We start from the raw sequence: 54755 nt of genomic DNA, 5'->3' as shown, positions 1-54755 counted from the left end.
CAGCTATCACGCAGACCTCGCGCAGGTGATGCCGACGCACGTCCGGGCCGACGTGTTCGTGCGCGTCGCTACCGGCGTGGTGCGGCGCGACGACAAGCTGACGCAGGCCGCGAACAACTCGCCCAACTCGCTCATGGTCGCGCTGATGGACGCCGCCCGGCTCGGTCTGGAACCGGGCACGGAACAGTATTACCTGACCCCGCGCAAGAACAAGCAAGGCCGCTTCGAAGTGCTCGGCATTCCGGGATACCAGGGGTACATCGAACTGATGTACCGGTCAGGTGCCATCGCGTCGGTTGTCGTCGAGGTGGTGCGCAAGAACGACAAGTTCAGCTATCGGCCCGGCCGCGACACCGTGCCGGAACACGATATCGATTGGATGTCGGAGGACCGCGGCGAACTGGTGCTCGTCTACGCCTACGCGGTGATGATCGGCGGCGCTACGTCAAAGGTGGTCGTGCTCAACCGCGACCACATCGCGAAGGCGAAGGAGTCATCGCAGGGCGCGAATTCGTCCTACTCGCCGTGGCAGAACCACGAAGAGGCGATGTGGATGAAGACCGCGGCGCGCCGGTTGGCCAAGTGGGTGCCGACCTCGACCGAGGATCGGCGCCTGATCACCGCGAGCGCGGAGCGCGCCGACCTTCCCAACCTCGCGCCGGCCGATCTCGACCCGGACCCGATCGACATCACGAACTACACCGCGCCCGCCGACGAGCCGATCGACGGCGAGATCGTCGAGAACGGAGACGAGTCGTGACCGAGACACCCGCTCTCCCGTGGGCACCGTTGGCCGCCGAAGCCCTGCGGGCAGGGGTCGCCGGCCGATGGGCGAAGGCCGCCGCAGCAGTGAACCGGCTCACCGACAACTACGGCGGCGAAGTCGTTCCGAACGTGCTGTGCGCGTGGATCGACACCGCACTGATTCACTGCGCCCCACCCAGCGGTGAGCCGGTGCACGTCGCGTGGTTCAACACCGACACCGGCGAGCTCGGCGACGCCGACGATGTGCCGCCGCCGGTCCGCTGGGCTGGTCGTCTGGTCGCTGCACGTGTCGCCGACGACCGCGAGCAGTTCACGGCCCTGATCGACGCTGTCCGCAGCGATGACGAGTGGTCGGCGGGATGCTCGGCGCTGTTGCAGATCTGCGCGCTCACGCTGCGCCACAACCTGAACGGTGCGGCGTCATGACGGCCGATCAGCTCGCGCTCGGCTACGCCGACCGGCACGAAGGGCAGGCCGCCGCACTCGCGGCGGCCACCGCCGGCCACCGCGACTACCGCGAGCGCTGCGATGCCGCGCTCGCCGAGCTCGTCGCCCGCGGGCAGCCGTTCACGGTCGAGGACGTGCGCGCGATGGCCGGCGACGACCAGGGTGCGGGCTGCAACATCCTGCCGTCGGTGATGGGTGTGGCCGCGCACCCGTCCGCGCCGGATCGCATCGCGATTGTTCCGACGCAGCGACGCTACCGCAGTGCCCGCCGAGCGCGTCGGGCGAGCCGTAACCAGGTGTGGATCGCCCGCGTCACCGCGCAGGCTCGCGAGGATGCGCCGTGACCGCGCCGGACTGCGACCACGGCGAGAAAGTCGCCTACCCCGACGGAGAAACGGCCGCTCGCGCACTCGTCGAGTGCAAGATCTCGCGGGCGCTGCACAACAACACCCGGCGCCGCGCGCGACGCGCGTACGAGTGCCGCCATTGCCACCGGTGGTTTTTGACGAGCAGGCCAGATCTGTTCGCTACCGCAAGTTGACCAGGTGGGCCGCGCCCAACACGGGTGCGGCCCACCCGCTCTACCTCAGAGAGACCCCCAATGCCGCGTTCCCTTGTCGTGCCCCGCAACCCGCGGGCACGCGTCAACTCCGCGAAGTGGCGCCACTGCGCCGCCGGACGGCTGCCCGCCGAATCCCTGTCCCAACGGGACCGTGACGACCTCGTGCGGGCGCTGCACTCCCGCGGCTGGACCGATGCCCAGATCGCCGACCACTGCCGCATGAGCCTCTACACCGCCGGCCGCATTCTCGACCGGCTCGAACTGACCCCCAACGCCAACGGTGGTGCCTGACATGCCGTGGTTCTTCGTCGATGACCAGCTCGCCGACAACGCCAAGGTTCGCAAGGCTGGAACGCCCGCGCTCGGCCTGTGGGTGCGATGCGGCGCATGGTCTGCCGGGAACTTGACCGACGGTTTCGTGCCGGCCGACATCGCCGCCCGCTACGGCACCGTCCGGCAGGCCGAAAAGCTCGTCGCCGCCGGCCTGTGGGCGCCCGCCGAACGCGACGGCGAACCGGGCTATCAGTTTTGGGACTGGACCGACTACCAGCAGACCCGCGACCAAGTGCGCGCGCGTCGTGCCGCGGACGCCGAACGGCAGCGGCGCCGCCGGTCCGCGCCGGACGTCGACACCGGTTCTGCCGAAAACACCCCCGAAAACACCCCCCAAAACAGGGGGGCAAATGGGGGGGTAAACGTGAGTGAATCCGACGACGAAAAATCCGGCGAGTCTGACGCGAAACCGCAGGTAGGCGACGGGTGTCACGGTGTGACTCACACCGTGAGTCACGGGTGCCCCCTCCCCTCCCCTCCCGCAGCACTACCTAAAGGTAGTGCTGCTGCTCGCGGGCGCGGGCGCTCGCGCAAGCCGTCAACCGACCTTGCCGAGCTGTCCAACGCCGCGGTAAAGCCGGCCGCGTACACGCTCGTGTCGCAGTGGCGGCAGAAGTTCCCGGACGCTCCGCCGTACCTGGCGAAGACGCTCCGCGACCTGTCCAAAGTGGTCGATGGGTTGCTCGCGCAGGGCGCACAGACCGATCTCGTCATGGCCGCGCTCGACGAATGGGACGCCCGAACCGACGTCCACAGCCCCGGCGCCCTTACGTGGCTCTACGGCGATGCGGTCAAGGCCGCACGCGGTACCCGATCCGGCCGCCCAGACGGCCGCCAGGGGCGCGGAAGCAAGGTTCAAGGGTGGTTGTCGCTCGGCGACGATCCCGACGCGCCACAGCCCAAATCAGCCCGCGGCGACAAGGTGCGCGGATGGCTCGACCTCGAAGACGACGACCAGGCGCCCGCGCTCAAAGCCATCACCGGAGGACTCACCGCATGAACCGCAACCAGGTGAAGACGATCCTTGGCGCCGCCGCTGCTATCGATCCCACGATTCCCGCGCCCGACGCCGGCGTGTTGGACATGTGGGCCGCGATGCTCGACGACGTGCCCGCCGAAGCCGGACAGGCCGCGGTCCGCGCCTACTACCGCAGCGACGCCTACGCCGAGCACCACCGCACCATCACGCCTGGCGACATTTTCGCGCACTGGAAGCGCACCGAGTTGGACAACCGCAAGCGCGAATCGCTCGCCGAGATCACCGCCGCGCGCGCCGCGATCGAAGCAGCGCCCCGCGAGCTGCCATCGATTCACGCACTGTTCGCCCGGTTCCGCGCCGAGCGCACCGGCGACGACCCCGACATTGCCGAAGCCGAAGCGGACGCCGGGCGCATGGTGCGGACGGTGCCGTGCCCGCACTGCAAGGCAGCCGCGGGTGCGCCGTGCACGACGCCCACCGGCCGCGAGCTTCGCCGCGAGCCCGCTCACCCGAAACGGTTCGAAGCACTGCACGCAAAGTCCTAGTTGCATTCATGCGAGCGAGTCGCTATCGTAAGAGCTAGAGCAACGCGACCGGCCCACCACGCAGGGAGTCGAAATGACCACCACCCCGGCACTGAACAAGGCGCACAACCACACCTTCCGGGCCGGCGTGCTCACCATCCACTACACCGAATCCCCGCACGGCACCCCGCCCCGCAAGGTCAAGACCATCTGCGGACAGTCGCACCGGCGAACCTACTTCGGTGTGATGTCCGACCACCCAGATAACGCCGCGTTCACGGTGAACTGCACGAAGTGCCTCACCGTCGCCGCGAAGTAGACGAACACCACGGGGCGCCGGCCGACCGGCGCCCCAACGCTCCCCCCACCACAGGAAGGAACGACCAGTGCCCGACCACTCCGGCGAGATTCCCGGACAGATCAGCATCGAAGAGGCCATCGCCGACGTCGAACGCTCCGTGCGCGCGCTCGGCGACGCCGTCCGGCAGAACGCGCCCGCCGAGCAGCCCGCGGCCGAGCAGCTGACCGAACAGCAGCTCGCCAACCGCGCCGCACTCGCGAACAGACTCCGCGACGCCGACAAGCACGCCCGCACCGTCCACCCCGGACAGTACGGCCGAAGCCTCGCCGTACTGCTGCGCTTCCTCTCGCACATCATCGACGACCCGACAAGGCCGCTCGGTCTCATGCCGCACCACGCGCAACACGTCGCCGACCACCTCACCGAGCAAGCCAGCGACGCGCACAGGGCTGACCTCTGCAAGGGCACCCTTGGCGGGTATCCGTTCTGGCACGACGAGGGCGGCAACACGGTTCGGATCGCACCCGAGCCCGACGGACTCGGCGTGAACTTCTGGGTGACCGAGTGCGGCAACGAAGACGGACCCCGGCTCGGCTGGGAAGAGATCCGCGACATCGGCCGCCACCTGGCCGAGCTCGACGCCCACCGCGCCACCACCGAAAGGAACGACCAGTGACCGGACCCGAGCACTATCGGAAGGCCGAGAAGTCGCTGAAGGCGGCCGAGCACGCCGAAGGCGGCAGCGACACCGAGCGCTACAACCTCGCCAAAGCCCAGGCTCACGCCGCGCTCGCACTCGCCGCCGCAACCGTCCTGCCGACCGTTACCCGCTTCATGGGCGACCGCGTGGCGGTCACCGAATGGGCACACGCCATCGACGGCGGCGACCAGTGACCGCCGACCGCATCGCCTACCGGCTGCACGGCGTGCCATGCGCCATCTGCGGACTACCCGGCGCGTTCGTCACCATCGGCGGACTCATCCACCACGCATCCGTCGTCGCCCTCCCGCCCTGCAAGGCCGACCCGCTCACCAGCAAGCCGACCCGCAAGCCGTAGCACTCATGCGAGCGAATCGCTAGCATGAGACCCCACAGGACAACCACCGAAAGGACCCGCGAAATGACCATCGCGACCCCCACCACCAACGTCAGTGACGACCTGCTCGCCACCTTCGACCGCATCACCGACGCCGGCAAAACACTGCCCCTCACCGAAATCAAGAAGCGCTTCGCCACGTCCGAGCACTTCCGCTACCGGGCACACCAGCTCTACCGCGACGTGATCACCCTGCCGCTCACCATCGGCATGGTCACCGGCGAACAGTCCGACGCCGTCAGCAAGATCGTGGCCGGACTCCGCGAAATGCACGGCGACGAGCTCGTGTTCGCCTTCTCCGGCCACGGCGACGAAGCCACCATGAACGTCCGCCTCTGGCGCGACGAAACCACCCTCCGCGCACTGTGGAACGAGTACGCCGAAGACGAGTACAAGACCACCGTTCTCAGCGGCAACCAGGCCGCTTGACCTCCCTGGTGGCGCGCACGAAAGCGACTCGCAGACGTGCGCGCCACCGCCGAGCAGGAAGAACCACCACAGTGACGACCACCACCGCACAGCGCTACGCCGCAAAACTCGCCGGCACCTGCGTCTACGGCCACGACATCACCGACGACGAAAACGTGTACTTCCGCCCGCTGAAGTCCGGCGGAGTCTCCCGCCAATGCCGCGAATGCCGCCGCCGCACACAGGCCACCGCAAACGACAAGGCACGCGAACGCGTCCGCGAAGAAGCGCAGCAGCCCGGCGTAACCCTCCTGTCCGGCGCCGACACCCGCGCAGCGACCGGCGATCACGACTGGCACGCCCACGCCGAATGCGACGGCGCCGACCTCGACGCGTTCTTTCTCCGCGACGACGAGCGCGGCATCCCCCAACGCGCCCGCGACGCCGCCGGCGACTACTGCAAGTGGTGCCCCGTCCGCCGCGAATGCGGCGACGACGCCACCGCCACCCGCTCACACGGCCTATGGGGAGGCGCCTGGCGCGACCGCCACCCCAAAGCCAACCGCTACCGCATCCGCAACCTGATCGGAGACGACCAGTGACCAACACCCGACCCGCACCACCCGGCCTGGCCATCGACACACCGCCCTGTCCACTGTGCGACCGATCCACAGACCCGACACCAGACGGCACGCTCGATTGCGAGAACTGCGGGTGCTTCTGGGACGCCAATAGGCCCGACGAGCCCGGCGAATGGTTCGAGCCTCACGTCCCAGCGTGCGGCGCCACCGCACAGCCCTACGCCGACAACCGGTACGCGAGCGCCGAAGTCCGCGCCCTGGTCTACACGTGCGTACTCGACACCGGCCACGACGGCGACCACCGCGGCACGGACGAAAACGACGGCGTCGAGAACTGGCGCCGGGAAGTCCTCACCGTCGAGCTCCCCGCAGGGGTGAACGCATGATCCACACCACCGTTCACACCGCCCGAAAAGCACACTGGTGCGACCAGTGCGGCCGACGCTGCATCAAACCCGGCGAACGCTACGTCAAAGGCAAAGTCTCGCCCGGCCACGACCTGATCAACGAAACCCCGCGGTGGATCACCTACCGCGAGTGCGACGAGTGCGCCAACCGCTACGGCCGCGGCCACCTCACCGCCACCGACAACACCCCGCCGGCGGTGACCCCGTGAGCACCTGCGAAGCCTGCCGCGAACCCATCATCGTCGCACTACTCGCCGGCAAAGCCACCCCGTTCGACCCCACCGACGAACCCACCGGCGACCACACCATCACCCGCCACCCCACCAAAGGCCACGCCATCGCCGTCAAACTCCGCCCCAACCAGAAACCCGGAGCACGACGAGCCGGCCAACGCCTCTACCAGCTGCACCGCCGCAGCTGCACCAAAGCACTCAGCAACCGCCGGCGCTGACCATTTCAGGAGGCCCCACCCGTGACCCCAGACGAGTACGTGCAGACCGTCCGCGACGAGATCGTGCGGCTGTCCATCCAGCACACCAGCGCAGACCAACTCGGCATGGCCATCACTTCGATACTCAACGCACACCGAGAGTTCCCCATCTACGACGAGTGCGACCACGAGCACGACCAGATCGACACACACGTTGCCGACATCGAGGACATCGGGCTGACCTGCAACAAGATCAAGAGCGCATGCTCCCTGTGCTGTACCGAAGACGGAGGAGGCGACTACCAGGACGAGCGCTGCGCCGATGCCCACACGTCCGACTGCTGGCCCTGTCAACCATGGTTGGACGCCGGCGACGCCCTCAGCATCCCCCGACCCGACACCCAACACCGCCGGCGCTGACCGGACGAGCCCGACACGCGCGTACGCGCGAGACAGGAGACACCCCCGATGGCCGGCGAAACCGTCATCACCGTGGTTGGCAACCTGACCGCCGATCCTGAACTTCGCTTCACCCCTTCCGGCGCGGCGGTCGCGAACTTCACCGTTGCGTCCACTCCGCGCACATTCGACAAGACCACGCAGGAATGGAAGGACGGCGAAGCCCTGTTCCTGCGCTGCTCAATCTGGCGGCAGGCCGCCGAGAACGTCGCCGAGTCGCTGACGCGCGGCATGCGCGTCGTCGTACAGGGTCGCTTGCGGCAACGCTCGTACGAGAAGGACGGCGAGAAGCGGACCGTCGTCGAAATGGAAGTCGACGAGATCGGCCCATCCCTGCGCTACGCGACCGCGAAGGTTGCGAAGGTCGACCGGCAGGGAGTTCCCGAGCGCGCCAGCAGCAGCGACGCATGGAGCACTGCGCCCGCTGGTTCCGGTGGCGGATTCGCCGACGAGCCCCCGTTCTGACATGCCTCACTGCCCGGCGGACACACCGCCGGGCAGTGGCACTCATGCGAGCGAATCGCTACTATCAGAGTCACAGGACGAACCGGAGGACCACCACCATGCCCACGTTCACGACGACCGTCCGCCTTGCACCGGAAGGCACCGACGAACACACCCGGCAGGTCGACCGCATGGCGCGCGCGATGTTCAACCGCAACCACCCCGGCCGCGACTACGACGCCGACGCCGGCGAAGCCGAACGCGAGTTGCACCGGCAGGACGCCCGCGTCGCCCTCGACGCACTCGCCGGCGGTGCCCGATGACCGGCACCCGCACCCCGATCGCCGAACTGCACAAGCTCGGTCTCACCTTCCACAAGACAACGCCGCTGCGACGCGCCGGACACACCACCGTGGAAGACGTCGCCGAGCTCGTCGCCGAACACCGCGCGACCCCCGACGGTTCGCGGCTGTCGACCGTTTCCGGCATGGGCACAGCCCGAATCACCGCAGTCTGCGACGCAATCGACCGCTGGAACGGGAGCGCCGAATACGCGCCACACCCCGACTGGCAGCAGTACATCGACGGCGGCGAGATCTACGCGGGCGACGAAGGATGACCGCCGGCCGGTTACCCGCACTGCACCGCCTGTCCAGATGGCTCGCCGCCTTACCCCGGCACCAACCCGAAAGGCCACCCCGTGACCGCGCCGACCACGTACCGGCTCGACCTGCCGTACCAGCGCCCACCGCTCACCGCGAACCAGCGCATGCACTGGGCGCGCAAGGCAAAGATCACCCGCGCCGTCCGGCACGCCGCCAAAGTGGCCGCCCGCAACATCCCCGCGCTCGGTCGGTGCACGGTCCGCCTCGTCTGGACCGTCACCGACCGGCGCCGCCGCGACGCTGACAACGCCGTACCCACGCTCAAAGCCTGCGCCGATGGCCTGGTCGATGCCGGAATCGTCGCCGACGACGTGCCCGCCCTCATGACAAAGCACATGCCCGAAATCGTGCTCGGCGACACCGCCGGCCTGGTGCTCATCGTCGAACCGCTCGCCCCGGAGGTGACCCCGTGACCGCGGCAGACAACCGCGTCGCCGTTGTCGTGTTCCTTACCGTTCACGACGGCGACGATTTGGCCGAACGCCAGATCACCGCCGACCGCGCCGTACACCAGGCACTCAGCGCGGCAGGCAGCCGCGACGGCGGGCGTCTAACCCTGCTCGCACGGTTCCCCGATGCCACCGAATCGGCCGTCACCGTGAACGGGCACATGGAGCTCGGCCGTGCCATGCGCAGCGGCTACGTCTGGGCGCACCCCACCGCCGACGCATACCCGCGGGAGACGTCGTGACCATCGCGCCGCAGCTCGATCGCCGCCGCCTGGCCGCCGGCGCCGCGAAGCCGAACACCGCCGACGAGCGGCGCCGTGCCGCCCTCTACGTCGCCGACCACGCGCACTCCGTCGCCGACTGCGCCGCACTGCTCGACGCGCTCGGCCTCACCCCGCACGACGCCCGACAGGAGACCCAGCAGTGACCACCACACCCGAACAGCGCGCCGACGCCCTCGACCGCGCCATGAGCGTGCTCGTGAAACACGGCGAAGTCACCGCCGCCGCGGCTGACGTGCTGCACGTCGCCGATTGGCTGCTCGGCGAACACCAGTCCGCGGCCGGGCCGAAGCCGTGCCCGTCCCGCGGTGGCTGGACAAACGAGCCGTGCGAGCTCGACGCCGGCCACGACGGACACCACGTGTCGACCGAATGCACCTGGCAGGACAACCCAACCCGTCGGGAAGCGCTCGCCGAGATGACCCGCGAGACCGCAGCGGACGGCACCGCCGACCGCATCACCGACTTCGTCAACACCCGGCCCATCGAAAACCCGGTCACCCGCGCCAACTACGACCGGATCAAAACCGCGCTCGACGAGCTACGCGACATCACCGGACAGCCCGACACCGCCACCCCCGCCGACGTCGTGGCCTACATCCGCGGCCACTTCGCCGAAGCCACCGAAGTCCTCGGCGACCGGGATTACTGGGCGCAGGAGGCGGGCGCGCTACAGCGGACCGTCGACAACTGGAAGGCGCGCACCGACAACGCCGAAGCGGCGAAGCGCGACCACGTGCGCATCCTCGCTGACGTTGTCGAAGCCGCAGGATGGACCCGCGGCACGGGGCAGACGCTCGCCAAGTTCGTCGGTGCCATGCGCGAGCGGGGCGAGACGGCAGAGCGGCTGCGTGAAGCGGCGGCAACGGGTACCGCCCAGCTCAGGGAACGGCTTACCGCGGCCGAAACCGAGCGCGACAAGCTCGACGACAAAGCCGACGAGCTCGACGCCCGCGTTGAAGTCCTGTCGGTGATGCTGCGCGGGATGGCTCGCCGAGTCGGTGCCCAGCGCAAGCGCATCGACAAGCACGGACAACGCAAGGCTGTCTTCCCCCGCGGCGCCCTCGAACCGCAGCCCATCGGCCCGGTCATGGCGCAAATCGCGCAGCGGGTCAACGCCTACAACAACCGCACCGACCGGAGGTAGCCGTGTTCGACCACGCCGCACAGCCGTGCACGATCGGCCGCTGCACCCGCCCGGCCGAGCTCGGCCGCTGGTGCTGCCCGCAGTGCGCCGAGCAGATGCGGGCACGGCTGCGCGACATTGAGCAGTACGCCGACGCCCTCGACGCCACGCCAGGTGTCGGGGGCGACAGCGGGCGCCGTTCCCCCGGCTACGGCTCGCGTCCGCCGGCCAACCTCGACGTGATCGCCGCTCGCGACCCGCGCAGCGTCGCGCACGCGGTCGGACCCGACGACATCGACGATGCCACGCGGTCGATTGTCGGCACGCTTGCCGCGCTCGCCCTGTGGGTGCGAGACGAACGCAAGCGGCTCGGTGAACCACCCGAAGCTGCCCGCAGCGGCGCGGCGACCATCGCCACCGAGTCGCGATATCTGCTCGGCCGCATCGACTGGTGCACCCGACAGGCGTGGGTCGATGACCTCGCCGACGACATCCGCGAACTGCACGGGCAGGCTCGTCGGCTCGCGGGTGAGGCACCGCCGCGGTCCCTTGCGCCGTGCGGTGGATGCGGCGGCCCGCTGTTCCCGATCGGCGACACCGGCACCGTCGCGGTCCGCTGTGGCGACTGCGGCGGAACCTACGATGGACTCACGCTGCTCACCTTCGGGCAGCGGCTCGCGTTCGAAGCGATGGGGGCCGCATCGTGACCGTGAGGGGGAAGTCATGGGCAAGTTCCGATCCCGTGCGCAGTGGCGGGCGATGCACGCCCGACACGGACACCGCGGATGGGTCAAACGCTGGTCACACCGCACCCGATGGCGCACCCTTCCGGTCCGTTCCCGTAAGCGCCGGAAGAGGTGAGCGCGTCGGGCGTCCGCCGCTCGTCCGCTACACCGGTACCGGCGCCCTGGTCGACCGGGCGACCCTGGCGAGGCTGACCGGCCGCAGCTTCAACACGATTCGTGCCATGTGCCCCGTCGCGAAGCGGGAAGGCATCCGGCCGCTCTACGACGCGCAGGTGTGCGCGGCGATCCTCGCAGATAAGGCCACGCGAAACCGTCAGCTCGTGCCAACTGGCACGGACTGACGCTTTGTGCTTAAATCACGTTTGTGCGGGCCGAAGTGTGTCCGCATCCGTCTGAAATCCTCGGTTCGAGTCGCGCCGGCGAGGCTTACTCTCGCTCACCCTCGCCGGCACCACGGTTGGTAGCTCAACGGCAGAGCACGACGACGGCGGCAGTGGCAACACCACCGCCCGGACGCGTAGATGCGGGTTCGAATCCCGTCCGACCGGCTCAACGCCCACCGGCGTACATCGCACATCGGGGGGTGACGCACTGTGGCGCGTCGCCTGACTCCCGTCACCGACACCGAGCGCGCGCGCGTGCGCGAGCTGCACGAGCAGGGCAAGACCCGCAACGACATCGCGAAACTCATGGGTCGCTCGCCCGGAACCGTGACCGTCATCGCGCGCGAGCTCGGACTATCGTTCGACCGATCGGCGACCGCCGCAGCAACCGAAGCCAAGCAGCGCGACAACCGCGCACGCCGCGCCGAGCTCGTCGACCGCCTCTACACCCGCGCTGAACGCGTACTCGAAACGCTCGAAGCCGACGAGTACCGGTTCACCGCCACCACCATCAACGGCATCGAAACCGAACGGCTCGGCCACGTTCCCGCGCAGGACGAGCGACACCTGTCGTCGTCGATATCAACGCACCTGACCACCGCGGCCAAGCTCGAAGCGATCGACGCTGACGGACAGGCCGAAGCCGCCCGCTCCATGCTCGGAAGCCTGGCCGAAGCGCTCGGCATCACCGCACCGGGTCACGATGACGGCGACGACTGATCTGCCGCTGTCGCCGAAGCAAATCGAGTCGCTGCGCGGATCGGCGGCACGCGTCAACATCTGGTCAGGCGCCATCCGGTCAGGCAAGACCATCGCGAGCCTGCTGCGGTGGCTGATCTACGTCAGCCAAGCACCCCGCGGCGGTCAGCTCGTCGTCGTCGGCCGCACCCGCGACAGTGCGGCCCGCAACGTCTTCGCCCCGCTGCAAGACCCGTCGCTGTTCGGTGCGCTCGCCGACCAGGTGCACTACACCGCCGGCGCGCTCAAAGCCACGATCCTTGGCCGCACCGTGTACGTGCTCGGCGCGTCCGACGCGAAAGCCGAAAAGGTGTTGCGCGGGTTGACGTGCGCCGGCGCGTACGTCGACGAAGTCACGGTGATCGACGAACAGTTTTTCGTGCAGCTGCTCGGCCGCATGTCCGTTCCGGGTGCGCAGCTGTTCGGCACCACCAACCCGGATTCGCCGGCGCATTGGCTCAAACGCCGGTACCTCGACCGGCTCGGACAGCTCGGCGACTGGCGCGGGTTCTTCTTTGCCCTCGACGACAACCCGGCGCTCCCCGCGGAGTACAAGGCCGCGATTCGCCGCGAGTACACCGGCCTGTGGTATCGGCGGTTCGTGCTCGGCGAGTGGGTCGCCGCAGAAGGCGCCGTGTATGACATGTGGAATCCCGACGAGCACGTGATCCCATGGGCCGAGCTGCCCGACATGCGGCGCGTGCTCGCGGTCGGTATCGACTACGGCACCACCAACGCCACCGCCGCGCTCATGCTCGGCGAAGGTGTCGACGAAACGCTGTACTTCCTCGACGAGTGGCGCCACGACCCCGCGCACGCGCAAGCACGGCTGACCGACGCGCAACTGTCGGCCGGCATCCGCGGATGGCTCGACGCCGAGCACCACCCCACCCAGGAAGGCATCCGACCACAGTGGGTGGTAGCCGACCCGGCCGCCGCGTCGTTCCGAGTGCAGCTGCACCAGGACGGCACGACCACGCAGGCCGCCGATAACGACGTCGCCTACGGCATCCGCACGGTGGCGACGCTGCTGGGCGCCCACAAGCTACGCGTCTCGGACCGCTGCAAGGGCTGGATCACCGAAGCGCCCGGCTATTCGTGGGATGACACCGCGACCGACAAGGGCGAAGACAAGCCCATCAAGACCGCGGATCACTCACTCGACGCCGGCCGCTACGCCATCGCCACGACCGAAGCCCTGTGGCGGCAAACCATCGACGTGTGAGGGGGTACCGCGATGCCCGACCGTGAACGGCCGACCGTGCCGATCTACATCAGCGCCGGCGACGGACCCCGCCACCGCATCGGCACTGTCACCGCCGATCCCCTGGCCACCCGCGAAGCTACGGCCGCGTTCCTGCGCGAAGTCGCCGACGAGCTCGAACGACAGGAGGACGAGCAGTGACCGCCTGGCCTCCCGCCCCGTTCGACGACGCCCAAACCCGCATGTCCGAGTGGAACGCCTGGTACACCGGCGATCCCGACGAGCTCGCCGCCACCTACAGCGGCGCGACCGTGCGCAACCGCCCATCGCAGTACCGCGGTGGACTCGTCGGCGCCGTCTCCCGGTTCTTCTGGGGCCGCCCGGCGCCGCTCACCCAGCGCCCCACCCGGTTGCACGTGCCGTTGGCCGCAGACATCGCCACCGCATCGGCTGATCTGCTGTTCGCCGAACCCCCGCGGCTGCTGCTCGACGACACCACGGCACAGCAGCGACTCGACGAGATCATGAACACCCCGGCCGCGCACTCCGCCCTGCTGGAATCCGCGGAGATCACCGCGGCGCTCGGCGGCGGATACCTGCGGGTCATCTGGGATCAGGATCTCGCCGAACACGCGATGCTCGACACCGTCGACGCCGATGCCGCGGTACCGGAGTGGCGCTACAAGCAGCTGTCCGCGGTCACGTTCTGGTCGATCGTGGCCGAAGACGGACAGCAGGTTTTGCGGCACCTCGAACGGCACGAGCCGGGCCGCATCGTGCACCAGCTCTACGACGGCACCGCCGAAGACCTCGGCCGCCCGATCCCGCTCACCGAGCACACCGCGACCGGATGGGCCGCCGAGCTCGTCGATGACAGCTCGGCGATCACCACCGGCACGCATCGGCTCACCGCCGCCTACGTGCCCAACATCCGCCCGTCCCGACAGTGGCGCGGCACACCCGACCTTGCGCCGCTCGGCCGGTCCGACTTCGACGGCATCGAAGGACTCTTCGACGCCCTCGACGAGACCTACAGCTCGTGGATGCGTGACATCCGGTTGGCGAAAGGCCGGCTGATCGTCCCGACGTCCTACCTGGACAACAACGGCCCCGGCCAGGGCGCGAGCTTCGACGACGAGCGCGAGCTATTCACCACGGTCAACACGCTCGGAGGGAAGGACGGCGGAACGCAGATCACCGCAAACCAGTTCGCCATCCGCGTGCAGGAACACCGCGACACCGCGGCCGAGCTCGTGCGCGCCGCGCTCCGCGCCGCCGGCTACAGCCCGGCGACGTTCGGCGACCAGGACGGCGGCGCCCCGGTGACCGCAACCGAAATCGCCGCGCGCGAACGCATCAGCGAGCGCACCCGCGACAAAAAGGCGCTCTACTGGGCGGCCGGACTGTCGCGGATCACCGCCGCGCTGCTCGACGTCGACCGCGCCGTGTTCAACGGACCCGGTAGCGGCGACCAGTTGCCGAAGGTCGAGTTTCCCGACCGGGCACAGCCCGACCCCGAAGCACTCGCGCGCACTGCGCAAGCCCTGTTCGCCGCAGAAGCCGCGTCCACGGAGGTTCGGGTGCGCATGGTCCACCCGGATTGGGACGAGCCGCAGGTGACCGCGGAGGTTCAGCGCATCCACGACGAGCAGGGCGCGAACGACCCCGACCCCGCCGCGTTCCTGAACAACGCCGCGGCCGGCGGCGAGCCGTTCGGCGAGCAGTAGCGATGGGTGGTGGGTGCGGTGGCGGCAGACCCCGACGAGCTCGACCGGATCGCCGCCACCGTCGCCCAGCTCTACCGCGAAGCCGAAACCGCGCTCGCCGTCCTGATGTCCCGGTACCTGCGCGGTGACCTTGACCGCGACATGCCGGCGCCCGCATGGGCCGAACGCAAGCTCGGCGCCGTCCGGGCACTTCGCCGCTCGGCACAAGCGATCCTCGCCGCGCTACAGGCCGATTCGTCGGAAGCGTTCCGCCACGCCGCGGCCGATGCGTTCCGCGCCGGATGGCGCTCGGCGCTCGACGAACTACCGCGCCGCTGGTTCCCGCGTTCCGGCCTGTCCGAGCAGGCACAGGCCGCAGCCGAAGAGATGCCCGGCTTCGCCGCCATGGAAGCGCTCGCCGCATCGGTTCACGCCGATGTCGGCGCCCGCTCGCGCAACGTGCTGCGCGACGTGCTCGACACCTACCGGGCCGTGATCACCGCAGCCACCGCCCGCATCCTCACCGGCACCCAAACCCGCCGCCAGGCCGCCCAATCCGCGTGGCAGCGGTTCGTAACCCGCGGTATCACGTCGTTCTACGACCGCGCCGGCCGACGCTGGAAGCTCGGTTCCTACGCCGAGATGGCCACCCGCACCGTGACCCAGCGGGCCGCGGTGCAGGGGCAGACGGATCGTCTGCGCGCGGCCGGTGTGTCGCTGGTGTACGTGTCCAACGCGCCGCAGGAATGCGGGCTGTGCCGCCCGTTCGAGGGCCGCGTGTTGCGGATCGACGACGGGCCGACCGGTGAAGTGCAGGTGCCGCACGCGCTCACCGACGAGCCGGTGACGGTCGAGATCGTCGACACGCTCGCCGGTGCACAGCTGCGGGGCCTGTTCCATCCGAACTGCCGGCACTCCGTCAGTGCCTACCTGCCTGGTGTGACGAAGCCACCGCCGCAGCCGACCGCCGACCCCGAAGGGGACAAGGCGCGGCAGCGGCAACGCGAGATAGAGCGCACGATCCGCAAGTACAAGTTGCGGGCCGTGGTTGCGCTCGACGACGACGCCCGCAAGGCCGCCAATCGCAGGGTTCGCGAGTGGCAAGGCATCCTTCGCGACCACTTGGCCGAACACCCGAAGCTGAAGCGGCTCCGCTACCGCGAGCAGCCCGGCGCCGGGAACATCGCGACCGACTCAACCCGCGCGACGGGCGTGGTTGCCGCACCGGCCGATACGACGTTCGAGGGTGTCGCGGTCCCGACAGCGCGCCGGCCACTCGACGACCAACCGCGCGAGGACCCGCAGACCGTGCGCGCCACGGACGATGTCGACCAGCTCGACCTACTCGACCAGCCCGCCGAGCCGTTGCCGGACTTCACGGCGATGTCCGATGACGAGCTCGCGGAAGCGCTCGGAACCTACGGTGACAACGACGACGCTGTTGAAGCGATCCTTGCCGAGCTCGATCGACGGCAGGAAGCCGCCGAGCAAGCCGAACAGGATGCCGAAGCGCGTCGGCAGCGTGACCGCGAACGCCGCGAGTCCCAGCGCATCGCCGAGCAAGAACGACAGCTCGCCGAATACGACCGTCTCGTTTCCGAGGGAATGTCCGAAGAGGACGCGTGGGCCGAAGCCACCGGCCAAAGCGTGGAACAGCAACGCCGCGAAGACGCCATCGCCCGGCTACGCGCAGACGGTTTCACCGGCCGCGGTTTCGACGAGCTCGCCCGCGCCGCGTACCGAAAGTACATCGACGAGCAGTACTGGCAGGCCGAAGCCGACACCAACGGCTACCTCCTGTCCAATGCGGGTGAAGCCGCCGGAGTTGACCCGCGCGAATTGTTCACCGGTCCCGCGGCACGTGCACGCAAATGGGCGAGCGATGAACTGCTCGAATGGTGGGAAGAACACGGTAGAATCACGTTCGACGAGTTCGCCGCGCAGTTGCTCGGCGACACCAACGCCGCACGTGATGCGGGATTCCGGACAGGTGGGGAGGACTGGTTGCGATGACCATCACCCGCGACCAGGTCCGCGCCGCCCGCGACGCCGGAACCGCAGCCGGAAACGCCAGGCGCCCGGCGCCGAATCCGTACTATGCGGCGCCGTTGAAGCCCTGGGAGCTCGCGCGCATGACCGACACGCAGCGCGCCGAGCATGACGCGCGGACCCGCGAACGTCGCGCGCTCGCCCACGTCTGGCAGCAGGCACGACGCCGCGCGATAGACGCGCACTAGCCACACTCCCGCTCCAATCGCCCACCCGGCCGGCATTGCCGCGCCGGGTGTTTGTCATGCCCGGCCAGGCGCCGGGCAATCACCGGTGACCCAGGAGGTTCCCGTGCACCACCTGCCCATCCATCCCGTGACCGGACTGCGCGCGCTCGGCTTCACCCGCCGCGGCCCGATCTGGCCCGTGCTCGGCGGTTCCACCGACAACGACCCGACCGGCGACAACGGCAACCAGGGCGGGCAGCCCGGCCAGCAGGACACCGGCCAGGGCAACGACAACGGCCAGAACGGCGGGACCGGCCAGCAGGGCGGACAGCCCGACAACACCGGCCAGCAGGGCGACGCCGCCGACGACCTCGCCAACCTCGAACCGGCCGCCCTGGCGAAGATGGTGCGCGACCTCCGCAAGGAGAACGCTTCCACGCGCACCAACGCCAAGCAGCAGGCCGCGACCGAAGCCGCCGAGACCGCCCGCACCGAGCTCGTGCAGCAGCTCGGTAAGGCGCTCGGCCTGATCGACGACGGCAGCAAGGCACCGACGGCCGACGAGCTCGCCCAGCAGCTCACCGCGCGAGACACCGAGCTTCGGTCTCTGCGCGTCGAGCGTGCCGCCGAAAAGGCCGCCCGCAAGCACACCGCCGACATCGATGCCCTTCTCGACTCCCGCTCGTTCGCCGCCGAGCTCGACAAGCTCGACCCGAACGGCGACAGCTTCGCCGCCGACATCGACAAGCTCGTGTCCGAGACGGTGAGGAACAACCCGAAGTACAAGGCCGCCGGCCAGGCGCCGGGCCGTTCCAGCTCCGAACACGCCGGCGGGTCCGGTGCCGGGAGCAAGCCGAAGTCACTCACTGACGCAGTGGCCGCCCGATACGGCCGCGCCTGACCCGCAAGGAGACAACAACCATGGCGATCACCCTCGCCGACGCTGCGAAGAACACCACCGATGCGGTCGACCTGACCGTGATCGACGAGTTCCGCAAGTCCAGCGCGATCCTCGACGCCCTGACGTTCGACCCGGCCGTGTCGCCGGCCGGCGGTGGGGCGACCCTCACCTATGCCTACACCCGGCACATCACCGAGCGCGGCGCCGCGTTCCGTGCCTACAACAGCGAGTACACCAAGGCGGACGCCAAGCGCGAGCGCTACAGCGTCGACCTGAACCCGTTGGGTGGCGCGTTCGAGGTCGACCGGGTGCTTGGCAACCTCGGCCCGGCCGCGTCCAATGAGGTCAGCTACCAGATCGGCCAGCTGATCAAGGCGACCCGCGCGAAGTTCGCGGACTCGTTCGTCAACGGGGACGAGGCGGTCGAGGCCAACGGGTTCGACGGCATCGACAAGGCCGTGACCGGCACCGTTACCGAGCGCACCGCGGTCACGTCGTGGGCTGACCTGTCCACCGAGGACGGGCGGCACGACGCACTCGACGAGCTCGACGAATGGCTGGACTCGCTCGACGGCACCCCGTCGATGATCCTCGGCAGTGACAAGGGCATCGCCCGCATCCGCAGCCTGGCGCGTCGCGCCGGTTACTACGACCGGTCCCCGAACGCGTTCGGTCAGGAGGTCGAGGCGTACCGGGGTATCCCGCTGATCAACCCGCGGGAGAAGGCCGGCAGCGCCGCGCCGATCATCGACACCGACGGCCCGACCGGCGTCACGTCGCTGTACGCGGTGCGGTTCGGCCTCGACGGCGTGCACGCCGTGTCCACCCCCGGCGCGCTGGTGAAGACGTGGCTCCCGGACTTCACCACCGCCGGCGCCGTCAAGACCGGTGAAGTGGAGATGGGGCCGGTGGGCGTCGTCGTCAAGCACACCCGTTCCGCGGGCGCGTTCCGCGTCGTCGTGCAGACCCCGACCCCCTGACCCGGTTCGGTAGTGGGCGAGCACACCCGCTCGTCCACTACCGCCCGTCTACCCCGGAGGTAGCCCGTGGCCCGCGTGAGCGCACCCACCCCGTACACCGGCACGGTCGTCGGCGTCGAGTTCGTCGACGGCACCGGAGAGACCAGCGACCCGGCGGCGCTTGCGTACTTCCGCCGGCACGATGCCTACAGCATCGACGGCGACGAGCAGCCCGCCGCGCCCGCGTCGGGACCGGTCGAGATGCCGAAGCCCAGCGCCCGAAAGTCCGACTGGCTCGACTACGCGGTGTCGCAGGGCATGTCCCGCGACGACGCCGAAAGCTTGACCCGTGACGATCTCGCGCGGTTCTTCACCGACGGCGAGGGCTGACCGGTGCCTCGCGTGTACGCCACCCGCGCCGAGCTCGTCGCCTACGCGCCGGCCGATGCGGTGATTCCCGACGAGCCGGAAGCGTCGCGGCTGCTCGCGCGCGCGTCCGAAGCGGTGGAAGAACTGACGTTCACCGCGATTTACGACACCGATGCCGACGGCATGCCGGTCGATCCCGAGGATGTCGCCGCGTTCCGTGATGCCACATGCGCGCAGGCCGTGCACTGGTTGGAAACCGGCGACGAGTCCGGGCAGGCCGGGCAGTGGGGCACCGTTTCCATCGGGTCGGTTTCCCTGTCCCGCAACGGTGCCGGCAATGCCGACGGTAGCGACGGGCGGACACCGGACACGGTCTCTCGGCCGCTGCGACTGGCCGGGCTGCTGCCCGGCTACATCGTTCACCGGTAGCCGAAAGGGGGCGCTGTGGCAGGCATTCCCCGCTTCCTGCTCGCGCAGGCCGGCAGCGATGTCGTGATCGAAGCCTATGAGGGCAGCGGAGCATACGGCGACATCTACGGCGACCCCGTCACCGTGCGGGCGGTGGTCGATGCGTCGCGGCGCCTGGTGCGCGACGACGCCGGCACCGAAGTAGTCAGCGAAACCACGCTCTACGCGCCGCTGTCCACCGTGGCGCCGGCGGGGTCACGGGTGACGCTGCCCGACGGCACGAGCTCAACCGTGATCACGGCGAAGCGCCGCGATGGCGGACGGCTTCCTGTCCCTTCTCACGTCGAGGTGGTGTTGACCTGATGGCGTTGACCGTCAAGACCGAATGGAACGGCGAGCGCGTCACAGGCCGCGCCCGTGCCGGCGCGCTGAAAGGGTTGGAGCTCGCGGCCGAACACGTGCTCGGCGTCTCCCGTCAGCTCGTACCGCTCGAAGAAGCCACCCTTGAACGTTCGGGGGTGGCCAGCGTCGACGAGTCCAGCATGAGCGCCGCCGTGTCCTACGACACCGTGTACGCGGCCCGGCAGCACGAAGAGTTGACGTGGCGGCACGACGCCGGTCGACAGGCCAAGTACCTCGAACAGCCCATGTCGACCGAAGCCGACACGGTGGCCGCGCTCGTACGGTCCAGCATCCGAAAGGCGCTGGGCTCATGAGCTGGACTCGCGACCTTTCGCACGGGCTCGCGGGCTACCTCGCCGAACACGGCGTCGGCACCTACCGGGCATCCGGCGTCTACACCGACACCGAAACCGGCATCGTTGTCGGCGCTGTTCCGGCCGCCCCGGCGCGGATCGTGGCGCTGACGCCGTACCGCGTGACCGTCGATGCCACGCAGGCCGATGACGTGCTCGGCGTGCAGGTACGGGCACGTTCGGCCGGGCAGGACCCGCGCGACGCGCTCGACCTGATCGACGCCGCGTTCGAGGCGCTGATCGGCGCCACACACCTCGACCTGTCCGGTGTGCGCGTGCACCTGGTCGAGTTCCTGAATTCCGCTCCGATGGGCCGAGACAGCAGCGGCCGATACGAGCACGTCAGCAACTACCGATTGACCGCCCATCACCCGACGGCCCACCGCCAGTAGGAGGCACATCATGGCCCTGCGCAGCATGCTCGCGAAGGACTGGACGCTCGAAGTCGAGGACCCCGTCACCCCGGACACGTGGGTGCCCGTCAAGGGGCTGACGAAGTTCGAAGAGTCCGGCGACGACAACACCGAGGACGACAGCGACTTTGACAGCGGCGGGTGGGGTTCCGACGTCGTGACCCAGCGGAAGTGGCAGATCGAGGCGGAGGGCAAGCGCAAGCGTGACGACGCCGCGCAGACCTACACCCCCGATCCCGGCCAGGAGTTGATCCGCAAGGCCGCCCGCAAGGTCGGGTTCGATGCTGCGATCTCTGTGCGCTGGTACCGGCGCGACGGTTCGCCGGATGCCTACCAGGGCACCGCGAACGTTACGGACTTCACCAAGGGCGGCGAGGTCACCGACCTGGAACCGTTCTCGTTCACTCTGGCCGGTCAGGGTGAGCCGGTCGAGATCGCCAACCCCGGCACCGCCGGCGGTGGCGCCTGATGGCTCTCCGCGACCTCGACGAATTCCTTGACCCCACGTTGTCACTGCCGATCCGGGGCAAGGTCTACACCGTCGATCCGCCGGACGCCGCGACTGGTCTTCGGTTGCAGCGGTTGTCCGATTGGATGATCGGCACCGCCGCCGCGGTTGAGACTGAGGTTGACGCGCCCGCGCCGACGGCCGAGCTTGTCGACGACGCCGCCGAGCTCGACATGTACCGGGCCGCGCTCGGCGGCGCCTACGACGACATGGTGGCCGATGGTCTGCCCTGGCCCACGCTGAAAGTCGCCGGCATGACGGCGTTTCTTCACTGGACCGTCGACCCCGAAACCGCAGAGGCGTACTGGTCGGCCGGTGGCCGCCCGGAACGTCCCGCGGGGAATCGGGCGCAGCGACGCACGGCCCGATCGACCCCGCAACCGGCATCGCCGAGTGGTACGCCCCCGGCGCGCAAGACGCCCGCGAAGGCGGGCACTCGTGGCGGGAAGTCCTCTCGCGCTGGGCGCTGATCGAAGCGGACTTGCACGAGTTCTACGGCATCGACGTCGATTCGGGCGTGTTGCGTACGCGCTCGTGGCGGTGGCTGCGCGCCCGAATCGTCGGCCTGCTCTCGTGCGAATCCCGGCTCGCTCGCGCCCTGACACCACCCGACACCGACGCCGAGAAAGCCGCCCGCAAGGCCGCTCGGCGATGACCGACAGGGGGTGATCCGGTGGCCCTCACCGTCGGCGAGCTCGTCGGATACCTGCGACTCGACACCACCCGGTGGGATCGGGCGCTCGCCCGCGCACGCAAGGGACTGCGGGACTTCGGCCCGCACGCGCTGAAAGCGTCCGAGTCGGTCGGCAAGGTCACGTCCGCATCGGTGACCGCGGCCGGCGCGCTCGGCCTGGTCGGCAACGCCGGCGTGGCCGCGGTCGGCGCCCTGGCGATGCTGCCCGGCGTGGCGGTCGCCGGCGGCGCGGCCATGGCCACGCTGAAAGTGGCAACGTCCGGTTTCGGCGAGGCCATGAAGAACCTTGGCGATCCGGAAGCGTTCGCCGAAGCACTCGCCGAGCTGTCCCCGAACGCGCAGGCCACCGCGAAAGCCGTGCGTGACCTGGTGCCGCAGTGGGACAAGCTGACCGACGCCGTGCAAGATGCGGCGTTCGCCGGTACCTCCGCCCAGGTGCGGGACCTCGGCGGGAAGTACATTCCCGTCCTGCGCGCCGGAATGACCGCGATTGCTACCGGGTTCAACCGGGCCGCGCTCGACGTGGGCGCGTTCCTCGGTGAAGCGCGGCAGGTGCGCACCGTCGAATCCATCATGGGTTCGTCGGCGGTCGCTACCGGCAATCTCGCGGCCACCGCCCGGCCGCTGATCTCCATCTTTCTCGACCTCTCCGAAGTCGGGTCGCGGCTGTTCGCCGAGATGACCGGCGGCGCCGGCGCGGCCACGCAACGGCTCGCCGACATGGTGGCCGCGGCCCGCGAATCCGGTGCCCTCGAACGGTTCATGCGCGGCGGCATCGAAGTGCTGCGGCAGCTGTGGACGGTCGCCCGCAACGTCGGAACCGTCCTGGTGAACATCTTCCGGGCAGCGTCCCCCAACGGCGAAGCGTTCCTTGCCACGCTGGTGCAGTTGACCGGGCAGATGGCCGCATGGTCGCAGTCCGCGCAGGGGCAAGAGCAGATCGCCGCCGTGTTCTCCCTGCTCGCGCAGGTGTCCGGCCATCTGGGAAGCATCCTTCCGCTCGTGGCGTCCGTAGTCGGCACCTTGGCATCGGCGTTCGCGTCGCTGCCCGCGCCCGTTCAGTCCGTGGTTGCCGGCGTGCTCGCGTGGATCACGGTTATCGGCCTGGTCGGCGCGCGCCTGGCGCCGCTGATCATGGGACTGACGACGCTCGGCGGGAAGTTCCTCACCGCCGCGACCACGCAGGGCACGGCGACCAACCGGATGCTCGCCGCGATGGGACGGTTCGCTGGGGCGGTGGCCGCGTGGATCGCCAACGCGGTTCGCATGGCGGTGACCACCGCTGTGCAGTTCGCGGTGATGGCGGCACGCTCGGTTGCGTCGCTGGTCGTGATGGCCGTGCAGGTCGGGGCGCAGTTCGCGGCGATGGCCGCGCGCGCGGTCGCGTCGATGGCGGTGACCGCCGCGCAGGTGGTTGCGCAGTGGGCAGTGATGGCGGCCGGCGCGATGGCGCGTGCGGTCGTGATGGCCGCGAGCTGGGTTGTTGCGATGGGGCCGATTGGGTGGGTGATCGCCGCCGTTGTCGGCCTGGTCGCGCTGATCGTGGCCAACTGGGACACCGTCGTTTCGTGGACGCAATCGGCCTGGTCGGCGGTGTCCGAGTGGGTGTCGACAGCGTGGCAGTGGTGCGTCGAAACCGTGCAGTCCGCGGGACGCTCGATCGTCGAATTTGTTACCAACGCATGGAATTCTGCCCGCGATGCCGTCCACAGTGGAGTATCGGCGGTCGTGAATTTCGTGCGTGGACTGCCAGGGTCGATCCTCGACGCGCTCGGCAACCTCGGCTCGCTGCTGGTCGATTCCGGCCGCGCGCTGCTGCAAGGGCTGTGGGACGGCATCTCGGGTGCGGTCGGCTGGCTGAAGGGCAAGGTGTCCGGCGTCCTGTCGTCGATCCGAAACCTGTTCCCGTTCAGCCCTGCGAAGGAAGGCCCGTTCTCCGGCTCCGGTTACACCACGTTTTCGGGTCGCGCGCTGATCACGGACTTTGCCTCGGCCATCGCCGCCGACGGCACAGCCGCGGTCGCCGCAGCGCACCGCGTCGCCGGCCAAGTCCGCTCGGCCCTGGCTCCCGGTGGGATCGGGCTCGGCGTCGGCGTGCCCGGCGTGGCCGCACCCGCCGGCCTCGCCTACAGCCCGCCGTCGACGCACACCACCAACAACCACGGCGACAGCGGCGAGTCGACGCGACCGATCCGGGTGGACGAGCTTCGCGATGCCCTGGCCGGCATGTCGATGGTGCTCGACGACACCGGCGGCCGTGTGCTTGCTCGTGTCGTCAACCGCGCGCAGGCAAGTAACCGCAGGAGGTAGCCGTGCCGTTGTACCTCGGCCCGTTGGGGCGCCTACGCCCGATGCGGGCGCCCCGCCAGGACTTCGAGGTAGAAGCGTCGCGACAGGGCGGCATGCACGTCGCCCTGTCCGGCGCGGTCACCGTCGACTATCTCGGTTCCCGCCGCAAGTTCCCCTTCGAATGGCGCTGGCTTTCGGATGTGGAGCGCGACTACCTCGAAGCCCTGCGGGACAGACACGTGCGCGGACCGCTGCGGTTCGTGCTTCCCGGATGGCGCTCGAACCGGCTCTCGCGCGCTGCTGCGAGCGTGGGCTACGGCGGACGGGACACCAGCGCCATCACCGTCACCGCCGGCAACCTGGCACCCGCCGCCGTGTGGCCCGACGACGCGCCACCCGCGGGTGACGCGCTCGCGTGGTCACTGTGGCCCGTCTCGGCCGCGCTACGTCTCGACCGCGACCACCCGGCGCCCATCCTTCCCGACGAGACCGTGACCGCATCGGCCTACGTGCAATCCACCCACGCCGTCACGGTGCGCCTGGTCGCCGATCTGCGGACCGCCACCGGCTACACCGCGGCGGTCACCGGCACCGATGTCGTGCTGACCGCCGGCGTGTGGTCGCGGCTCACCGTGACCGTGCCGCCGACCGCCGGCGTCATCGGCCTGTCGCCGTCGATCGTCCCGACCGCCACCCCCAACCCCAACGCCGTGCTCACGGTCGCCGCCGCGCAGGTCGAAGCCGGCACCGAAGCGACCGCATGGGCGCTGGGCGGTGGCGCCCCGGTCTGCTCCGTCGACTCCATGCCGGTCACCGCCGCCCGTCGCGGCCAGTCACACCCCACGCTCACCTTGCAGGAGGTCTAACCGTGCTCGCGCACACCCCGGCCGCCGCCGCGGCGATCACCGCCCGAGAACGGTACTTCCGGCCGCGGCTGCTCATCGACTGGAACCGCGACGGCGCGTTCGACCATGAGCTGTCTGACCTGTCGCGGTTCGTGCGCACCGGCGAGCGCGAGCACGCCCTATCGAGCACCGTCCCCGAAGAAATCATGCTCGTCGAAGGGGAAGCCGCCGCATCACTGCCGTTGACCCTGGCCGGCGAGCTCAACGGCGAACCGCTCGCCTACTGGTTCGCCGCCACCAACCCCGATGGCCCGTTCTTCGGGCAGCTGCCCGAAGGCACGCCGATGCGATTCGACATCGGCGTGTGGACCGATGCCGGATGGGAGGACTTCCGGCAGATCACCGGCATCGTCCGCGACATCACCGCCGACCGTGACACCGGCGAAGTCCACATCGAATGCCTCGATCACGTCGAGCTCACCCGCGGCCCGGTCAACCTCGCCCCGTCCGGCATCCTGCAACGCGCCTTGCAGCAGGGCGTAAAGCGTGGCGGGCTCACCGACTCGGCGGCGATCATCGACCTGTGCGCCCGCGCCGGCGGTTTCACGATGGGACCGCCGAAGCGGTGGGCGTGGTGGCAGGGGCAGGAGTCCGGCACCGCGTTCGGCCCCGTGCTGTCCGTGCCCTTCCACGGGTCCGTGATCCCCGAAGTGGGCACGCTGGACAACGACCAGACCTACCAGCGCACGGAGGAATGGGAGACCTCGGCCAACTCTGCGACGCGTGCGCGCGCGGAGGCATACCGCGACGGACCCCACGGCTACCTCGCGCACGAAGCATCGCCCGTGGGCGTCACGCCCGTGTACCACAAATACTGGGTCGACGAGCAAGACCGTGGCGTGGCGGGCACGATGCAAGCCACGTGGGTCATGGGCGCGTGGGTGCACTGGCCCGGTAACAACGTCAACGCCGACTCGGCGCCGATCACCCTGCAAATCCGCAAAAACCGGATGCAGATCGTCATCGAAAACAGCAACGGTGGTGTCGCGCCGCGCCTGATCGACCAGGCCGGCGGGGTCGGCACCGGCCCGTACCTGTTCATGGTCGCCGGGTGGAACTACGTAGAAGCGCGGTTCCTTCCCAACTCGTCAACGCAGATCACGATGCAGATGCGGGTCAACAGCACCGTATCGGCAGAGCAGATCCTTACCGGACGCAACGCGCCCAACCTCACGGACCCGTTGTCGGGGCTGGTCACCATCGATCACACCTACGCGGTGTCGGATGTCTACGTGGTGCAGGTGGCCGGCGCTACCTGGTTTGGCAACTTCAGCTATGACACCGCACCGGCGGGTACGGCAGTGATCAGCGCCGGCAACAACCGGCTCACGCACACGCTGCGGCAGACCGGCCGCGAAGCGTGGGCGCTGGCAAAGGAGATCGCCGCCGCCGAGTTCGGGTGCGTGTTCTTCGACGAGCAAGGGCGGTTCACGTTCTGGACGCTCGATGACGTGCTCGACCGACAGACCGGCGTCGTCCGGCGGTTCACCGTCGACGACTTCACCGGGCTACGGCTGCGCTCGACCGTCGACAGCATCCGCAACGTCTGGACCGTCACGACGACCAGCGGACGCGCGGTGTCGGGCATCGCCTACGACCTCGCATCCGACGGCGTGCCGCTCTACCGCGCCGCGTCCGGCGAGCTACTGCCGGTGGATTTCGTCGTCGCGGCAGGGACAGCGCTCGAAACATTCATCCCGACCGGCGATGCCATCATCGCCGTCGAGCCGTTCAACCTTCCCGTGATCCCCGAAAACGGGTTCTGGGACAGCGAAGTACCGTTCGCCGGCCGCAAGCCGTACACGGGCACGGACTACCGCGAGGGAACGACCGGCGACACCGAGCAGAAGTTCATCAGCCGCGACCTTGCCCGCCTCTGGGTGTGGAACGGCTGGGACGAGCCGATAGGCCACGTCGACCCCAACGGCGCGAGCCGATTCCGCATTCAGGGCACCGTCGTGGCCGAAGACGCCGCGAAAACCTGGACCGTCCGCAACACGGAATCCATCGCCCTGGCCGGCGAGCGCGTCATCGAACTGACCGGCAACACCTGGCAGCAAGACGAATGGGTCATGCGGGTCTTGCTCGAACGGCTCGTCGCCCGGCTCGGCCGCCCCATTCCCGTGTCGGACACGATCACCGTGCCCGGCGATCCGCGGGTGCAGATCGGCGACACCATCGAAGTCGCCGACGCCGCCGGATTCGGCCCGCGAATCTGGCTGCAAATCTACGGAATCCGCCGCGTCTTCGACGCCGATGCCGGCCTCACCGACACCTACACCGTCGAAATGATCCAACCCCCTGGCGCGTCGAAGTGGGACGGCACCACGCCGGCGGATCGCTGGGACTACGGCTATTGGAGCTGACCCGTGACCATTCCGTACGTGCCCGCAGGCGGCAACCTCGAATCCGCCGCGCAAAACGCCCTGATCGACCAGTCCAACGGCTACGGCCCGTTGCTCGACGCGCACGGGAACCGGCTCGACGATCTCGAATCCGCGCCACCGCCGGCGCTGGACGATCTGACCGACGTCACGATCACCACGCCGGCGACCGGTCAGGCCGTGATCCGCAACGCGTCCGGGTGGGTCAACGGCTTGCCGACGCCGGCGAGCCACACGCACGCGCAGTCCGACATCACCGGCCTGTCGTCGACGCTCGCGGGCAAGGCCAACGCCACGCACACGCACGCACAGTCCGACGTGACCGGCCTGTCCACCGCGCTCGCAGGCAAGGCGGACACCACGACCACCGACGCGCTCGATACCCGAATCGACACGTTGGAGACCGCGCCGGCGCCCGCGCTCGGCGACCTTCCCGACGTCGACACCACGGGTGCAATCTCCGGGCAGGTGCTCAAATACACCGGCACCGGATGGGCGCCGGGCACCGACAACACCGGCGGCGGCGAAGGTGGCGGCGCGACCACGCTGGACGAGCTGACCGACGTCACCACGACCGGCGCCACCACAGGACAGGTGCTCACCTACTCCGGCGGCACCTGGTCGCCGACCACGCCGACCCCGGCCGCACACACCCACGCCATCAGCGACGTGACCGGCCTACAGGCCGCACTCGACGCGAAGGCCACCACGAGCAGCGTCACCACCCTGTCGGGGCGGGTCACCACCCTCGAAACCGCCGCGACGAACCTGGTTCCCACCACGGCCAGTGATACCGCGCTCTACGGCGACGTGATCAGCTCGCACCAGAGATCCGACTGCCAATGGGGCGAATCTGTGTCCAACGGGTTCATGACCGCGGTCGCCACCCGCAGTACCAAGACGTTCACCGCGAGCGAAATGCGGTTCTGCGTCACCTCTGCCGCTGCCGGCGGTACGGGCACGTTCGACGTCAAGGTCTACACCGGAAGCTCGCTTGCGGCACTGACCGAGCGGGTGTTCCGCTTCGGCGTCGAGCACGTCAACGCCACCGGCGTCCGGCACATCAGCATCGGCAGCCTGGCGATCACCGAAGGCCAGTACGTGGCGCTGTGCCTGATCGTCACGGGCTGGACCACATCGCCGCGGCTGTCCTCGACGCCGACCGGCACCGGTGCCCAGCTGCTCATCGGCGAACAGCCGTACTCGGTGTACCAGGGCGGCCAGACCTACCCGCCGCCGGCGTCACTGAACATGACGTCGGGCGTGTGGACCCGCGCAAATCAACTGTTCTGGTTCGCCCTCGCCTGATCACGAAAGGGGGCGCGCGTGGACGTCGCCGGAATCCTGGCCACCGTCGCACCACAGGCCGGTATCGGCGGCGTCCTGCTCGCCCTCCTGTTCTTCGTCATGCGGCACGCGAGCAGCGACCGCACCGACTACCGGCAGGCACTCGCCGACGCCGAAGCGCGGCACGCCGCCGAGCTCGACCGGATCAACACCGCGCATGACGCCGAGCTCGCCGAACTTCGCGAACGACTCGACGCGCAAGAGCGCCGCACCGACGAGCTCGCGCAGAAGCTCGACGACGAACGCCGCGCCCGCTGGCACGCGGAGGACGCCGCGGCGCAGGCACGACGGGGGAACGCATGACTCGACCGAAGTGGATGACCTGGGCGCGGGCACGCGTCGCCGTGCTCGTGCTGCTCGTCTGCTGGGTCGGGTGGCTCACCCTGACGCTCGGCGCCCGCACACAGCAGGCCGAGCAGCAGACCGGGCGCGCCGCATCCGCAGAACGCACCCTTGACCAGCTCGCCGACGACGTGGCCCGCGTGTGCGCGCAGGGTGGCGACGCCGCGGCCCGGCTCGGCGCCGCGTGCCTGTCGGCCGACAGGATCGCCCAACAGCCCAACCCGCCCGCCGTGCCTCGCGGCATCGCCTCGACAAGCATCGACAACGGGCACCTGGTCGTCACCTACACCGACGGCACCCGACGGGACCTCGGACCGGTCACCGGCCGCGACGGCGCCACCGGCCGCAGCATCACCGCCACCACCGTGCAAGGCGTTGATCTGCTGGTCATCTACTCCGACGGCACCCGCGACACCGTAGGCCGCATCGTCGGCCCCGCCGGTCCGCAAGGCGAACCCGGCACCGACGGGCAAGACGGCACCGACGGCCGCGGTGTGGCCGCGGTCGACACCACCGGCGGCCGGCTGCTGGTGACCTATTCCGACGGCAGCACAGCGGACGTCGGGCCGCTGCCGCCCGGCCCGCCCGGCGAGCCTGGCCCGCAAGGCGAGAAGGGCGAGAAGGGCGACCGCGGCGAACCCGGCCCGGATTGCCCCGCGGGATACGAGCTGCGCCCCGTGCTGCTGCTCTCGCCCAGCGGCACCACGTACGACGGCGTCGGCTGCGTCGAACCCGGCTCCACTTCCCCAACCACCCCCGACGAACCGAGGTAACCCCTATGGCTCTCCCCCTGGTGTGGCTCGCCGACGTCCTACGCGGCGCCGGCCTGCACGTCGTCGAAACCCCCGGGTGGCGCGAACGCACCAGCCCCTACGCCGGCGCCCTCCCGTGGGAACCCGTGGGTGTGCTCGAACACCACACCGCCACCACCGCCAGCTACGAACGGCCGGCGCCGACCGTCGACCTGTGCGTCCGAGGCCGGCCGGACCTCGCCGGCCCGCTGTGCCATGGCGTCATCGGATACGACGGCGTCGTACACCTGATCTCGGCCGGCCGCGCCAACCACGCCGGCCAAGCGAAGGCGTCCGGCCCGTGCCCCGCCGGCGACGGCAACACCTTGTACGTCGGGTTTGAGTGGGACTACCAGGGCGTCAACCAAGGGCCGAGCCCCGAGCAGTACGCCGCCGCCGTCCGTGCGACCCGCGCCGTCCTCGACCACCTCGGCCTGTCCGCCGAGCACGCGCGCGGCCACAAGGAAACCAGCGTGACCGGGAAAATCGACCCCGGCCGCGTCGACATGACCCTCTTTCGAGCCGCTGTTGCCAGCGGAGAACAGGAACTCGACATGGCCACCACGAACGAGCTGTTCGATCTCGTGCGCCGGTACTCCGGTGGCGACTCGGCGTTCGGCTACACCATTCCCCGAAGCCCCGACCGCGTGCGCACCTTCGCCGCGGCGATCCCGCCGAAGTTCGGCCGCGTGACCGGCACCGATGGCGAGCTGTTCGTCTCGCTGGTCGCCGGCGAGAACGTCGAGGTTCGCGAGGTCTACGCGTGCGAGGACTGGCAGGCAGACGGGAAGCCTGGCCGCAAGTACGGCTTGCAGGGTCCGTACACCCTCGTGGCGAACGACCGGCAGTCGTGGCCGATTCCGGCCGCCGCTACGCAGGTCTGCGTGGTCTACCGGTCCGATTGCGACCTGTCCCTGTCCGTCGAGATCGATGCGAAGTGGAAGTGATGCCCCGTGTCTGACCAGCTCACGTCATGGCTCCGCACGACCGTTCCGGCGGTCTGGGCTGCCCTGGTGGCCTACGCCGTCACCGCCGGCGCCCCCGGCTGGCTCGTCGACGCGCTCGGCGACGCCGGCCCGACGCTGGTGGTGCCGCTGGTGCTCGCCGCGGTCTACGCCGGCCTGCGCCGGCTGGAACCGCACATGCCGCCGTGGCTGACGCGGATCGTGCTCGGCTCGAACGTCCCGCCCACCTACCCGCCGGCGACGACCGGCCGGCACGCTGCCGGCACCGCCACGCCTCCGCGTGGCTGATCGCGAGAACGCCCCCGCACCCGTGATGGGTGCGGGGGCGCTTTCGTGTTTCCGGTGGCCGTCGACCTGGCTTCGTTGGCAGGTCGACGGCTACCGTGTCGGGCGGGTGGCTCTGTCAGTTACCCGCCGCGCCGGTCGGGAATGCCCGTTCCTGACCGGCGCACCTCAGCACGATGCGCCGCACTTCGCGCACTGGTTGCCGCCGCCGCCCTGAATCGGGATCGGCGCGTGATCGCCCCCTGCCGGGCACGATCCCATGCTCGGCGGCTGCGCCGGGGTACCTGGTGTCGGCACCTCGACGCCCCGCGTGAGCAGGTATTCGGCGAGATCGTCGAGCAACCCGGGTAGGTCGGTCAGCTCGACGGTATCGCCCCTACTGGTCGTCGCCATCGTGAACGATGTCCTCCTTACATTCATCGGGGGTGACCGCTTCCACCCACAGGTGAACGCGGCCGGTTTCACCGCGGAAATCCACGTAGTGGCTATCTCCGCGGAGCAGAATCACGAGCGATTCGCGCCGCTCGTGCATCACGTGATCGGGGTCGCCGACCTGGCCCACCCCGCCCATCGGACCGATCAACCGCACTTCGTCTTTGCGGGCGTAGGCGGCGACCATCGCGCCGACCCATTCCGCCGCACCTTCCGGCGTCCGAAAGGTCTCTTCTGGTTGCTGGGCAAGACGTTCGTCTCGCGTCGAGTGCACACCTGGCGCGCCGCAGCACCGTTCGATGTAGGCGTGCCAGTGCACGTCACGATCGCTGTGCGAGGGGGGAAGGTACGGGTTTGTCATCGTTCAGCCCTTGCCTTTGCTCTCGCGTTTGGATTCCGGCCTGGCCTGGCGCGCTGGGGGTTCGCGTCAGACCAGGCCGGACGACTCGGTGCCGGTCGGGGGTCACAGCACCGAGCCGGGTCTACTCGTCGCGCTCGGAGCGCGACATGTCGATGACCGCCGGCGGATCGGCAGCGGCGCGCAGTTCACCGACGAGCGATTCGAGTCCGTCGGCGATTGCGTGCAGATCGGCGGAGCCGTAGCGGCCGGCGCGCACGTCATTGAGTGAGTTGGCGAGCATGAATCCAGCGGCATTGATCGCCTTGGCGAGCTGCGCGGCGGTGCAGGTGTCCATCAGACCGCCGCCCCTGCCGCGAGCAGGTGTGCCGCCACGTTGCACGGCTCGCAGGTGTCCCACAGCCATGCAAGGGGGCTGTTGTCTGCGGCGAGCTTCTGTTCGCAGAGCATCGAAACTTCGCTTCCGTCGGGATACCCCTGCACTCCCGCGGGGTAGCTCTCGCTACTGGCGTGGCGTTTGCCCTGCGCCGGAATCCAGTGGAACGGATGCGGTTGGTACATCGTTCACCCCCGGCTGCCTGGTTTGCGGTGTGCGCTAGCCTCGGTGCACTGTCCGCGGCCAGTTCCTCACACTCGGTGGTTGGTGCATGAACATCTTCTCGGTGCATGCACCATGCTGTCAATGAGCTGATCGAGTAATCACCCGACCCCGCGTACCGGTCCGATACGATTTGGTGCATGGCTAGCACCGCGGACACGCCTCGCGCGCGGCAACTCGGCGCCGAGCTTCGACAGGCACGCAAGAACGCTGGACTGACCACGCATCAGCTCGGCGCGCAGCTTGGCCGATCCCACACGCACGTTTCCCGATGGGAAAACGGCAGGCTGACGCCAAGCGAAGCCGACACGGGCGCAGTGCTGGGCATCCTCGGCGTCACCGGACCGGAGCGTGATCGGCTGCTCGAATTGGCACGGGACGCCGGCGATCCGAACTGGGTGGCGCCAGGCATTGAACGGCAGTTGGCGGCGCTCACGGAGTACGAGCGCACGGCCCGCCGGATCACGAACGTTCAGCCGCTCTTGGTTCCTGGACTGCTACAGACCTCGGACTACGCTCGATCGATCATGATCGGCGCCGGGGCGACCCGCGGTGAAGCCGATCAGCGCGTCACCTACAGGCTCGGCCGACGCGACGTCATTATCCGTCGCCGAAACCCCGTCGAGTTCTGCGCCATCATCGGCGAGCAAGCGCTACGTCATCCGCCATGTGCCGACGACGTGATGATTGATCAGCTGCGGCAGCTGGCAAAGTGGGCTGATCTGGACAACGTGACGGTTCAGGTCCTACCCGCCGACCGGCGGTACACGCCGGCGCTCGAAGGTCCGTTCGTGCTTATCGAGTTCGACCGAACCAAACCGGTCGTGCAGTTGGAGCACTACAGATCAAGTACCACTATCACCGATGCCAGGGACGTAGACGATTACCAGGCCGCGGCGGATACGCTGCGCGCGGCTGCGATGAACGCCGACGATAGCGCGGCGCTCATCGCCGAGATAGCAGACAGGTTGGAGCACACAGGATGACGACCCCCACCGGTTGGCGTAAGAGCACGCACAGCGGCAACCAGGGCGATTGCGTAGAGGTTGGCCGGGTTGGTACCGGCGCCGCGGTCCGCGACACCAAGAACCGCGCCGCCGGCTACTTCACCACCACCACCGAGCAGTGGTCCTCGTTCATCGGAGCAGTGAAATCGGGCCGCTTCGGCGCCTGACGAGCACAGCGAAACGCCCCCGGCATCCGTGGTGCCGGGGGCGCTCCTGCTTCCTCCCTACCTCGCCGCCGCGCGTCGCGCCTTGCGACGCTCCCGCCGCTCGTCGAGCGTCAGCCGGACGATGTAGTGCGCGGCGATCATCCCAACCGCGAGCGAGGCATACACGGCTTCGAACGCGTCGAGCGGCGGTTTCGCGTCCCGAACCTGCGTCACGGTCCGGATGCCGTCCGTCGGTACGTGCTGCACGGCGTACCACATCGCCGCACCTGCGAGCGCGCACATCGCGAGGATCGCTAGCAGCGTGACGGCATCAGCTCGCCGCCGACTCGACGCGGCCACTACTTCACCTGCTCCCAGGTCTGGCACCCGTTGGTCTCGAACGCGCCGTCGCTCGCGGCGATCTTGACGACCGCCGGCCCCTGCGAGTTGGCGTTCGCGATGATCGAGAGCATGTCGCCGGACGCATCCTTGTGCCGCGCCCAGTAGCAATTCGGGATCACCGACGCGAGCGGACCGGCCGAGCGGTAGGTGCCCGGCTCGATATCGACGCCGACCAGGAAGGTGCCGCTACCGCTGATCGTGCCCGCCTTCGGCGTCGGCACGGGGAGCGTCTTTGACGGTTCGTCCGCCACGCTCGGCGAGACAACCTCCGCGGGCAGCCCCGGTGGCGTCGGCAGCGGCATCGTGGCCGGCGGAGTGGTGGCCACCGCACCGGCGAACGACACCGCCCAGACGATGCAGATCAGCAGTCCGAGCGCCGACGTGGCGGTGCCGGCGATGGCCGCACCCTTGTTCGTCGCGGCACCGGTGCGCGCCCGCTGCATTCCGAGGATGCCGAAGATCAGCCCGAGGATGACCAGCGGCCACGCGATCACGCCGACGATTGGCACCAGGGCGAGCACGGCGCCGGTGATGCCGAGCACGAGCGCGGTGGTTCCGAAGCCGTTGCGCGGCGCGACCTGCGGCGCGTAGTGCATCGGTGGGGTGGTGGGGACGTTCACCTGGTGTTCCTCCGTCCGTTGGTGTTTTGACTCCATCGACGTTCAACAACGAGGGCACCAAGGTCGTGTTCACCGACGAGCTCGGTGGCGGCAGCGCGCCGACCTGCAACCCGCAGACCGGCCCGAAGCGCGGCGCGGACGGCGTCTACGACATCGTCGGCTCCGGGGACCAGGCGAAGCTGGAGTTCCGCAGCTACTTCAAGATCGACCGCCCGCAGACCGACACGGAGAACTGCGTGGCGCACAACGGGTCGCTGATCCCGGTGCCGGGCAAGGACATCATGGTCCAGGCGTGGTACCAGGGCGGCGTGTCGGTGTGGGACTTCACCGACTCGGCCAAGCCGCAGGAGATCGCGTTCTTCGACCGGTCGCCGTTCGACCCGGCGAAGCTGCAGACGGCCGGATCATGGTCGGCGTACTACTACAACGGCCACATCTACTCCAGCGGCATCCAGGAGGGCCTGGACGTCCTGGACATCAAGGACCCGCGGACCGACCCGGCCAAGAAGGTCCGGTTCGAGGAGTTCAACCCGCAGACCCAGCCCGTTTACGCCGGCTGAGGCAACGCGCTGAAACCGGCCCCGCTTCCCGGCGGGGCCGGTTTTCGCTTGCGCCCGGCCATTAGGGTGAGGCGCATGGGGATTCCGATCTGGGTTGACGAGTCCAATGCCGACCAGTTCGGTTCCTGGGACGGGCAGCAGGGCGCGCTTTGGGCGGCGCGCGCGGACCGCTTCGACGCGGGAGTCGCGGCCTACCGCGACCACTTCTTCGGCGCGGCTGCGATCGAGCCGGACGCGCGAGTGCTCGACATCGGCTGCGGCAACGGCCAGACGACCCGCGAAGCGGCGCGCCGCGCCACCGCTGGATCGGCGCTCGGCGTGGACCTGTCGTCGCACATGGTCGAGCTCGCCCGCGCGCGGGCGCGGGAGGAGGGCGTGGCCAACGCCGAGTTCGAGCAGGCCGACGCCCAGACCCACGCCTTCGGCGAAGCTTTCGACATCGCGATCAGCCGCCACGGCGCGATGTTCTTCGGCGACGCACCGGCGGCGTTCGCCAACATCGCGCGTTCCCTGCGGCCGGGTGGTCGGCTGGTGCTGCTCACCTGGCAACCGTTGGAGCGCAACGAGTTCATCAGCACCTTCCGGCGGATGTTCGCCGCGGGCCGCGACCTGCCTGCGCCACCGGCGGACGGGCCGAGCCCGTTCTCGCTGAGCGACCCGGCCCGGGTGCGGGAACTGCTTACCGGAGCCGGCTTCGCGGACGTGACGCTGCGAGCCGTCGAGGAGCCGATGTGGTTCGGCGACGACGTGGAGGACGCCTTCGCGTTCGTCCACGAGCAGCACGGCGGCCTGCTCAACGGCCTCTCCGCCGACGCCGCGGAGCGCGCAGTCGAGGCCCTGAAGGCGGACATGGCCGAACACCGGACTTCTCGGGGCGTCGAGTACGGGTCCGCCGCTTGGGTCGTTACCGCTGCGCGGGTTTAGGGGCTGGGAGGCGCCTGGGGCTCAGCTCCCAGCCTGCCGATCCGCTGGTGCGACCTGGCCGCTGCTGCGGGTGAGCCAGCGGGTCGGCGAGAAGCTGCGGGACTTCCATCGCGAATCCCAACGGTTGGCCACGAGCCGCGAGGTGCTGAACACCCGCACTGCGGCAAAGCATCAACCGTCCGCACGATGCCGTTCGCGGAATCCAGCAGCGACGCCTACACGGCGCCGAGCGCGCCGGCTGATCACGCCCGGAACCGGCTCAGCATCGCGGGTACCTCGACCGCGGGCACCGGTTCTCCGTAGAGCCCGCCCGAGCCGACCTCGCAGCCGATCCGCTGCCAGCGGCGGGCCTGTTCCTCGGTGTCGATGTCGCCGACCGCCAGCCTCGCGCCGCAGGACTGGAGCAGCGGCACGAACCCGGTGACCGCCTGCACTTCCTGCGAGTCGTCGTCGGCGTCCCTGATCAGCCGGACCACCTCGTCGGAGAACTGCGCCGCGTCGACCGGCAGGGAACGCAGGTGGCGCAGTTCTCCCGGTGAGCCGTGGAAGTCGTGCAGTGCCGTCTTCACGCCCAGCCGGTCCAGGAACGCCACGTTCTCGCGGGCTTCCTCGTTGTCGCCGAGCATCACCGAGATCGGCATCGACAGCCGCAGCCAGCTCGCGTCCAGCGACTCCTCGGCGAGCACCCGGCGGATGGTGGCGACCAGGTCCGGGTCCTGCGCCTGGTTCGGGCTCAACCCGACCACCAGCCGCATCCGGTGCCCCGCCCGGTGCCAGCGGCCCAGCTGCGCCCAGGCGCTGCTGAGCATCCAGTCGCGCAGCGAGAGGGTGACGCCGGAGCGCTCGGCGAGCCGGAGGCAGTCGGCGTGGTCGAGGCGGCCGAACTCCGCTGTCTCCCAACGCAGTTTCGCCTCGATGCCGCCGATCCCGCCGTCGCGCATGCGCACCATCGGCCGGTAGACGACGTCGAACTCGCCCAGTTCCAGGCCGCCCGGCATGATCGCGGCCAGCTTGGCCTGTATGCGCTCGTTGGGTGCCCGGTCCGGATCGAACAGCGCCCACTGCCGCTTGCCCGCCGCCTCCGCGCGGCGCAACGCTACGTCGGCCGCCCACAGCATGTTCGACGCGTCGCCCTCGCCCGCGGTGCGCTGGACGACGCCGATGCTGGCCGAGGTCGCGATGCCGTGCTCTCCGACGTAGATCGGCTCGGCCAGCTCCTCGTTGATCATCGGGGCGAGCTCGTGCACGGGCGGCGTCCGCGGCGATTCCAGGACCAGGATGGCGAACTCGGTGCCGCCGAACCTGGCCAGTATGGCTTCCTCGCGCTGGAGCAGCTGCTCCAGGCGGCGCGCCACCGCCTTGATGATCCCGTCGCCGACCTCGTGCCCGAGCCCGTCGTTGATCAGCTCGAAGCCGTCCAGCCCGAGGTGGTAGAGCGTCAGCCGCGCGCCCTTGGGCAGGTTGGCCAGCGCGGCCTCCAGCCTGGTGCGGAAGAACTGCCGGTTCGGCAGCCCGGTCATCGCGTCGTGCAGCGCCTGGTACTGGAACCGCTCCTGCAGCAGGTGCAGTTCGCTGATGTCCTCGACCATCGTGACGAAGTGCCGCGGCTCGCCCTCGGTCCCCTTGAGCACCGACACCGCCAGGTACGCCCACGCGGTCTCGCCGTCGGCGCGCACCAGGCGCCGCCGTTCCCGCAGCCGCTGGACCCGGCCGCCTTCGGCGAGCTCGGCGTAGGCCGCGGTGAGGTAGGCGGCTTCGTCCGGGTGGAACAGGTCGTGCACGGTCATCGACCGCAGGTCCTGCACGCGGTAGCCGAGCGTCTCGCCCATCGCCGGGTTGACCTGGACGAACTTGCCGGTCAGGTCGGAGATCGCGACGCCGACCGGCGTGCTGGTGAACACCTCGGTGAAGCGCGCCTCGCTGGCCGCGAGATCGCGGTCGGCCTGCAGCTTGGAGCGCAGCAGCGCCCGCTTCAGCGTTTCCTGCTGGGTGAACGTGTTCTCCCGGTCGGCCGCGGCGTAACCGGCGGCGATCGCGGTCAGCAGCGCCAGGATCCGGCGGATCGTGTCGTCGGCGGAGTCGGCGAGCACGACGTCGCGGATCAGCTCCAGGCTCAGCGTGAGGCTTTCCTCGCCGGTCGCGTGGATCTCCACCAGCTTGGCGCCGACCTGCCGCCCGACCTCCTCGATGCGGTCCGGGTCCTCCAGCGCGTCCACGATCAGTTCCACCAGCTCCAGCAGGCACGACTCGATGGCTTCCCGCGACATCGGGATGTAGGAGGCCGAGCTGAGCCGGACCGCCCACTTCCTGGCCAGCGCGGAACGCCACTGGCTGCTGTGCCGCTGCGGGGTCAGCACTCCGTGGATCCGGCCTGCCGCCGGATCTTCGGGGTCTCCCACGCTCATCTCACCGTCCATCGAGGTGCCCGGCCCGCCCGCCGGTCGTCGTCCTGCCGTGCTCCGCTGGTCGATCATCCCTTGCGTCCGACCCCCGCGTAGATCTGCGCGGCCCCCGGTTCCAGCCCGGCCCGCTCCGGGTGGTCCGGGCGCCACAGCGCCGTTCCCACGATTCCCGGTTCCACCAGGTCGAATCCCGTGAACAGCTCGGTGATCTCGGCGCGGGTGCGCGGGTGGATCGGGTCCGAGCTGCGCGACATCACCCGCACCACCCCGGCCATCTCGTCGGGGCTGATGTCGGCGGTGAAGTGCGACAGCGCCAGGAAGCTGCCGGGGGATAACTCGTCGCGGTAGCGGGCGACGATGCCCGGCGGGTCGGACTCGGGGGACACGAAGTGGAACACGCCGGCCATGATCAGGCCGACCGGCCGGGACAGGTCCAGCAGCCGCCGGGTGTCGGGATGACCGAGGATGCGGTCCGGTTCCAGCATGTTCGCCTGGATGACGGTCGCGTGCTCGTCGCCCTGGAGCAGCAGTTCGCTGTGCGCCACCGCCACGGACTCGTAGTCCACGTAGACCACGTTGGACTCCGGATCGATCCCGTGGGCGATCTCGTGCACGTTGCCCACGGTGGGAATGCCCGATCCGAGGTCCAGGAACTGGCGGATGCCCTGCTCGGCCATGAAGACCACCGCGCGGCGCAGGAAAGCGCGGTTGAGCCGGGCGACGTCGCGCGCGCTGGGCAAAGCCTGGAGGAAGCGCTCGGCGAGCACGCGGTCCGCCGCGAAGTTGTGCGCGCCGCCGAGGAGGTAGTCGTAGACCCGCGCGGCACTGGGGATCTCCTCGTCGACCTGGTCCGGTACCCACGTCACCTGTTCGCTCAAGACCGCACCTCGGATGCCGTAATGACACGTGTCGGCCAGACTACTGGGTGACACCAGCCCTCCGGGGCGCCCATCCGCGCGGATCATCGCGTCAGCCGTCCGTATCGATCTAGACCACTACGAGCCGGGGCGATTGGTTCAGTGCGCGGCTTCCAGGGTTTCGCCCTCGGCGACCAGGGAGTCCAGCGCGGCCAGGTCGGCGTCGGAGATGCCGGCGACGGCGCAGGCGGTGTTGTCCTCCAGGTGCGCCACCGAAGAGGTGCCTGGGATGAGCAGGACGTTCGGCGAGCGGCGCAGCAGCCAGGCCAGCGAGACCTGCGCCTGGCTCGCCCCGGTCCGCCCGGCGATCTCGGCGAGCGTGTCGTCCTGCCGCGCCCGGCTGCCGTGGAAACCGGACCCCAGCGGGAAGAACGGGACGAACGCGACGCCGAGCTCGGCGGTCCGGTCGACCAGGGCGGCCGAGGTCCGGTCGACGACGTTGTAGAGGTTCTGCACCGACGCGATCTCGGTGATCTCGCGCGCCTGCTCGAACTGCTCCAGCGACACGTTGGACAGCCCGATCGCCCGCACCAGGCCCTGCTCTCGCAGCTCCACGAGCGCGCCGAGCTGGTCGGCGAGCGTGACGCCGGGCAGGTCGGTGAGGTAGCGGAGGTTGACCAGGTCCAGCGCGTCGACGCCGAGGCGGCGGAGGTTGTCGTGCACCTGCGCCTTGAGCGCGTCGGGGTGGCCGAGCGGCAGCCAGGCGCCCTCGTGGTCGCGGTAGGCGCCGATCTTGGTGGCCAGCACCAGGTTCTCGCCGTAGGGGCGCAGCGCCTCGGCGATCAGCTCGTTGACGACCCACGGGCCGTAGAAGTCGCTGGTGTCGATGTGGTCGATGCCCAGCTCGACGGCGCGGCGCAGGACGCGCAGCGCCTGCTCGCGGTCGCCGGGCGGGCCGAACACGCCGGGTCCGGCCAGCTGCATGGCGCCGAAACCGACGCGGCTGACCGCGAGCCCGTCGGTGAGGGTGAAGGTGCCGCCGAGGTTCGAAGTCACGCCGCGATGCTGCTGCATCCGGCCGCCTCCCGGCAACGAGCGGATGCTCACACCGGGACCGAAGCGGTCCTGCCGCTTCGGAGCCCAATACCAGGGAAGGCCGTCCTCACGGGTCAGATCTGCGGTATCAACACCAGCCAACGGCCGCCGACGACCAGCGCGGCGAACCCGACCAGGAACCACAGCGCCAGCCACACGCCTGCCGGAACGCCGGTCAGGCGAGCGAGCTGGTCGGCGTCGGAGTTCGCCGCTCGGCCCCGGCTGCGCTTGCGACTCAGCTCGGCGACCGGCCGGATCCCGCCGAACAGCAGGAACCAGCTGAACAGCACGCAGCACAGCGCCTGCCACGCCGGGGTCGCGAACCACGAGACCACGAAGACCACGGCGCCGGTGACCACCACGGACAGCACGCCGTACACGTTGCGGATCGCCAGCAGCATCACTGCGAGCAGCCCGATGCAGACCCAGAGCATGATCTGCGCACCGTCGGCCGAGACCAGCCACGCCCCGCCCAGCCCGAGCAGCGACACCGCCGGATACCCGGCGAGCAGCGTGAACACCATGCCCGGACCGGTCGACCTGCCGGTGGAGACGGTGAGCCCGGAGGTGTCGGAATGCAGCCGGATCCCGTTCAACGTCCGGCCGCTGAGCAGCGCGACCACCGCGTGCCCGCCTTCGTGGGCGATGGTGACGACGTTGCGCAGCGGAAGCCAGGTGCCACGGGACCACACCAGCCCCAGCGCGATCAGACCGACGACCATGGCGACGGCGTTGCCGGAGTCGAGCAGCTCCGACGTCCAGCTCCGGACAATTTCATCCACAGTAGACACTCATCGGGTCGGGGGCGGAACGGCCCGGCAAGGATGCCACACGCCATGCCGCCGCCGGGCCTGACGGGCAGCAGCCACTGGCGACACCGTGCCGCTCCCGCTGTAAGGGCCGGGGACGACAAGCGGACGCGCCCAGCAACCCCACCACCTACAAGGGCGGGGTTGAAGTCCCCACCTACAAGGGAGGGGTTTGGTTCTCATCCCGTCGACCTGGCGCCAGCCCGATCAGGCCGTGTCAAGGGGGCACAACCAAGCAAAACCGCAGCGCCTAAGCAAAACGGCCCCCTTGACGCGGTCTGATAGCCCTCGTGGAGGTCGACGGGATGAGAACCACCCCAACCGAACCGCAGCGAACAGCGGAGACTCATCCCGGAGACCTGCCGGGGGTCTGGGGGCGGCGAGCGCCCCAGAACCACGAGCTCAAAAGAACCCGAACCGGCAGAGCCGCTTCGGTCCCGGAGACCTGCCGGGGGTCCGGGGTCGGCGAGCGCCCCGGAAACCCCCACGAAACCGCACCAGAAACCCCCAACCCCTCACCCCGAAGCCCGAACGACAAGCGAGGGCGAGATAGCGATCCGCTGCGCGGGAGCCTCCTCCCCGGCGAGCCGAGCGGCGAGCACCCGAACGGCCTCGGCGGCCATCTGCTCCTGCGGCTGCCGCACGGTGGTCAGCGAAGGCTGCCCGAGCTCGGCATAAGGAATGTCGTCGAAGCCGGTCACCCGCACGTCCTCGGGCACCCGCACGCCCCTGCGCGCGAGCTCGGCCAGCATCCCCAGCGCGATGGTGTCGTTGCCGCAGACGATCCCCTCCGGCAGCGACCCCGCCTCCAGCAGCCGCCCGGCCGCCTCCTTCCCCCAGTCCCGGCTGAAGTCGCCCAGCAGCACCGAACCCCCCGCCAGCCGCCGGTAGGCGTCCAGCCGCTCCTGCGACGACGAGTCGGTGGGCTCCGCCCCGACGAAGGCCGTCCTGGTCACGCCCCGGCCCGCCAGGTGGTGCACGACCGCGGCGATGCCCGCCTCGCCGTCGACCCCGACCCACGTCCCGGCGAACCCGTTGACCCGCAGGTCCAGCTGCACCACCGGAACCCGGGCCGCGGCGGTGGTCATCACCTCGATGCTGCGCTCGCGGTGGCAGGGGATCATCACCAGCGCGTCGACCCGGCGGTCGAGCAGCGCCCGCACCTGGGACTGCTCGGCCTCCGGGTCGTAGTGCGAGCTGGTGAGCAGCAGGCTGCGCCTGCCGAGCTGCAGGCGGTTCTCGACCGCCTCCACCAGGGTCGCGAAGAACGGGTTGGAGATCCGCGGAACCAGCATCCCGACGGTGTGCGTGGTGCGGCTGCGCAGCGCCGCCGCGAGCGAGTTGGGCTCGTAGTCGAGTTCGCGCGCCGCGAGCAGCACCTTCTCCCGGTTCTCCGCCCGCACCCCGCGCTGCCCGGACAGCGCGCGGGACGCGGTGGCGACCGAGACCCCGGCCCGCGCCGCGACGTCGTGAATCCTGATGCCCACTCCAGCTCCCGTCCGCGATGTGAACTTCACTGTAATCGGTTGCCGCCGAGGACCCGGAACTTGACAGCTCAAGAAGCCTCCTTCACTGTGCTCCGAGCATGGAAATCGGTTTCACGCCGTTTCCCTGCCGGCTCAACGACGAGAATGCGGCAGAAAGGCACGACCATGGCCGAAGCGCGCGGGGAACACCTGGAGCTGGCCGGAATCACGAAGTCCTACCCCGGGGTGCGGGCGCTGGACTCGGTCGACTTCGACCTGCGCCCCGGCGAGGTGCACGTCCTGCTCGGCGAGAACGGCGCAGGCAAGAGCACCCTGATCAAGGTGATGGCCGGCGTGCACCGGCCGGACGCGGGCGAGGTCCGCGTCGACGGCCACCCGGTGCGGCTGACCGGCCCGGACCACGCCGAGAAGCTCGGCATCGCCACCATCCACCAGGAACTCGCGCTGGTCGGCCAGCTGACCGTGGCCGAGAACATCCACCTGGGACGGCCGCCGCGCCGGTTCGGCATCGTCGACCGCGCCCGGATGCGCCGCCAGGCCCGCGAGCTGCTCGACCGGCTCGGCCTGGACCTCGACGTGGACGCGACGGTCGGCGAGCTCGGCGTCGCGCAGCGTCAGCTGGTCGAGATCGCCAAGGCGCTCAGCACCGACACCCGCTTCCTGATCATGGACGAGCCGACGGCCGTGCTCTCCCGCGCCGAGGCCGGGCGGCTGTTCGGGATCGTCGGCGAGCTGACCCGCGACGGGGTCGGGGTCGTGTTCATCTCGCACCTGCTCGACGAGGTGGCCGAGATCGGCGACCGGGTGACGGTCCTGCGCGACGGCGCGAAGGTCGGCGAGGTGCCCGCGAGCACCGACCCCGGCGAGCTGGTGCGGCTGATGGTCGGGCGCTCGATCGACCAGCAGTTCCCGCCGCGCGAGCCGCGAATCGGCGACGTTCAGCTGGAGGTGCGCGGGCTGGGCACCGACGGGCTGCTCGACGACGTCACGTTCACCGCCCGCGCAGGCGAGGTCGTCGGTATCGGCGGGCTGGTCGGCGCCGGGCGCACCGAGCTGGTGCGCGCGATCTTCGGCGCCGACCGCTACGACCGCGGCGAGGTGCTGGTCGGCGGGCGGCGCATCCCGAGCGGCGACATCACCGCAGCCCGCGCCGCCGGGCTCGCGCTGGTGCCCGAGGACCGCGCCGCGCAGGGGCTTGTGCTGGGCGCCTCGGTCGCGGAGAACCTGGGCCTGGCCACCCTCGGCGACCGCACCCGCGCGGGCCTGGTGGACCTCGCCGGGCAGCGCCGCGCCGCCGAGAAGTCCGTGCGGGAGCTGGGAATCCGGGTCGCCGGGCTGGACCAGCCCGCGCTGACGCTGTCCGGCGGCAACCAGCAGAAGATCGTCATCGGCAAGTGGCTGCTGGCCCGGCCTCGGGTGCTGATCCTCGACGAGCCGACCCGCGGCATCGACGTCGGCGCCCGGGCCGAGATCTACGAACTCGTCAACGAGCTCACCGCCGCGGGCACCACCGTGATCGTGGTGTCCAGCGACCTGCCGGAGCTGCTGGGCATCAGCGACCGGGTGCTGGTCATGGCCGACGGCCGCCTGCGCGGGGAGCTCGACGGCGCCGAAGCGACCCAGGAGCGCGTGATGGCGCTGGCGGTCACGAACCAGCAGGCGGTCACGAACGACACGGACGGAGGTGGGCATGAGGCACCATTCCGCTCCGCCCATGGCCGCCGACCGGGTGCGGGTGTCCCGCAAGAAAAAGGAGAAACCGATGCCTGACAACGAGGTCACGCGGCGGCTGCGCACCGCGCTGGGCCGCACCGGCGGTCCGCTGACCGGGCTGCTGGTGCTGGCGGTGCTACTCGCCGTGCTGTCGCCGGACTTCCTGACCGTCAACAACCTGCTCAACGTCGGCGTGCAGGCGTCGGTGGTGGCGGTGCTGGCGTTCGGCATGACGTTCGTGATCGTCAGCGGCGGCATCGACCTCTCGGTCGGCAGCGTCGCGGGGCTGGCCGGGATCGTCACCGGCTGGTCGGTGGCGGGTGCCGGACTGCCGCTGTGGCTGGGGATTCCGGTCGGCCTGGCCGCGGGCGCGGCGGCCGGTCTGCTCAGCGGCGTGCTGATCACCGCCGGGCGGGTGCCGCCGTTCATCGCGACGCTGGCGATGCTCAGCGTCGCGCGCGGCCTGTCGCTGGTGATCGCCGACGGGCGGCCGGTGTCGCTGAGCGGCCCGCTGGGCGAGTTCGGCAGCGGCGAGCTGTTCGGGTTCCTGCCGTACCCGGTGCTGGTGATGCTGGTGATCGGGCTGCTGACCGCGTTCGTGCTGCGCCGCACCTACGCCGGGCGCGCGATGTACGCGATCGGCGGCAACGCCGAGGCGGCACGGCTTTCCGGCATCAAGGTCAGCCGCCAGCGGCTGCTGATCTACGCGCTTTCCGGGCTTTTCGCCGCGGTGGCGGGCATCCTGCTGGCGGCGCGGCTGGCCTCGGCGCAGCCGGAGGCGGGCAGCGGCTACGAGCTGGACGCGATCGCGGCCGTGGTGATCGGCGGCGCGAGCCTGGCGGGCGGCGTCGGGTCCGCGCTGGGCACCTTCGTCGGCGCGCTGGTGCTCGCGGTGCTGCGCAACGGCCTGAACCTGCTGGACGTCTCGGCGTTCTGGCAGCAGGTCGCGATCGGCGCGGTGATCGCGGTGGCGGTGCTGTTCGACACGCTGCGCCAGCGGCGGCGGACCGGGCGGCGCGTGCTGCGCACCCCGGCGATGCGGCGGGCGATCGCGGCGGTGACCGCGCTGCTGGTCGTCGCGGCGGGCTGGGCGGTCTACCAGCGGCAGGACCCGGCCGCCGACGCCCGGTGGCGGATCGCGCTGTCGGTGTCCACTTTGAACAATCCGTTCTTCGTGGACGTGCGGGCCGGAGCGCAGGCCGAGGCGGACCGGCTCGGGGTGGAGCTGCTGGTCACCGACGCGGGCGAGGACGCCTCGCAGCAGGCCAACGCGGTGCAGAACGCCATCGCGCAGAACGTGGACGCGATGATCGTCAACCCGGTCGACTCCGACTCGGTGGTGCCTTCGGTGCGGGCGGCCAACGACGCCGGGATCCCGTTCGTCGGGGTCGACCGCGCGCCCAGCGACGGCCGGGTGGTCACGACCGTGGCCTCCGACAACGCGACCGGCGGCAGGCTCGCGGCGCGGCAGCTCGCGGAGCTGGTCGGGTCGGGTCCGGTCGCGGTGCTTGAGGGCAAGCCGGGGACCTCGGCGGCGCGGGAGCGCGGTCAGGGCTTCACCGACGAGATCCGCCTGCACCCGCAGATCCAGGTGGTGGCCTCGCAGCCGGCGGACTTCGACCGGACCAAGGCGCTGGACGTCATGCAGAACATCGTGCAGTCGCACCCGGAGATCAAGGGCGTGTTCGCGGCCAACGACGAGATGGCGCTGGGCGCGGTCAAGGCCCTCGGTGCGCGGGCCGGGAGCGACGTGAAGGTGGTCGGCTTCGACGGCACGCCGGAAGGGCTCGACGCGGTGCGCGCGGGCGCGGAGAGCGCGGATGTCGCGCAGCAGCCCAAGTTGCTGGGCAAGGCGGCGGTCGAGCAGGCGGTGCGCGCGGCGCGCAGCCGCGACCTCGGGCCCGGACCGGCGACCAGCATTCCGGTGCAGGTCGTCACTCGGGACACCCTGGAGGCGTTCCTTCGCGGTCAGTGACCGCGGCGGCTCCGCGGGGGGGTTGGTGGTTCCGCGCGGAGTCGGTGGTTCCGCACGGGTTCGCACAGAGCCAGCGGTTCCGCGGGGTCCCGCGAGAGCCAACGGTCCCCCGAGAGCTGGCGGCCCCGCGGGAGTCGGCGGTCCCGCGAGAGCCGGCGGCCCCGCGGGTGCTGGCGGTCCCCAGAGAGCCGACAGTCCCCCGAGAATCGGCGGTCCCGAGATCGCGGGGCCGTCACTCCAGGAACGAAGCGACGTCCACGGCGCCTCCGGCGGCCTCGAACTCCTCGTGCACGGCCGTGCGGAGGCGCTCGTCGGCGAGGTAGTCGACGGCGGTGCAGGCCAGGCCGATCGCGCCGTCGAGCACGGCGCGGTCGCCGGTCTCCGAGCCGGCCGCCGCCGCGAACTCCGCGGTGTGCAGGGAAAGGCTCTCGCCTTCCAGCGCGATCATCGGGTGGATGGCGGGCATCCGGTAGCTGAGGTTGCCGAGGTCGGTGGAGCCGGTGATGTACTCGGGCACCACCCCGCGCGGCAGCGACGTCCGGCCCCGGCCGGACTGGTGGTGCGCCCACCGCGCGGCGAGGGTGTCGTTGTGCCGGATCGGCAGGTAGCCGGGGTTCTGGTCCCAGGTGAGCTCGACCCCGCAGCCGGTCATCGACGCCGCGCCGTGCGCGATCGCCTCGATCCGGCGGGCCAGGTCGCGCAGCGAACCGGGGTCGGCGGAGCGGAAGTAGAACAGCACGGCGGCCCGCTCCGGAACGACGTTGGCCCGCTGGCCGCCGTCGGTGATGATCCCGTGCACCCGGTCGGTGGATGGAATGTGCTGGCGCAGCGCGGCAACGCCCTGGTAGGTCGCCACCACGGCGTCCAGCGCGTTGCGGCCCATGAACGGCTGCGCGGCAGCGTGCGCGGCGATACCGCGGAAGACGACCTCGACCTGACGGCGGCCGAGGAACGGGTGCGCGGCGATGTCGTGCGAGAACGGGTGCAGCATCACCACGGCGTCGACGTCGTCGAAGACCCCGGCCCGCGCCAGGTGCTCCTTGCCGCCACCGCCCTCCTCGGCAGGCGTGCCGACGAGGCTGACCCGACCCCCGGCAGCACCCACTGCGGTGGCCGCGCCGAGGAACCCGCCGACCCCGGCGGAACAGATGATGTTGTGCCCGCAGCCGTGCCCGATGCCGGGCAGCGCGTCGTACTCGGCGAGCACGGCCACGTGCGGCCCGGCACTACCCACGGTGGCCAGCAACGCGGTGTCGAGCCCGCCGACCCCGACCTGCGCGTCGAAGCCGTGCCGCTTCAGAAGCTCGGCGACCTGCCGCACCGAGCGGTGCTCGGCAAAGCCCTCCTCGGGATGGGCGTGCAGGTCACGGCTGAGCCCGACGAGGTCGGCGGAATGCTCGGTCAGCCACCGCTGAACGTCGGCATGAACGGCGGCATCGGCACCGTCGAACTCGGACCGCACCGGCTCAGCCGCCGCCACGGCCCTGGCCGTGGACTCGGCAACCGAACGAAGGTAGGAGTCATCGGGCTGCACAGGATCGGAGGTCACCCCCGCACCCTAAGCCCGCCCACGAGGTCTTTTGAAGTGCGCAGAACGTGTTTCAGCACCCTGGGGACCAGCCGGAGACAAAGTCTCCACCCACGAGGGCGGGGAAGTCTCCACCTACGAGGGCGGGGTTTGGTTCTCATCCCGTCGACCTGGCGCCAGCCCGATCAGACCGTGTCAAGGGGGCACATAAAGCCAAACCGCAGCGCCCAAGCAAAACCGCCCCCTTGACGCGGTCTGATAGCCCTCCGTGGAGGTCGACGGGATGAGAACCACCCCAACCGAACCGCAGCAGACAACCCATCTCATCCCGGAGACCTGCCGGGGGTCCGGGGTCGGCGAGAGCCCCGGAAACCACCCCCGAAACCGCAGCGTGAAATCAACTCCCCCGACCCGGCCCCAAAAACCGGTGAGCCAGCATGGTCCCCCCGACGACGGCGGAAGGAATGACCACGAGCTGCAACACGGGAACCAAGCACAAGAAGTACGTCGGCAGGCCGAACCCGAACACCGTGGCGCGGTGGCGCCGCAGTGTGCGGCGGCGGTCGGTGAGGCTCAGGCCGCGGCGCTGGAAGACCAGGCCCACCATCTCCATCGTCACCACCCACGCGCCGAACAGCGCACCCAGCACCGGCGCGGCGATCTGCCCGACGACCGGCACGAAGCCGAGCGCGAACAGCACGACCGCCCCGACCAGGGCGATGAGCACCAGCTTCAGCGAGTCGCGGATCCCCCGGCCGAGCTGGCGCGCGAACCCCGCGCCGTCGCCGGAGGTGTCCAGCCCCAGCCGCTCCTCGGTCTTCTCGGCGATGTGCTCGTAGAACGGGCCGCCGATGAGCAGCGTCAGCGCGATGAACGACAGCGAACCCAGCAGCGCGGCGGCGCCGACCAGCCCCACCCCGAGCACCACCCGCAGCCCGCTGCGCCACGGCTCGGCCCACGCCTCGGCGAACGGCGTCAGCCAGCCGACCAGGTCGCCGCTGAAGTAGATCAGCGTCCCGAGCGCGCCGAGCAGCAGCGCGGCGCTGATCAGCGCGGGCAGCGCGCCCAGCAGCAGCAACCTCGGCGAGCGCAGGATCATGCCGAACCCGGCGCCCAGCGTCCGCACCCCGGCGGCGAAGGTGTTCATGCCCGAACCGTATCCGCCCGGGACGGCCGCCGTGCGCGGAACCGATCAGGTCACAGTGGACGCTCGGTCCGGCCGCGCTGGACGTGCCGGGCGATCCGCCGGTCGGGGCGCCGCGTGCGGCGCCGGTGGGCCGCCGCGCGGTTGGCGTGCAGCTCGACGAGGACCACGTCCGGGTTCTCTCCCGCGTGGCAGCGCCAGAGCATCCGCAGCAGCTCGTCCTCGTTGAGGACCCATCGGCGGTCGAACACATCGTCGTCACTCATGGTGACTCCTGACCTCGCGCTTTGCCCGGTTCAACGATACCCGTCCGAGCGAGAAATCGTTTCACGGAACACCCCGAGCAGCGGCCCAGTCAGTTAGGTTAGCCTTCCTTTCGTTGGTCGAGATCAGCAGAGGAGCCCCATGAGCGCACATCGCACCGACCTGACCCGGCGAGGCTTCCTGGCGGGCGCCACCGGCCTGCTCGCCGCCGGAGTGGCGGCCTGCGCACCGGGCGCGGCGCCCGGCCCGGCCCAGGCGTCCGGTCCCGGCTTCCCGGTCGAGATCCCGCACCGCTACGGCAGGACGGCCATCCCGGCCGCGCCCAAGCGCGTCGTCTCGCTCGGTATCACCGACCACGACGTGCTGCTGCCGCTGGGCGTCGTCCCGGCGGGCCTGACCCAGTGGGGGCCGTGGGACAGCGGTGTCGGGCCGTGGGTGGAGCCGATGCTCGGCGGGCAGCGGCCGAAGCTGCTGGGCAGCGAGGTCAACATCGAGTCCGTCATCGGGCTCACCCCGGACGTCGTGATCGCCCTCCAGAGCGCGCTCACCCAGGACCAGTACAGCAGGCTCACCAGCTTCGGCCCGGTCGTAGCGCAGCCGCCGGGGACCATCGACTACGGCGTCAACTGGCGGGTGCAGGCCGAGACCGTCGGCCAGGCGCTGGGCAAGCAGGCCGAGGTCGCCGACCTGATCAAGCGCACCCAGGAGCACATCGACCGCACCCGCGCGGCGAACCCGGCCTTCGAAGGCCGCACGCACGTCACGGTGCGCACCGACTCGGCGGGCACCTACGCCGCCTACACCAAGGATGACGCCCGCACCCACCTGCTGGAGCAGCTGGGGCTGAAGCTCTCCCCCGCGATCCAGTCGATGAACAGCGGCGGCAAGTTCAACGTCAAGGTCAGCAAGGAGCAGGTCTCGCTGCTCGACGCCGACGTCGTGGTGGTGACCACCGCCAAGCCGACCGACGTCGCGGCGGTGCGCGCCGACCCGCTGCTCAACAACCTGCCCGCGGCCAAGCGGGGTGCGCTGGTCGTGCTGGACGACTACGACCTGACGATGGCGCTCGGCTCGGCCACGGTGTCGAGCATCCCGTTCGCGCTGGACGGGCTCGCGCCCAAGATCGCCGACGCGCTGGGCTGACCCTGGCGGCCCGAACCGGTGAAACCGGCATCGGGCCGGATGTCGATCAGCGGACGGGGCGCGGTTTCCTGCTTGCCTCCACTCGGAATTCGGACCGAGGAGGAAACCGTGCGACCGTTCTCATCTGTTCTGCTGGCGGTGCTGCTCGTCGCCGTCCCGGTCTTCCCCACCGCGCTGGCCCGGCAACCCGGCGGCGAGCACTGCGCGTCCACTCTGGACTGCTCGGCGGAGGAGATCGAGGAGCTGGCGATTCCCGAACGGCTCGTCTTCGTCCGGGCGTTGCAGGACCGGGTGGCCGCCGAGTACCTGCCGGAATTCCGCCACCTGAACAGCATCCAGGGCGTGCTCCGCTTCTTCATCGACAACGACCTCGGCACACCGGAGTCATGGGTGTCCCACGTCGATGCCGTGCTGCTCGAAGCGGTCGAGCGGGGCTTCGCGATGGCGCTGGAGGTCTCCGATGACGACTTCGGCAACCCGACGGCCAAGCACTGGGCCGACTACCTGCGACGGATGCGGCGGGGCGAGCTGGACGAGCGGTGGGCGCACGATCCCGCCTGGAGCATCGCCGACCAGGCGTCGGCCGAACACGGAATCCGCCTCGCCGAGGCGAAGGGCGTCCACCCGACCCACCTCGAATGGAACATCTACCAGTTCACCGAACTGTACCGGTGGATCATGCGCAATCCGCAGCCCGCGCTGATCGTGCTCAACGACCGGCTCGCCGGGCTGCTGGTGCCGGTCGACTTCGTGCAGTGGCTCACCGACGCCACCAATCCCGTCCCCGCTTACCGGGGCGCCAACGTCGCCTACGACCTCTCGCGCCCGGACCTGGTGCGGTTGCCGGTGAGCATGACGCAACTGCTGCTCGCCTACGCGCCGGAACTGGTCGATGCCTACCGGGCGGATTCGCGCTGAGGTCATTCCCAGTTCTTCCGCTCGTCGCCGTCTCCCGCTTTGATCAGGGCTACTCGATCGAAGGGGGCGCGATGCGCTGGACGGCACTGGCACTCACCGCACTGCTCAGCACTCCGGGCGTCGCCGCGGCGGCGCCCGCGGCCGACGGCCAGATCGTGCTCACCGAGCAGGCGAGCGACCGGATCGTGGTGCTGGAGGCCGATCCGGCGGACTGGGCCGAGCAGAAGTTCGCCTGGTCCTGGAAACCGCTGCCGCGCAACGGGATGGGCGAGTTCACCGGCAACTGGGGCAACCCCGACGAGGCGAAGCTGGCCGAGCGCGGCGGGAAGCGCTTCCTGCTCACCACCGACTCCAAGGGCCTGGCCGCCGTCATCCCGTTCCCGCAGGGCAACGGCTCGTACTGGGCCGCCGACGTCGACGCGCGCAACAACCCGCACAGCATCGAGCTGCTGCCGGACGGTAACGTCGCGGTCGCGGCGAGCACCGGCGGCTGGATCCGCGTCTACACCGCGTCGCAGGGACCGCGCAGCACGAAGTACGCGGAGTACCCGATGCCCGGCGGCCACGGTGTGGTGTGGGACGCGCAGCGCGGCGTGCTGTGGGCGATCGGCGACGACCATCTGGTCGCGCTGAAAATCGGTGGCACACCGGCGGATCCGGTCATCACCGAGGCCCACGAGGTCGCTCTGCCGACGCCGCACGGGCACGACCTGACCCCGGTGGTCGGCGACCCGGACCGGCTGTGGCTGAGCACCGGAACGCAGGTCTACCAGTACTCGAAGTCGCGCGACGAGTTCATCTCCGACTTCCCCGGCGCAGAGCGGATCAGCCGCGAGGGCGTCAAGACCGTCGGCACCGCGCCCGCGACCGGCCGGGTGCTGACGACATCGCCGCAGGCCGGGCACCCGTGCACCTGGTGCACGGACACGGTGCAGCTGGACCAGCCCGAGGGCGCACTGACGCTGGAGGGGGCGGCGATCTACAAGGCGCGGTGGTGGTTCGCCTCGCCGCGGTAGCCGACCAGGCCGTCGTCGAGTTCGGCCTGATCACCGTCGCGCACGGCGGAAAGCGCCTGCTGGAGGGCGAAGGTTCCGCGGATCGCCTCGATGCGGGCGTCCAGTCCTGCGGGTCGGCCCATGGACTCCAGCAGCCGGTCGAACAGGGCGCGGCCGTGGCCCGCGGCGATGGCGGCGAGGTCCACGGCCTGGTCGCCCACCGCGACCTCGTCCCAGTCAATCACGCCGCTGAGCCTCGGCACCCCGTCGACGGTTTCCCACAGCACGTTCTCGCTGCCGAGGTCGCCGTGCACGACCGCGTTGGTCGTCGGCGGAAGTGCTTGCACAGCAGCGAGTTCCGCCTCCGCGCGCTCGCGCCCCGGACCTGACATCAGCGGGAACAGCTCCGCCCGCACGTCGTCGGCGAACGTCGGCCACTCGTCCGGCGGAGCACTCGGGAGGCCGGCGCCGTCCGCAGCGGCGAGCGCCGACAGCAGCTCGGCGTACTGGGCCGCGACGACCGGGCCGGCCGGGGCGTCCAGCGGGCGCCCCGGAACCCGGCTCAGGACCAGGTGCGAGCCGCCGGACGCCAGCACCTCCGGCGTGGCGAACCCCAGGCGCAGGGCCGAAACGGCGCGCAGCCTGGCCGCCCGCCGCGGCAGCCGCTCCGCGGCGGCCGGGGTCCGGGCGAAGCAGACCACGTGCTCCGCGCCGATCACCACGTCGTGGAACTGTCCACTCCGGACTTCCAGGGTGGCGGGGTCGTCGGGCAGGAATCGGGCGGCGGCGGCCCTGCGGTCGGTCACACCGACACCGTATCCGGGCATGGGAAAGCCCCTTCCGCGAGAGCGGGAGTCCATCGCGGAAGGGGCCTGCCTGCGGGGTGTCAGGCGATGATGCGGATCGGGTCCTCCAGCAGCGACGTGAGCTGCTGCATGAACACCGCGCCGACCGCGCCGTCCACGGCGCGGTGGTCGGCCGAGAGCGTGATGCGCATGATCTTGCGCGCCACGAACTCGCCGTCGCGGACCTGCACCTCGTCCTTGGTCGCACCGACCGCGAGGATGCCCGCCTCCGGCGGGTTGATCACCGCGGAGAAGTGCTCGATGCCGAACATGCCCAGGTTCGAGATGGTGAACGTGCCGCCGGTCATCTCGTTCGGCTTGAGCTTGCCCTCGCGGGCGCGGCCCGCCTTCTCCCGGCCCTCGGCGGCCAGCTCGGAGACGCTCTTGCGGTCGGCGTCCGGGAGCACCGGGACCACCAGGCCCGAGTCGATCGCGACCGCGACGCCCAGGTTGATCCGCTTGTGCTGGAGGATCCTGTCGCCGCCGAAGGAGACGTTCAGCGTCGGGTTCGCCTTCAGCGCGGTCGCCACCGCCTTGACGATCAGGTCGTTGATGCTGACCTTCGGACCGCCCGCGGCCTGCAGCCGCTCGTTGAGGTCGGCCCGGAACGCCACCAGGTCGGTCACGTCGACCGCGCTGGTCAGGTAGAAGTGCGGGGCGTTCTGCTTGCTCTCGGTGAGCCGCTTCGCGGTGACCTTGCGGATGTTGCTGAGCGGGATCTCCTCGACGTCCTCGGTGGACACCGCGGGAGCCTGCGCGGCCGGGGCCGGTGCGGCGGCGGCAGCGGGAGCCGGGGCCGCGGAGGCGGCGGCCTCGATGTCGGCGCGGATGATCCGGCCACCCGGGCCGGTGCCCTGGACCTGCGCGATGTCCACGCCCAGGTCCTTGGCGACGGCCTTGGCCAGCGGCGACGCCTTCGGCTTCGCGCCCGGCTCGGCGGCCGGGGCCGGCGCGGCGGGCGGAGGAG

General features: G+C 70.1%; 72 protein-coding genes, 1 tRNA gene and 1 pseudogene (1 of these 74 running past the window's edge). 58 read left to right on the top strand and 16 right to left on the bottom strand.

Going from position 1 to position 54755, the window contains the following annotated elements; genetic code table 11:
- From ABD691_RS00370 to ABD691_RS00130, 49 genes are all read left to right on the top strand, one after another.
- On the top strand, positions 1-760 hold the 3' portion of the coding sequence (locus ABD691_RS00370) for a recombinase RecT (RefSeq protein WP_344677264.1). 89 nt of this gene lie to the left of the window's left edge; the window shows 760 of its 849 coding nt (coding positions 90-849); its start codon lies off the left edge, out of view; its stop codon occupies positions 758-760.
- Positions 757-1191: a hypothetical protein gene (locus tag ABD691_RS00365; protein WP_344677263.1), complete on the top strand. Its 435-nt coding sequence runs from the start codon at positions 757-759 to the stop codon at positions 1189-1191. Before ABD691_RS00370 ends, ABD691_RS00365 begins: the two co-directional genes overlap by 4 nt.
- Positions 1188-1556 (top strand): hypothetical protein, encoded by a 369-nt coding sequence (locus ABD691_RS00360; RefSeq protein WP_344677262.1) that lies wholly within the window; start codon positions 1188-1190, stop codon positions 1554-1556. The genes ABD691_RS00365 and ABD691_RS00360 overlap by 4 nt, the downstream gene beginning before the upstream one ends.
- 257 nt (positions 1557-1813) lie before the next feature.
- Entirely contained in the window at positions 1814-2065 is a 252-nt protein-coding gene (locus ABD691_RS00355; RefSeq protein ID WP_344677261.1) for a hypothetical protein, read from the top strand.
- 1 nt (position 2066) lies between these two features.
- The gene (locus tag ABD691_RS00350) at positions 2067-3107 is read left to right on the top strand and encodes a hypothetical protein (RefSeq protein ID WP_344677260.1); all 1041 of its coding nucleotides are present in this window, start codon (positions 2067-2069) and stop codon (positions 3105-3107) included.
- Positions 3104-3631, top strand: a complete 528-nt coding sequence (locus ABD691_RS00345; protein ID WP_344677259.1) for a zinc finger domain-containing protein — start codon at positions 3104-3106, stop codon at positions 3629-3631. Before ABD691_RS00350 ends, ABD691_RS00345 begins: the two co-directional genes overlap by 4 nt.
- A 73-nt stretch (positions 3632-3704) precedes the next feature.
- Positions 3705-3929: a hypothetical protein gene (locus ABD691_RS00340; protein ID WP_344677258.1), complete on the top strand. Its 225-nt coding sequence runs from the start codon at positions 3705-3707 to the stop codon at positions 3927-3929.
- A 67-nt stretch (positions 3930-3996) separates the two neighbouring features.
- Positions 3997-4587, top strand: a complete 591-nt coding sequence (locus ABD691_RS00335) for a hypothetical protein (protein WP_344677257.1) — start codon at positions 3997-3999, stop codon at positions 4585-4587.
- The gene (locus ABD691_RS00330; protein WP_344677256.1) at positions 4584-4805 is read left to right on the top strand and encodes a hypothetical protein; all 222 of its coding nucleotides are present in this window, start codon (positions 4584-4586) and stop codon (positions 4803-4805) included. Before ABD691_RS00335 ends, ABD691_RS00330 begins: the two co-directional genes overlap by 4 nt.
- Positions 4802-4969 carry a hypothetical protein gene (locus ABD691_RS00325; protein ID WP_344677255.1) on the top strand — a complete coding sequence of 56 codons (168 nt, stop codon included), beginning with the start codon at positions 4802-4804 and terminating at the stop codon, positions 4967-4969. The genes ABD691_RS00330 and ABD691_RS00325 overlap by 4 nt, the downstream gene beginning before the upstream one ends.
- Positions 4970-5032: 63 nt before the next feature.
- Positions 5033-5437: a hypothetical protein gene (locus ABD691_RS00320; RefSeq protein WP_344677254.1), complete on the top strand. Its 405-nt coding sequence runs from the start codon at positions 5033-5035 to the stop codon at positions 5435-5437.
- A 71-nt stretch (positions 5438-5508) separates the two neighbouring features.
- Positions 5509-6018 (top strand): WhiB family transcriptional regulator, encoded by a 510-nt coding sequence (locus ABD691_RS00315; protein WP_344677253.1) that lies wholly within the window; start codon positions 5509-5511, stop codon positions 6016-6018.
- Entirely contained in the window at positions 6015-6383 is a 369-nt protein-coding gene (locus ABD691_RS00310) for a hypothetical protein (RefSeq protein WP_344677252.1), read from the top strand. Before ABD691_RS00315 ends, ABD691_RS00310 begins: the two co-directional genes overlap by 4 nt.
- Positions 6380-6613: a hypothetical protein gene (locus ABD691_RS00305; protein WP_344677251.1), complete on the top strand. Its 234-nt coding sequence runs from the start codon at positions 6380-6382 to the stop codon at positions 6611-6613. The genes ABD691_RS00310 and ABD691_RS00305 overlap by 4 nt, the downstream gene beginning before the upstream one ends.
- Entirely contained in the window at positions 6610-6855 is a 246-nt protein-coding gene (locus tag ABD691_RS00300; RefSeq protein ID WP_344677250.1) for a hypothetical protein, read from the top strand. The genes ABD691_RS00305 and ABD691_RS00300 overlap by 4 nt, the downstream gene beginning before the upstream one ends.
- 21 nt (positions 6856-6876) lie before the next feature.
- Positions 6877-7254, top strand: coding sequence for a hypothetical protein (locus ABD691_RS00295; protein ID WP_344677249.1), 378 nt, complete (start codon positions 6877-6879; stop codon positions 7252-7254).
- A gap of 48 nt (positions 7255-7302) precedes the next feature.
- Entirely contained in the window at positions 7303-7758 is a 456-nt protein-coding gene (locus tag ABD691_RS00290; RefSeq protein ID WP_344677248.1) for a single-stranded DNA-binding protein, read from the top strand.
- A 98-nt stretch (positions 7759-7856) separates the two neighbouring features.
- Positions 7857-8060: a hypothetical protein gene (locus tag ABD691_RS00285; RefSeq protein ID WP_344677247.1), complete on the top strand. Its 204-nt coding sequence runs from the start codon at positions 7857-7859 to the stop codon at positions 8058-8060.
- Positions 8057-8356 (top strand): hypothetical protein, encoded by a 300-nt coding sequence (locus tag ABD691_RS00280; protein WP_344677246.1) that lies wholly within the window; start codon positions 8057-8059, stop codon positions 8354-8356. Before ABD691_RS00285 ends, ABD691_RS00280 begins: the two co-directional genes overlap by 4 nt.
- An 81-nt stretch (positions 8357-8437) precedes the next feature.
- Positions 8438-8815 (top strand): RusA family crossover junction endodeoxyribonuclease, encoded by a 378-nt coding sequence (locus ABD691_RS00275; protein ID WP_344677245.1) that lies wholly within the window; start codon positions 8438-8440, stop codon positions 8813-8815.
- Complete coding sequence (locus ABD691_RS00270) at positions 8812-9093, top strand: hypothetical protein (RefSeq protein ID WP_344677244.1); 282 nt, start codon at positions 8812-8814, stop codon at positions 9091-9093. The genes ABD691_RS00275 and ABD691_RS00270 overlap by 4 nt, the downstream gene beginning before the upstream one ends.
- Complete coding sequence (locus ABD691_RS00265; protein ID WP_344677243.1) at positions 9090-9278, top strand: hypothetical protein; 189 nt, start codon at positions 9090-9092, stop codon at positions 9276-9278. The genes ABD691_RS00270 and ABD691_RS00265 overlap by 4 nt, the downstream gene beginning before the upstream one ends.
- A complete protein-coding gene (locus ABD691_RS00260) occupies positions 9275-10279 on the top strand; it encodes a hypothetical protein (protein WP_344677242.1) in 1005 nt (334 codons plus the stop codon). The genes ABD691_RS00265 and ABD691_RS00260 overlap by 4 nt, the downstream gene beginning before the upstream one ends.
- Before the next feature lie 95 nt (positions 10280-10374).
- Positions 10375-10965, top strand: coding sequence for a hypothetical protein (locus ABD691_RS00255; protein WP_344677241.1), 591 nt, complete (start codon positions 10375-10377; stop codon positions 10963-10965).
- 493 nt (positions 10966-11458) lie between these two features.
- A tRNA-OTHER gene (locus ABD691_RS00250) sits at positions 11459-11552 on the top strand.
- A 45-nt stretch (positions 11553-11597) separates the two neighbouring features.
- Positions 11598-12107, top strand: a complete 510-nt coding sequence (locus tag ABD691_RS00245) for a helix-turn-helix domain-containing protein (RefSeq protein ID WP_344677240.1) — start codon at positions 11598-11600, stop codon at positions 12105-12107.
- Positions 12091-13350 carry a PBSX family phage terminase large subunit gene (locus ABD691_RS00240; protein ID WP_344677239.1) on the top strand — a complete coding sequence of 420 codons (1260 nt, stop codon included), beginning with the start codon at positions 12091-12093 and terminating at the stop codon, positions 13348-13350. The genes ABD691_RS00245 and ABD691_RS00240 overlap by 17 nt, the downstream gene beginning before the upstream one ends.
- Positions 13351-13362: 12 nt before the next feature.
- A complete protein-coding gene (locus ABD691_RS00235; protein ID WP_344677238.1) occupies positions 13363-13530 on the top strand; it encodes a hypothetical protein in 168 nt (55 codons plus the stop codon).
- Positions 13527-15056 carry a phage portal protein gene (locus tag ABD691_RS00230; RefSeq protein ID WP_344677237.1) on the top strand — a complete coding sequence of 510 codons (1530 nt, stop codon included), beginning with the start codon at positions 13527-13529 and terminating at the stop codon, positions 15054-15056. The genes ABD691_RS00235 and ABD691_RS00230 overlap by 4 nt, the downstream gene beginning before the upstream one ends.
- Before the next feature lie 18 nt (positions 15057-15074).
- On the top strand, positions 15075-17048 hold the full coding sequence (locus ABD691_RS00225) for a phage minor capsid protein (protein WP_344677236.1): 1974 nt from the start codon (positions 15075-15077) through the stop codon (positions 17046-17048).
- Positions 17045-17272 carry a hypothetical protein gene (locus ABD691_RS00220; protein WP_344677235.1) on the top strand — a complete coding sequence of 76 codons (228 nt, stop codon included), beginning with the start codon at positions 17045-17047 and terminating at the stop codon, positions 17270-17272. The genes ABD691_RS00225 and ABD691_RS00220 overlap by 4 nt, the downstream gene beginning before the upstream one ends.
- A gap of 103 nt (positions 17273-17375) precedes the next feature.
- Positions 17376-18152 (top strand): hypothetical protein, encoded by a 777-nt coding sequence (locus ABD691_RS00215; RefSeq protein WP_344677234.1) that lies wholly within the window; start codon positions 17376-17378, stop codon positions 18150-18152.
- A 20-nt stretch (positions 18153-18172) separates the two neighbouring features.
- A complete protein-coding gene (locus tag ABD691_RS00210) occupies positions 18173-19132 on the top strand; it encodes a major capsid protein (RefSeq protein WP_344677233.1) in 960 nt (319 codons plus the stop codon).
- 75 nt (positions 19133-19207) lie between these two features.
- Entirely contained in the window at positions 19208-19501 is a 294-nt protein-coding gene (locus tag ABD691_RS00205) for a hypothetical protein (protein WP_344677232.1), read from the top strand.
- Between the two features lie 12 nt (positions 19502-19513).
- The gene (locus tag ABD691_RS00200; RefSeq protein ID WP_344677231.1) at positions 19514-19909 is read left to right on the top strand and encodes a head-tail connector protein; all 396 of its coding nucleotides are present in this window, start codon (positions 19514-19516) and stop codon (positions 19907-19909) included.
- A 15-nt stretch (positions 19910-19924) separates the two neighbouring features.
- Positions 19925-20251: a hypothetical protein gene (locus ABD691_RS00195; RefSeq protein WP_344677230.1), complete on the top strand. Its 327-nt coding sequence runs from the start codon at positions 19925-19927 to the stop codon at positions 20249-20251.
- Entirely contained in the window at positions 20251-20604 is a 354-nt protein-coding gene (locus tag ABD691_RS00190) for a hypothetical protein (RefSeq protein ID WP_344677229.1), read from the top strand. The genes ABD691_RS00195 and ABD691_RS00190 overlap by 1 nt, the downstream gene beginning before the upstream one ends.
- Positions 20601-21035: a minor capsid protein gene (locus ABD691_RS00185; RefSeq protein ID WP_344677228.1), complete on the top strand. Its 435-nt coding sequence runs from the start codon at positions 20601-20603 to the stop codon at positions 21033-21035. Before ABD691_RS00190 ends, ABD691_RS00185 begins: the two co-directional genes overlap by 4 nt.
- A 10-nt stretch (positions 21036-21045) precedes the next feature.
- A complete protein-coding gene (locus tag ABD691_RS00180) occupies positions 21046-21525 on the top strand; it encodes a phage tail tube protein (RefSeq protein ID WP_344677227.1) in 480 nt (159 codons plus the stop codon).
- Positions 21525-22034 carry a DUF7426 family protein gene (locus tag ABD691_RS00175; protein WP_344677226.1) on the top strand — a complete coding sequence of 170 codons (510 nt, stop codon included), beginning with the start codon at positions 21525-21527 and terminating at the stop codon, positions 22032-22034. The genes ABD691_RS00180 and ABD691_RS00175 overlap by 1 nt, the downstream gene beginning before the upstream one ends.
- A gap of 11 nt (positions 22035-22045) precedes the next feature.
- Entirely contained in the window at positions 22046-22219 is a 174-nt protein-coding gene (locus tag ABD691_RS00170) for a hypothetical protein (protein WP_344677225.1), read from the top strand.
- Positions 22220-22237: 18 nt separating this feature from the next.
- The gene (locus ABD691_RS00165; RefSeq protein WP_344677224.1) at positions 22238-24568 is read left to right on the top strand and encodes a phage tail protein; all 2331 of its coding nucleotides are present in this window, start codon (positions 22238-22240) and stop codon (positions 24566-24568) included.
- Positions 24569-24570: 2 nt separating this feature from the next.
- A complete protein-coding gene (locus tag ABD691_RS00160) occupies positions 24571-25413 on the top strand; it encodes a hypothetical protein (RefSeq protein WP_344677223.1) in 843 nt (280 codons plus the stop codon).
- A 2-nt stretch (positions 25414-25415) separates the two neighbouring features.
- Positions 25416-27818, top strand: a complete 2403-nt coding sequence (locus ABD691_RS00155; RefSeq protein ID WP_344677222.1) for a hypothetical protein — start codon at positions 25416-25418, stop codon at positions 27816-27818.
- A gap of 3 nt (positions 27819-27821) precedes the next feature.
- Entirely contained in the window at positions 27822-29144 is a 1323-nt protein-coding gene (locus ABD691_RS00150) for a phage tail fiber repeat family protein (RefSeq protein ID WP_344677221.1), read from the top strand.
- 18 nt (positions 29145-29162) lie between these two features.
- Positions 29163-29486: a hypothetical protein gene (locus ABD691_RS00145; protein WP_344677220.1), complete on the top strand. Its 324-nt coding sequence runs from the start codon at positions 29163-29165 to the stop codon at positions 29484-29486.
- Entirely contained in the window at positions 29483-30298 is an 816-nt protein-coding gene (locus ABD691_RS00140; RefSeq protein WP_344677219.1) for a hypothetical protein, read from the top strand. The genes ABD691_RS00145 and ABD691_RS00140 overlap by 4 nt, the downstream gene beginning before the upstream one ends.
- Positions 30299-30318: 20 nt before the next feature.
- The gene (locus tag ABD691_RS00135) at positions 30319-31263 is read left to right on the top strand and encodes a peptidoglycan recognition protein family protein (RefSeq protein WP_344677218.1); all 945 of its coding nucleotides are present in this window, start codon (positions 30319-30321) and stop codon (positions 31261-31263) included.
- Between the two features lie 6 nt (positions 31264-31269).
- Complete coding sequence (locus ABD691_RS00130) at positions 31270-31569, top strand: hypothetical protein (protein WP_344677217.1); 300 nt, start codon at positions 31270-31272, stop codon at positions 31567-31569.
- Positions 31570-31734: 165 nt separating this feature from the next.
- Here ABD691_RS00130 and ABD691_RS00125 read toward each other — a convergent pair whose 3' ends face one another.
- From ABD691_RS00125 to ABD691_RS00110, 4 genes are all read right to left on the bottom strand, one after another.
- Positions 31735-31959, bottom strand: coding sequence for a hypothetical protein (locus ABD691_RS00125; protein ID WP_344677216.1), 225 nt, complete (start codon positions 31957-31959; stop codon positions 31735-31737).
- A complete protein-coding gene (locus ABD691_RS00120; protein WP_344677215.1) occupies positions 31943-32359 on the bottom strand; it encodes a hypothetical protein in 417 nt (138 codons plus the stop codon). Before ABD691_RS00120 ends, ABD691_RS00125 begins: the two co-directional genes overlap by 17 nt.
- Positions 32360-32480: 121 nt before the next feature.
- Positions 32481-32693, bottom strand: a complete 213-nt coding sequence (locus tag ABD691_RS00115; protein WP_344677214.1) for a hypothetical protein — start codon at positions 32691-32693, stop codon at positions 32481-32483.
- Positions 32693-32917 (bottom strand): HC3 family zinc finger protein, encoded by a 225-nt coding sequence (locus ABD691_RS00110; RefSeq protein WP_344677213.1) that lies wholly within the window; start codon positions 32915-32917, stop codon positions 32693-32695. The genes ABD691_RS00115 and ABD691_RS00110 overlap by 1 nt, the downstream gene beginning before the upstream one ends.
- 177 nt (positions 32918-33094) lie before the next feature.
- On the opposite strand from ABD691_RS00110, the gene ABD691_RS00105 reads away from it, so the two are divergent.
- Together ABD691_RS00105 and ABD691_RS00100 are read left to right on the top strand one after the other, a co-directional pair.
- Positions 33095-33940, top strand: coding sequence for a helix-turn-helix domain-containing protein (locus tag ABD691_RS00105; RefSeq protein ID WP_344677212.1), 846 nt, complete (start codon positions 33095-33097; stop codon positions 33938-33940).
- Positions 33937-34128, top strand: coding sequence for a DUF397 domain-containing protein (locus ABD691_RS00100; protein WP_344677211.1), 192 nt, complete (start codon positions 33937-33939; stop codon positions 34126-34128). The genes ABD691_RS00105 and ABD691_RS00100 overlap by 4 nt, the downstream gene beginning before the upstream one ends.
- Positions 34129-34185: 57 nt before the next feature.
- Here the strand turns inward: ABD691_RS00100 and ABD691_RS00095 are convergent, their stop codons facing one another.
- Together ABD691_RS00095 and ABD691_RS00090 are read right to left on the bottom strand one after the other, a co-directional pair.
- Positions 34186-34467 (bottom strand): hypothetical protein, encoded by a 282-nt coding sequence (locus tag ABD691_RS00095; protein ID WP_344677210.1) that lies wholly within the window; start codon positions 34465-34467, stop codon positions 34186-34188.
- A complete protein-coding gene (locus ABD691_RS00090; protein ID WP_344677209.1) occupies positions 34467-35129 on the bottom strand; it encodes a DUF4190 domain-containing protein in 663 nt (220 codons plus the stop codon). The genes ABD691_RS00095 and ABD691_RS00090 overlap by 1 nt, the downstream gene beginning before the upstream one ends.
- Positions 35130-35164: 35 nt before the next feature.
- On the opposite strand from ABD691_RS00090, the pseudogene ABD691_RS00085 reads away from it, so the two are divergent.
- Positions 35165-35689, top strand: a pseudogene (locus ABD691_RS00085) (LVIVD repeat-containing protein); the annotation flags it as partial.
- A gap of 75 nt (positions 35690-35764) precedes the next feature.
- Positions 35765-36613, top strand: a complete 849-nt coding sequence (locus ABD691_RS00080) for a class I SAM-dependent methyltransferase (protein ID WP_344677208.1) — start codon at positions 35765-35767, stop codon at positions 36611-36613.
- Positions 36614-36855: 242 nt separating this feature from the next.
- On the opposite strand, the gene ABD691_RS00075 is transcribed toward ABD691_RS00080, so the two are convergent.
- The 5 genes from ABD691_RS00075 to ABD691_RS00055 all read right to left on the bottom strand — a co-directional run bounded on the left by ABD691_RS00075 (position 36856) and on the right by ABD691_RS00055 (position 43263).
- The gene (locus ABD691_RS00075; protein WP_344677207.1) at positions 36856-39018 is read right to left on the bottom strand and encodes a putative bifunctional diguanylate cyclase/phosphodiesterase; all 2163 of its coding nucleotides are present in this window, start codon (positions 39016-39018) and stop codon (positions 36856-36858) included.
- 65 nt (positions 39019-39083) lie between these two features.
- Positions 39084-39893 (bottom strand): SAM-dependent methyltransferase, encoded by an 810-nt coding sequence (locus tag ABD691_RS00070; RefSeq protein WP_344677206.1) that lies wholly within the window; start codon positions 39891-39893, stop codon positions 39084-39086.
- Positions 39894-40031: 138 nt separating this feature from the next.
- Positions 40032-40946 carry an oxidoreductase gene (locus ABD691_RS00065; RefSeq protein ID WP_425564927.1) on the bottom strand — a complete coding sequence of 305 codons (915 nt, stop codon included), beginning with the start codon at positions 40944-40946 and terminating at the stop codon, positions 40032-40034.
- 95 nt (positions 40947-41041) lie between these two features.
- Positions 41042-41749, bottom strand: coding sequence for a M50 family metallopeptidase (locus ABD691_RS00060; RefSeq protein WP_344677204.1), 708 nt, complete (start codon positions 41747-41749; stop codon positions 41042-41044).
- A 542-nt stretch (positions 41750-42291) separates the two neighbouring features.
- On the bottom strand, positions 42292-43263 hold the full coding sequence (locus ABD691_RS00055) for a LacI family DNA-binding transcriptional regulator (RefSeq protein ID WP_344677203.1): 972 nt from the start codon (positions 43261-43263) through the stop codon (positions 42292-42294).
- Between the two features lie 165 nt (positions 43264-43428).
- Here ABD691_RS00055 and ABD691_RS00050 point away from each other — a divergent pair, with 165 nt between their 5' ends.
- Together ABD691_RS00050 and ABD691_RS00045 are read left to right on the top strand one after the other, a co-directional pair.
- Positions 43429-45033, top strand: coding sequence for a sugar ABC transporter ATP-binding protein (locus ABD691_RS00050; RefSeq protein ID WP_344677202.1), 1605 nt, complete (start codon positions 43429-43431; stop codon positions 45031-45033).
- Positions 45026-46951 (top strand): ABC transporter permease/substrate-binding protein, encoded by a 1926-nt coding sequence (locus tag ABD691_RS00045; RefSeq protein ID WP_344677201.1) that lies wholly within the window; start codon positions 45026-45028, stop codon positions 46949-46951. Before ABD691_RS00050 ends, ABD691_RS00045 begins: the two co-directional genes overlap by 8 nt.
- 232 nt (positions 46952-47183) lie before the next feature.
- On the opposite strand, the gene ABD691_RS00040 is transcribed toward ABD691_RS00045, so the two are convergent.
- The 3 genes from ABD691_RS00040 to ABD691_RS00030 all read right to left on the bottom strand — a co-directional run bounded on the left by ABD691_RS00040 (position 47184) and on the right by ABD691_RS00030 (position 49889).
- Positions 47184-48485, bottom strand: coding sequence for a M20 family metallopeptidase (locus ABD691_RS00040; RefSeq protein WP_344677514.1), 1302 nt, complete (start codon positions 48483-48485; stop codon positions 47184-47186).
- A 391-nt stretch (positions 48486-48876) separates the two neighbouring features.
- The gene (locus ABD691_RS00035) at positions 48877-49626 is read right to left on the bottom strand and encodes an EI24 domain-containing protein (RefSeq protein ID WP_344677200.1); all 750 of its coding nucleotides are present in this window, start codon (positions 49624-49626) and stop codon (positions 48877-48879) included.
- Between the two features lie 50 nt (positions 49627-49676).
- A complete protein-coding gene (locus ABD691_RS00030) occupies positions 49677-49889 on the bottom strand; it encodes a hypothetical protein (protein WP_344677199.1) in 213 nt (70 codons plus the stop codon).
- A 139-nt stretch (positions 49890-50028) separates the two neighbouring features.
- On the opposite strand from ABD691_RS00030, the gene ABD691_RS00025 reads away from it, so the two are divergent.
- From ABD691_RS00025 to ABD691_RS00015, 3 genes are all read left to right on the top strand, one after another.
- On the top strand, positions 50029-51030 hold the full coding sequence (locus ABD691_RS00025) for an iron-siderophore ABC transporter substrate-binding protein (protein ID WP_344677198.1): 1002 nt from the start codon (positions 50029-50031) through the stop codon (positions 51028-51030).
- 108 nt (positions 51031-51138) lie between these two features.
- Positions 51139-51948, top strand: coding sequence for a hypothetical protein (locus ABD691_RS00020; protein ID WP_344677197.1), 810 nt, complete (start codon positions 51139-51141; stop codon positions 51946-51948).
- Positions 51949-52019: 71 nt separating this feature from the next.
- Complete coding sequence (locus ABD691_RS00015) at positions 52020-52964, top strand: DUF6528 family protein (protein WP_344677196.1); 945 nt, start codon at positions 52020-52022, stop codon at positions 52962-52964.
- Here ABD691_RS00015 and ABD691_RS00010 read toward each other — a convergent pair.
- Both ABD691_RS00010 and ABD691_RS00005 read right to left on the bottom strand, forming a co-directional pair.
- Positions 52928-53749 (bottom strand): phosphotransferase, encoded by an 822-nt coding sequence (locus ABD691_RS00010; protein ID WP_344677195.1) that lies wholly within the window; start codon positions 53747-53749, stop codon positions 52928-52930. The genes ABD691_RS00015 and ABD691_RS00010 overlap by 37 nt on opposite strands.
- Positions 53750-53829: 80 nt before the next feature.
- Positions 53830-54755 (bottom strand): dihydrolipoamide acetyltransferase family protein (locus tag ABD691_RS00005; protein ID WP_344677194.1); only part of this gene is annotated, 926 nt, incomplete at its 5' end.

This window comes from Saccharopolyspora taberi (assembly GCF_039534165.1).
Classification (GTDB): domain Bacteria; phylum Actinomycetota; class Actinomycetes; order Mycobacteriales; family Pseudonocardiaceae; genus Saccharopolyspora_D; species Saccharopolyspora_D taberi.
This window is presented reverse-complemented; position numbering and strand designations above follow the sequence as displayed.

Excerpts from the sequence above, each read along its gene's own strand:
- ABD691_RS00340 (WP_344677258.1), top strand. The coding sequence starts at position 3,705 with ATGACCACCACCCCGGCACTGAACAAGGCGCACAACCACACCTTCCGG.
- ABD691_RS00045 (WP_344677201.1), top strand. The coding sequence starts at position 45,026 with ATGCCTGACAACGAGGTCACGCGGCGGCTGCGCACCGCGCTGGGCCGC.
- ABD691_RS00240 (WP_344677239.1), top strand. The coding sequence starts at position 12,091 with ATGACGGCGACGACTGATCTGCCGCTGTCGCCGAAGCAAATCGAGTCG.
- ABD691_RS00030 (WP_344677199.1), bottom strand. The coding sequence starts at position 49,889 with ATGAGTGACGACGATGTGTTCGACCGCCGATGGGTCCTCAACGAGGAC.
- ABD691_RS00280 (WP_344677246.1), top strand. The coding sequence starts at position 8,057 with ATGACCGGCACCCGCACCCCGATCGCCGAACTGCACAAGCTCGGTCTC.
- ABD691_RS00345 (WP_344677259.1), top strand. The coding sequence starts at position 3,104 with ATGAACCGCAACCAGGTGAAGACGATCCTTGGCGCCGCCGCTGCTATC.
- ABD691_RS00015 (WP_344677196.1), top strand. The coding sequence starts at position 52,020 with ATGCGCTGGACGGCACTGGCACTCACCGCACTGCTCAGCACTCCGGGC.
- ABD691_RS00305 (WP_344677251.1), top strand. The coding sequence starts at position 6,380 with ATGATCCACACCACCGTTCACACCGCCCGAAAAGCACACTGGTGCGAC.
- ABD691_RS00065 (WP_425564927.1), bottom strand. The coding sequence starts at position 40,946 with ATGCAGCAGCATCGCGGCGTGACTTCGAACCTCGGCGGCACCTTCACC.
- ABD691_RS00350 (WP_344677260.1), top strand. The coding sequence starts at position 2,067 with ATGCCGTGGTTCTTCGTCGATGACCAGCTCGCCGACAACGCCAAGGTT.
- ABD691_RS00360 (WP_344677262.1), top strand. The coding sequence starts at position 1,188 with ATGACGGCCGATCAGCTCGCGCTCGGCTACGCCGACCGGCACGAAGGG.
- ABD691_RS00110 (WP_344677213.1), bottom strand. The coding sequence starts at position 32,917 with ATGTACCAACCGCATCCGTTCCACTGGATTCCGGCGCAGGGCAAACGC.
- ABD691_RS00255 (WP_344677241.1), top strand. The coding sequence starts at position 10,375 with ATGCGGGCACGGCTGCGCGACATTGAGCAGTACGCCGACGCCCTCGAC.
- ABD691_RS00025 (WP_344677198.1), top strand. The coding sequence starts at position 50,029 with ATGAGCGCACATCGCACCGACCTGACCCGGCGAGGCTTCCTGGCGGGC.
- ABD691_RS00355 (WP_344677261.1), top strand. The coding sequence starts at position 1,814 with ATGCCGCGTTCCCTTGTCGTGCCCCGCAACCCGCGGGCACGCGTCAAC.
- ABD691_RS00080 (WP_344677208.1), top strand. The coding sequence starts at position 35,765 with ATGGGGATTCCGATCTGGGTTGACGAGTCCAATGCCGACCAGTTCGGT.
- ABD691_RS00220 (WP_344677235.1), top strand. The coding sequence starts at position 17,045 with ATGACCATCACCCGCGACCAGGTCCGCGCCGCCCGCGACGCCGGAACC.
- ABD691_RS00035 (WP_344677200.1), bottom strand. The coding sequence starts at position 49,626 with ATGAACACCTTCGCCGCCGGGGTGCGGACGCTGGGCGCCGGGTTCGGC.
- ABD691_RS00285 (WP_344677247.1), top strand. The coding sequence starts at position 7,857 with ATGCCCACGTTCACGACGACCGTCCGCCTTGCACCGGAAGGCACCGAC.
- ABD691_RS00115 (WP_344677214.1), bottom strand. The coding sequence starts at position 32,693 with ATGGACACCTGCACCGCCGCGCAGCTCGCCAAGGCGATCAATGCCGCT.
- ABD691_RS00075 (WP_344677207.1), bottom strand. The coding sequence starts at position 39,018 with ATGAGCGTGGGAGACCCCGAAGATCCGGCGGCAGGCCGGATCCACGGA.
- ABD691_RS00180 (WP_344677227.1), top strand. The coding sequence starts at position 21,046 with ATGGCCCTGCGCAGCATGCTCGCGAAGGACTGGACGCTCGAAGTCGAG.
- ABD691_RS00175 (WP_344677226.1), top strand. The coding sequence starts at position 21,525 with ATGGCTCTCCGCGACCTCGACGAATTCCTTGACCCCACGTTGTCACTG.
- ABD691_RS00290 (WP_344677248.1), top strand. The coding sequence starts at position 7,303 with ATGGCCGGCGAAACCGTCATCACCGTGGTTGGCAACCTGACCGCCGAT.
- ABD691_RS00100 (WP_344677211.1), top strand. The coding sequence starts at position 33,937 with ATGACGACCCCCACCGGTTGGCGTAAGAGCACGCACAGCGGCAACCAG.
- ABD691_RS00190 (WP_344677229.1), top strand. The coding sequence starts at position 20,251 with ATGGCGTTGACCGTCAAGACCGAATGGAACGGCGAGCGCGTCACAGGC.
- ABD691_RS00235 (WP_344677238.1), top strand. The coding sequence starts at position 13,363 with ATGCCCGACCGTGAACGGCCGACCGTGCCGATCTACATCAGCGCCGGC.
- ABD691_RS00120 (WP_344677215.1), bottom strand. The coding sequence starts at position 32,359 with ATGACAAACCCGTACCTTCCCCCCTCGCACAGCGATCGTGACGTGCAC.
- ABD691_RS00105 (WP_344677212.1), top strand. The coding sequence starts at position 33,095 with ATGGCTAGCACCGCGGACACGCCTCGCGCGCGGCAACTCGGCGCCGAG.
- ABD691_RS00210 (WP_344677233.1), top strand. The coding sequence starts at position 18,173 with ATGGCGATCACCCTCGCCGACGCTGCGAAGAACACCACCGATGCGGTC.
- ABD691_RS00140 (WP_344677219.1), top strand. The coding sequence starts at position 29,483 with ATGACTCGACCGAAGTGGATGACCTGGGCGCGGGCACGCGTCGCCGTG.
- ABD691_RS00320 (WP_344677254.1), top strand. The coding sequence starts at position 5,033 with ATGACCATCGCGACCCCCACCACCAACGTCAGTGACGACCTGCTCGCC.
- ABD691_RS00185 (WP_344677228.1), top strand. The coding sequence starts at position 20,601 with ATGAGCTGGACTCGCGACCTTTCGCACGGGCTCGCGGGCTACCTCGCC.
- ABD691_RS00050 (WP_344677202.1), top strand. The coding sequence starts at position 43,429 with ATGGCCGAAGCGCGCGGGGAACACCTGGAGCTGGCCGGAATCACGAAG.
- ABD691_RS00125 (WP_344677216.1), bottom strand. The coding sequence starts at position 31,959 with ATGGCGACGACCAGTAGGGGCGATACCGTCGAGCTGACCGACCTACCC.